The sequence below is a fragment of the Marinomonas communis genome, from assembly GCF_004363305.1.
GTDB classification, from domain to species: Bacteria; Pseudomonadota; Gammaproteobacteria; order Pseudomonadales; family Marinomonadaceae; genus Marinomonas; species Marinomonas communis.
The window spans coordinates 346,030-403,700 of record NZ_SNZA01000004.1; the positions used below are offsets into that span (position 1 = coordinate 346,030).

General features: G+C 46.4%; 40 protein-coding genes and 1 tRNA gene (1 of these 41 running past the window's edge). 26 read left to right on the forward strand and 15 right to left on the reverse strand.

Translation table 11 applies throughout. From position 1 onward, the window contains the following. Positions 1–64: 64 nt before the first annotated feature. From C8D85_RS13225 to C8D85_RS13240, 4 genes are all read right to left on the reverse strand, one after another. Positions 65–1,162: a polyamine ABC transporter substrate-binding protein gene (locus C8D85_RS13225; protein ID WP_133563476.1), complete on the reverse strand. Its 1,098-nt coding sequence runs from the start codon at positions 1,160–1,162 to the stop codon at positions 65–67. A 142-nt stretch (positions 1,163–1,304) separates the two neighbouring features. Then, positions 1,305–1,646 (reverse strand): iron-sulfur cluster insertion protein ErpA, encoded by a 342-nt coding sequence (gene erpA, locus C8D85_RS13230; RefSeq protein WP_133563479.1) that lies wholly within the window; start codon positions 1,644–1,646, stop codon positions 1,305–1,307. 89 nt (positions 1,647–1,735) lie between these two features. Continuing rightward, positions 1,736–3,325: a peptide chain release factor 3 gene (gene prfC / locus C8D85_RS13235; RefSeq protein WP_133563481.1), complete on the reverse strand. Its 1,590-nt coding sequence runs from the start codon at positions 3,323–3,325 to the stop codon at positions 1,736–1,738. 175 nt (positions 3,326–3,500) lie between these two features. After that, entirely contained in the window at positions 3,501–4,232 is a 732-nt protein-coding gene (locus tag C8D85_RS13240) for a hypothetical protein (RefSeq protein WP_133563483.1), read from the reverse strand. Between the two features lie 199 nt (positions 4,233–4,431). Here C8D85_RS13240 and C8D85_RS13245 point away from each other — a divergent pair, with 199 nt between their 5' ends. Next, the gene (locus C8D85_RS13245; protein ID WP_133563484.1) at positions 4,432–6,339 is read left to right on the forward strand and encodes an alkaline phosphatase D family protein; all 1,908 of its coding nucleotides are present in this window, start codon (positions 4,432–4,434) and stop codon (positions 6,337–6,339) included. Positions 6,340–6,412: 73 nt separating this feature from the next. On the opposite strand, the gene C8D85_RS13250 is transcribed toward C8D85_RS13245, so the two are convergent. Next, positions 6,413–9,520: an efflux RND transporter permease subunit gene (locus tag C8D85_RS13250; protein WP_133563486.1), complete on the reverse strand. Its 3,108-nt coding sequence runs from the start codon at positions 9,518–9,520 to the stop codon at positions 6,413–6,415. An 18-nt stretch (positions 9,521–9,538) separates the two neighbouring features. Further along, complete coding sequence (locus tag C8D85_RS13255) at positions 9,539–10,732, reverse strand: efflux RND transporter periplasmic adaptor subunit (protein WP_133563488.1); 1,194 nt, start codon at positions 10,730–10,732, stop codon at positions 9,539–9,541. A gap of 101 nt (positions 10,733–10,833) precedes the next feature. Between C8D85_RS13255 and C8D85_RS13260 the strand changes: the two genes are divergently transcribed. Then, the gene (locus tag C8D85_RS13260; protein ID WP_133563490.1) at positions 10,834–11,406 is read left to right on the forward strand and encodes a TetR/AcrR family transcriptional regulator; all 573 of its coding nucleotides are present in this window, start codon (positions 10,834–10,836) and stop codon (positions 11,404–11,406) included. On the opposite strand, the gene C8D85_RS13265 is transcribed toward C8D85_RS13260, so the two are convergent. Together C8D85_RS13265 and C8D85_RS13270 are read right to left on the reverse strand one after the other, a co-directional pair. Next, on the reverse strand, positions 11,403–12,293 hold the full coding sequence (locus tag C8D85_RS13265; protein ID WP_133563492.1) for a DMT family transporter: 891 nt from the start codon (positions 12,291–12,293) through the stop codon (positions 11,403–11,405). The genes C8D85_RS13260 and C8D85_RS13265 overlap by 4 nt on opposite strands. Before the next feature lie 34 nt (positions 12,294–12,327). Continuing rightward, positions 12,328–13,533 carry an FAD-dependent monooxygenase gene (locus tag C8D85_RS13270; RefSeq protein WP_133563494.1) on the reverse strand — a complete coding sequence of 402 codons (1,206 nt, stop codon included), beginning with the start codon at positions 13,531–13,533 and terminating at the stop codon, positions 12,328–12,330. Positions 13,534–13,795: 262 nt separating this feature from the next. Here C8D85_RS13270 and C8D85_RS13275 point away from each other — a divergent pair, with 262 nt between their 5' ends. Genes C8D85_RS13275 through C8D85_RS13300 form a run of 6 tightly spaced genes read left to right on the forward strand, consistent with a single transcriptional unit; the run spans position 13,796 to position 24,349 of the window. Then, entirely contained in the window at positions 13,796–15,250 is a 1,455-nt protein-coding gene (locus C8D85_RS13275; RefSeq protein WP_133563496.1) for a circularly permuted type 2 ATP-grasp protein, read from the forward strand. 2 nt (positions 15,251–15,252) lie between these two features. Beyond that, positions 15,253–16,200, forward strand: a complete 948-nt coding sequence (locus tag C8D85_RS13280) for an alpha-E domain-containing protein (RefSeq protein WP_133563498.1) — start codon at positions 15,253–15,255, stop codon at positions 16,198–16,200. Then, entirely contained in the window at positions 16,197–19,550 is a 3,354-nt protein-coding gene (locus C8D85_RS13285; RefSeq protein WP_133563500.1) for a transglutaminase family protein, read from the forward strand. The genes C8D85_RS13280 and C8D85_RS13285 overlap by 4 nt, the downstream gene beginning before the upstream one ends. A 22-nt stretch (positions 19,551–19,572) precedes the next feature. Further along, the gene (locus C8D85_RS13290) at positions 19,573–22,143 is read left to right on the forward strand and encodes a circularly permuted type 2 ATP-grasp protein (RefSeq protein ID WP_133563502.1); all 2,571 of its coding nucleotides are present in this window, start codon (positions 19,573–19,575) and stop codon (positions 22,141–22,143) included. After that, positions 22,140–23,021, forward strand: a complete 882-nt coding sequence (locus C8D85_RS13295; protein WP_133563504.1) for a transglutaminase family protein — start codon at positions 22,140–22,142, stop codon at positions 23,019–23,021. Before C8D85_RS13290 ends, C8D85_RS13295 begins: the two co-directional genes overlap by 4 nt. A gap of 32 nt (positions 23,022–23,053) precedes the next feature. Further along, entirely contained in the window at positions 23,054–24,349 is a 1,296-nt protein-coding gene (locus C8D85_RS13300) for a DEAD/DEAH box helicase (protein WP_133563506.1), read from the forward strand. A 97-nt stretch (positions 24,350–24,446) separates the two neighbouring features. On the opposite strand, the gene C8D85_RS13305 is transcribed toward C8D85_RS13300, so the two are convergent. The 3 genes from C8D85_RS13305 to nfsA all read right to left on the reverse strand — a co-directional run bounded on the left by C8D85_RS13305 (position 24,447) and on the right by nfsA (position 27,534). Then, positions 24,447–26,432: a methyl-accepting chemotaxis protein gene (locus C8D85_RS13305; RefSeq protein WP_162847590.1), complete on the reverse strand. Its 1,986-nt coding sequence runs from the start codon at positions 26,430–26,432 to the stop codon at positions 24,447–24,449. Positions 26,433–26,622: 190 nt separating this feature from the next. After that, positions 26,623–26,699: transfer RNA gene (locus C8D85_RS13310), tRNA-Ile, on the reverse strand. 97 nt (positions 26,700–26,796) lie between these two features. Continuing rightward, positions 26,797–27,534 (reverse strand): oxygen-insensitive NADPH nitroreductase, encoded by a 738-nt coding sequence (gene nfsA, locus C8D85_RS13315; protein ID WP_133563510.1) that lies wholly within the window; start codon positions 27,532–27,534, stop codon positions 26,797–26,799. Between the two features lie 335 nt (positions 27,535–27,869). Between nfsA and C8D85_RS13320 the strand changes: the two genes are divergently transcribed. The 3 genes from C8D85_RS13320 to C8D85_RS13330 all read left to right on the forward strand — a co-directional run bounded on the left by C8D85_RS13320 (position 27,870) and on the right by C8D85_RS13330 (position 31,272). Next, a complete protein-coding gene (locus C8D85_RS13320; protein WP_244937017.1) occupies positions 27,870–28,562 on the forward strand; it encodes an alpha/beta hydrolase in 693 nt (230 codons plus the stop codon). A 189-nt stretch (positions 28,563–28,751) separates the two neighbouring features. Continuing rightward, entirely contained in the window at positions 28,752–30,689 is a 1,938-nt protein-coding gene (locus C8D85_RS13325) for a bifunctional 2',3'-cyclic-nucleotide 2'-phosphodiesterase/3'-nucleotidase (RefSeq protein WP_133563514.1), read from the forward strand. A gap of 199 nt (positions 30,690–30,888) precedes the next feature. Beyond that, positions 30,889–31,272 (forward strand): rhodanese-like domain-containing protein, encoded by a 384-nt coding sequence (locus C8D85_RS13330; RefSeq protein WP_211342199.1) that lies wholly within the window; start codon positions 30,889–30,891, stop codon positions 31,270–31,272. Between the two features lie 56 nt (positions 31,273–31,328). Here the strand turns inward: C8D85_RS13330 and C8D85_RS13335 are convergent, their stop codons facing one another. Both C8D85_RS13335 and C8D85_RS13340 read right to left on the reverse strand, forming a co-directional pair. Further along, positions 31,329–32,969 carry a tannase/feruloyl esterase family alpha/beta hydrolase gene (locus tag C8D85_RS13335; RefSeq protein WP_133563516.1) on the reverse strand — a complete coding sequence of 547 codons (1,641 nt, stop codon included), beginning with the start codon at positions 32,967–32,969 and terminating at the stop codon, positions 31,329–31,331. Positions 32,970–33,155: 186 nt separating this feature from the next. Then, positions 33,156–34,535, reverse strand: a complete 1,380-nt coding sequence (locus C8D85_RS13340) for a glycine--tRNA ligase (protein ID WP_133563518.1) — start codon at positions 34,533–34,535, stop codon at positions 33,156–33,158. Between the two features lie 228 nt (positions 34,536–34,763). Between C8D85_RS13340 and C8D85_RS13345 the strand changes: the two genes are divergently transcribed. The 13 genes from C8D85_RS13345 (at position 34,764) to C8D85_RS13410 (ending at position 51,644) form a co-directional block, all read left to right on the forward strand. Further along, positions 34,764–35,210: a DUF3429 domain-containing protein gene (locus C8D85_RS13345; RefSeq protein WP_133563520.1), complete on the forward strand. Its 447-nt coding sequence runs from the start codon at positions 34,764–34,766 to the stop codon at positions 35,208–35,210. 17 nt (positions 35,211–35,227) lie between these two features. Further along, positions 35,228–35,632 (forward strand): thiol-disulfide oxidoreductase DCC family protein, encoded by a 405-nt coding sequence (locus C8D85_RS13350; RefSeq protein WP_133563522.1) that lies wholly within the window; start codon positions 35,228–35,230, stop codon positions 35,630–35,632. Positions 35,633–35,698: 66 nt separating this feature from the next. Beyond that, positions 35,699–36,412, forward strand: a complete 714-nt coding sequence (locus tag C8D85_RS13355) for an SDR family NAD(P)-dependent oxidoreductase (protein ID WP_133563524.1) — start codon at positions 35,699–35,701, stop codon at positions 36,410–36,412. Positions 36,413–36,567: 155 nt separating this feature from the next. Further along, the gene (locus C8D85_RS13360) at positions 36,568–37,266 is read left to right on the forward strand and encodes a GntR family transcriptional regulator (RefSeq protein WP_133563526.1); all 699 of its coding nucleotides are present in this window, start codon (positions 36,568–36,570) and stop codon (positions 37,264–37,266) included. 166 nt (positions 37,267–37,432) lie between these two features. Beyond that, positions 37,433–38,314, forward strand: coding sequence for a methylisocitrate lyase (prpB, locus tag C8D85_RS13370; protein WP_133563530.1), 882 nt, complete (start codon positions 37,433–37,435; stop codon positions 38,312–38,314). Between the two features lie 215 nt (positions 38,315–38,529). After that, positions 38,530–39,657: a bifunctional 2-methylcitrate synthase/citrate synthase gene (gene prpC / locus C8D85_RS13375; RefSeq protein ID WP_133563532.1), complete on the forward strand. Its 1,128-nt coding sequence runs from the start codon at positions 38,530–38,532 to the stop codon at positions 39,655–39,657. 294 nt (positions 39,658–39,951) lie between these two features. Next, a complete protein-coding gene (gene prpD, locus C8D85_RS13380) occupies positions 39,952–41,436 on the forward strand; it encodes a 2-methylcitrate dehydratase (RefSeq protein WP_133563534.1) in 1,485 nt (494 codons plus the stop codon). A gap of 273 nt (positions 41,437–41,709) precedes the next feature. Beyond that, positions 41,710–43,677 (forward strand): methyl-accepting chemotaxis protein, encoded by a 1,968-nt coding sequence (locus tag C8D85_RS13385; protein ID WP_133563536.1) that lies wholly within the window; start codon positions 41,710–41,712, stop codon positions 43,675–43,677. A 214-nt stretch (positions 43,678–43,891) separates the two neighbouring features. Next, on the forward strand, positions 43,892–45,844 hold the full coding sequence (locus C8D85_RS13390) for a methyl-accepting chemotaxis protein (protein ID WP_133563539.1): 1,953 nt from the start codon (positions 43,892–43,894) through the stop codon (positions 45,842–45,844). A gap of 130 nt (positions 45,845–45,974) precedes the next feature. Beyond that, entirely contained in the window at positions 45,975–47,969 is a 1,995-nt protein-coding gene (locus tag C8D85_RS13395) for a GNAT family N-acetyltransferase (protein ID WP_133563541.1), read from the forward strand. Positions 47,970–48,204: 235 nt separating this feature from the next. Then, a complete protein-coding gene (locus C8D85_RS13400; protein ID WP_133563543.1) occupies positions 48,205–49,197 on the forward strand; it encodes a TRAP transporter substrate-binding protein in 993 nt (330 codons plus the stop codon). A 138-nt stretch (positions 49,198–49,335) separates the two neighbouring features. Further along, the gene (locus C8D85_RS13405; protein WP_133563545.1) at positions 49,336–50,013 is read left to right on the forward strand and encodes a TRAP transporter small permease; all 678 of its coding nucleotides are present in this window, start codon (positions 49,336–49,338) and stop codon (positions 50,011–50,013) included. Positions 50,014–50,030: 17 nt separating this feature from the next. Further along, positions 50,031–51,644 carry a TRAP transporter large permease gene (locus C8D85_RS13410; protein ID WP_133563547.1) on the forward strand — a complete coding sequence of 538 codons (1,614 nt, stop codon included), beginning with the start codon at positions 50,031–50,033 and terminating at the stop codon, positions 51,642–51,644. A gap of 91 nt (positions 51,645–51,735) precedes the next feature. Here C8D85_RS13410 and C8D85_RS13415 read toward each other — a convergent pair whose 3' ends face one another. Further along, the gene (locus tag C8D85_RS13415) at positions 51,736–52,635 is read right to left on the reverse strand and encodes a LysR family transcriptional regulator (protein WP_133563549.1); all 900 of its coding nucleotides are present in this window, start codon (positions 52,633–52,635) and stop codon (positions 51,736–51,738) included. A 113-nt stretch (positions 52,636–52,748) separates the two neighbouring features. Here C8D85_RS13415 and C8D85_RS13420 point away from each other — a divergent pair, with 113 nt between their 5' ends. Further along, positions 52,749–53,807: an MBL fold metallo-hydrolase gene (locus C8D85_RS13420; protein ID WP_133563551.1), complete on the forward strand. Its 1,059-nt coding sequence runs from the start codon at positions 52,749–52,751 to the stop codon at positions 53,805–53,807. Between the two features lie 19 nt (positions 53,808–53,826). Further along, complete coding sequence (locus C8D85_RS13425; protein ID WP_133563553.1) at positions 53,827–55,743, forward strand: TonB-dependent receptor domain-containing protein; 1,917 nt, start codon at positions 53,827–53,829, stop codon at positions 55,741–55,743. 62 nt (positions 55,744–55,805) lie between these two features. Here the strand turns inward: C8D85_RS13425 and C8D85_RS13430 are convergent, their stop codons facing one another. After that, a protein-coding gene (locus tag C8D85_RS13430) for a tripartite tricarboxylate transporter permease (protein WP_133563555.1) crosses the window boundary here: on the reverse strand, positions 55,806–57,671 show its 3' portion. The gene runs 84 nt beyond the window's last position; 1,866 of the gene's 1,950 nt are visible here — the last part of the coding sequence; its start codon lies off the right edge, out of view; the stop codon is at positions 55,806–55,808.

Below are 57,671 nucleotides of genomic sequence, written 5' to 3' on the forward strand. Positions count from 1 at the left end.
ATGCCTAGCAAATGTTTGCATTGAAAGAGCAGCCAGTACAGTAGATACGCACTGGCCTTTCCCATTATTGACCGGTTTTAATTCGGTTCCAAGCACGTGTTACAGTGCGTGTAGTACGCTGATCCAAAACCTTTGGTAGCCAAAGTTTCTGCATCACTTCTTGCGGTGGGAAAATACTTTCGTCACCCGCAATCTCTGGGTCAACCATCGTCATAGATTCAGGGTTCGCGTTCGCATACCAAACGTAATTGGTAATGTTCGCGGTGATGTCAGGGCGCATTAAGAAGTTCATCAAGGCCATGGCACCTTCTGGGTTCTTAGCATCACGTGGAATCGCAAGCATATCGAACCACATCAAAGCGCCTTCTTTTGGAATGATGTACTGCACAGAGACACCGTTATCCGCTTCTTCTGCACGAGCTGCCGCCTGAGCAATATCACCAGACCAACCAATAACGACACAGATATCACCGTTTGCCAAGTCATTGATGTATTTAGAGCTGTGGAAATAACGGTAATAAGGACGAACCGACAACATCAGATCTGTCGCTTTTTCCAAATCGCCTTTATCTGTGCTGTTTGGATCAAGCCCTAGGTAATTCAATGCTGAGCTTAGCACCTCTGTCGGCGCATCCAACGCCACTACGCCACAAGATTGCAGTTTTTCTAGGTATTCTTTTTCAAACACCAAAGACCAGCTGTTAAGCGGTGCATCATCGCCAAGCGCCTGCTCAACTTTTTCAACGTTAATACCGATCCCCGTGGTACCCCACATGTAAGGCACCGCGTATTGGTTGCCAGGGTCCACATCTTCTAGCAACTTCATCATATGCGGATCTAGATTAGACCAATTTGGTAAAGCCGCACGATCTAGGGGCATAAAAGCACCTGCTTTGATTTGCTTACCAAGGAAGTCGTTCGTTGGCACCACTAAATCAAAACCAGACTGTCCTGAAAGCAATTTCGCCTCCAACACCTCATTACTGTCGAATACATCGTATACAACAGAAGTCCCCGTTTCTTTTTCAAAACTAGGTAAGGTTTCTTCGTCAATGTAGTCTGACCAGTTATAAAAATGCACTACCTCTTCTGCCTGAGCAGAAAGCGACACCACGGAGGTGGCCGCTACGGCCAAAGCCGACACGCAAGACTTCAATTTCATAGAATGTCCCCTAGTCTGAATCATTTAAAAAGCGGGCTATCATACGCATCCGCATTGATGAGATAAAGATGATGCCATAAAAAAACCCCCGCTGCGAAGCGAGGGTCTTGAACAGAAATAATCTGTCGCGTTTAGGCCGCCCTTAAATACTAAAACTCGCCCCACAACCACAGGTTGATGTGGCATTAGGGTTGGTCACAGTAAAGCGCGCGCCTTCTAAGTTTTCTTGATAATCCACTTCCGAGCCAACCAAATATTGGAAGCTCAATGGATCCACCACTAATTTAACACCATCACGAATGACTTCAGTGTCATCTTCTTGGTGTTCTTCATCAAATGTGAATCCATACTGGAAGCCCGAACAACCGCCGCCTGTCACATAGACACGCAACATTAAGCGTTCGTTTTCTTCTTCCTCAATCAATGACTGCAACTTGGCTGCTGCCGATTGCGTCATGGAAATCGGATCCGCTGATTCCACCATTACTTACTCCACCAATCATTAAATCGTCATAGACGATTGGAACATGACCAGAATTATCCTCTTAACCGAGTAAATCAGTCAAGTATTGATCAGTGTTCACGTGTCGCGCGGAACTCAACTTCTGGGTAACGTTCTTTCGCTAGGTTCAAGTTCACCATTGTTGGTGCAATGTAAGTTAGGTTATCACCACCGTCTAGGGCCAAGTTTGCTTCGTTCTTACGCTTGAACTCTTCAAATTTCTTGCCTTCTTCCGCTTCCACCCAACGCGCCGTGGCAACGTTGACACTTTCGTAGATCGCTTCCACGTTGTATTCAGCTTTCAAGCGAGCTACGACAACGTCAAACTGAAGAACACCAACAGCACCAACAATCAGATCGTTATTATGCAGTGGGCGGAAAACCTGTACTGCACCTTCTTCTGACAACTGAACCAGACCTTTTAAAAGCTGCTTCTGCTTTAATGGATCTTTTAGACGAATACGACGGAACAATTCAGGGGCAAAGTTCGGGATACCTGCGAACTTCAAGCTCTCACCTTGTGTAAACGTATCACCGATCTGGATAGTACCGTGGTTGTGCAAACCAATGATGTCACCGGCAAAGGCTTCTTCTGCACGGGAACGGTCACCCGCCATAAACGTCACTGCATCTGAAATGCTGATCTGCTTGCCAATACGCACGTGATTCATTTTCATGCCTTGGCTGTAAGTACCAGACACCACACGCATAAATGCAATACGGTCACGGTGTTTCGGGTCCATGTTGGCTTGAATCTTAAATACGAAACCTGAGAACTTCTCTTCCGTTGCAGCCACTTCACGCTCGTTGGTTTGGCGTGGCAGAGGTGCTGGCGCCCACTGAGTCAGGCCATCCAGCATATGGTCAACACCAAAGTTACCTAAGGCTGTACCAAAGTAAACGGGCGTCAATTCACCTTCTAGGAACAACTCTTGATCAAACTCATTGGATGCACCCAATACCAGCTCAAGCTCTTCACGCAACTGCTCGGCAAGCTCTTCACCCACCGCTTCGTCTAGCTCAGGATTATCAAGACCTTTAACAATGCGAACGTCTTGGATCGTGTGACCTTTACCAGTTGAGTACAAGATCGTTTCATCACGATGAATATGGTAAACCCCTTTGAACAACTTACCGCAACCGATCGGCCACGTGATCGGAGCACACATGATGTTCAGCTCGTTCTCAACTTCGTCCATCAACTCCATTGGATCACGGATATCACGGTCCAACTTGTTCATAAAGGTTACGATGGGCGTATCACGTAGACGGGTAACTTCCATCAATTTACGAGTACGATCCTCGACACCTTTCGCAGCGTCGATCACCATCAAACAAGAGTCCACCGCCGTCAACGTACGGTAAGTATCTTCCGAGAAATCTTCGTGTCCAGGGGTGTCCAGCAGGTTAACCAAGCAATCGTTGTATGGGAACTGCATTACAGACGTGGTGATCGAGATACCACGCTCTTTCTCCATATCCATCCAGTCAGACTTGGCATGCTGATTGGAGCCACGACCTTTCACCGTACCCGCGGATTGAATCGCACGTCCGAACAACAATACTTTTTCAGTAATGGTTGTCTTACCGGCGTCAGGGTGGGAAATAATCGCAAACGTACGGCGTTTGCCTACTTGATCAAGAAATTGCTGGTCAGCCATTGGGCACTCTTTTAAATGGTCACAAACTTGGACATAAGAAAAGCCCCAAACAAGGAGCTTCTCATCCAAATTTATATCGGTCATAAGGAATGGGCGCTATTTTCGCTTATCTTAGAGATTTAGACAATCTTAGTCTCAAGCGCAAAACTGATATATATTGCGGCGCTAGCCAATTTTAGTTACTCGAGTTATTGCCAAATTCGTTTAGGGCTTTCTGTAAATCTGAAGTACTTAGGGATGATCCATGCTGATCCAACCATTGGCCGAGTTCCATCTTTTGACAAGGCGCCAATGTTTCAAAATGAAATGCCATCATAAAGGCGCGATTACCTTTCGGCAAAACCGAACCTAATGTCTGGTAAAAGGCAAACTCAGAATGGGGCTCAAGCGGTTCACAATGAGATATGAAATCAACGGAGTTGGCTTGTATTTTCGCTGCGTCTCGATCGAGATACTGATGGTACTTTTCAATTAATGCGTTAGATGATCGGTATTGTTGAGCATAACGAAACAGCAACAGTTTGTTTCTTACTTGCTCTACTGCGGGATCAGTCTCAATATCCATGGTGTGCCAACCAATCACCCGTCCCACTTCTTTGCCATATGAGGCTGCAATGCCCGCATCCCAAGTACGCGCTGCATACTTCAACATAGCTTTACGCATGCCAAAATAAATCGTCTCGGTATCTTCTTTATCCATCTCTGAAACACCAAGTAATGTAGGAACATCCTGTTCTTGAATGTTAAAGCCGATTTCATTATCGACCGCCATCAGAAAGTAGGTTTTTGAGGCGAAAACACGATCATTTTGAGGGGAGGAGTTTAGATTTTCAGCGAGAAGAGACGACGAGGCAACAGTGAAAGGTAACAGGCACGTTAGGGGCCAATACATCGACTTTTTTGGCATGAGAATCTCTTAAAGCTGGGTTATTTTTGTAACATTCAAATCCGAATGAGTAACGCTATCGAATACGTAAAAGCCTTGCAATGGCTGTCAGGCCAAGCTTTTTGCAAAAAACATGAATTAATTTTACGTTGTCATACACTGTTTGACGTTTTCATTCGGTAGGATAATAAGGCACAACACTAACCATTGGAGTGAATACATGAGTACAGAGGCCGTTTCGCAGGCTTTAACCCCTATCATTGCAGGCCCTTTATTAAGAAAGCTGGACTCTGACTCATTGCATCTTTGGCTCGCCACCAGTTGTGACAGCGCTATAGACGTTACCATTTTCGAGAACGAGGCTGCCCTCTCTCAAAAAGCTGATATACAAACTGTCCATCTAGGAAGAAAACTGTACTTAAAATTCATTAAGGTGGACTTTGAGAAGCCTTTACCTGCCGACACACCTCTGGCCTACGAACTAAATTTAGACGGCGCGCCTATCTCCCAAATACTTGAGCATGACTTAAATTATGCAGCGGAGTCCACTAAGACTGAGTTCATTTGGCGCCCTAAAGTTAACTCGGTTTTGCATGGTTCCTGTCGCAAAGCACACTATGGCTATCATATTCAGGATGCGAGTCGTAAAGCGGGTGATGGCCTAGTCGAAGCGGACCATCATCTTAATAACACTCAAATCGAACAGTGGCCCTCCCTTATGGTGCTATCAGGCGATCAGATATACGCCGATGATGTGGCAGGCCCGATGTTACATGCGATCCGACAAGCTATTACTCTATTAGGCATAGAGGAAGAAGCTATTCCCAATGCGGAGCAGCCACTTTCCGAACAACCCTACTTTTATCAGCGAGAAGCATTATTACCCCAGAGCGATCAAAACGATGAGCTCAATAAACAGTTCTTCAAAGGTAAGAAAAAGCCCGTTTTCACAACGGATACCGCGCATAACCATTTAATGAGTTTTGCTGAAGTCATTTGCATGTACCTACTCGTGTGGTCTCCGACACTTTGGCGCCATATTTCTCTTGAGCGCCCAGACAGCATCAATAAAGAAGAGCATCGCCTCCGCTATGACAAAGAACGTAAAGCCATAGAAGAGTTCGTGGAAGGGCTTCCGCAAGTACAACGTGTGCTGGCGCACATCCCTAGTGCGATGATGTTTGACGATCACGATGTGACGGATGACTGGAACCTCACTGCAGAGTGGGAGCAAACCGCCTTTGGACACCCGTTATCAAAACGCATCATCGGCAATGCTTTATTTGGTTACTTGCTTTGTCAGGGCTGGGGAAACAATCCGGCACAATACGATCATGCTTTTATAAAACAGGCCGAGACAGCTGCACTTACTCAAGAAGCGCAAGTGCGGGATACATTTATTGATGAGCTACTTGCCTACGACCAATGGCATTACCACTGGGACACCCAACCAAAGCTTGTTGTTCTAGATACCCGCACACGTCGTTGGCGCTCAGAAAAAAGCTTTAGCAATCCATCAGGTCTTATGGATTGGGAAGCCATCACTGATCTGCAGCAAGACATCAAAAACCTAGACTCCGTGATCTTGGTGTCTCCTGCGCCCATGTTCGGTGTAAAGTTGATCGAAGCGATTCAGAAAGTCTTCACTTGGATTGGTAAACCCTTAATGGTGGATGCAGAAAACTGGATGGCACACCCGGGCTCAGCTTATGCATTAATGAACCTATTTACCCATGCCAAAACACCAACAAATTTCGTGATTTTATCAGGTGATGTACACTACTCGTTTGCCTACGACATCAAGTTAAGAGGCCATAAAAGCAGTCCGAATATTTGGCAAATCACAAGTAGTGGCCTGCGTAACGAATTCCCACACGATCTTCTGGAGTGGTTTGACCGACTCAACCGTTGGCTGTACGCGCCTTGGTCCCCTTTAAACCTATTTACGAAACGACGCTCATTACGGATATCGCCACGCAAACCCGATAACGCAGATCACGGCGAGCGCTTACTGAATCACTCCGGTATTGGTTTGGTTCACTTTGATGATCAAGGTCGCCCTTCTGAAATCGCACAACTCTGTAAACAGAATGAGCGTGTTACGTTTCTCAGCACTAAGCGCTCTTAGCTTAGTCTCAAGCATTTCAGCATAAAAAAAGGAGCCAAGTTTGGCTCCTTTTACTTTTTCACTTAAGTTCTTATCAATCTTCAATCGGGCGCTTAGGGAATAAGCGACGAATCAAGACAAAGAACAACGGTACAAAGAAGATCGCCAATAACGTTGCCGTTAAGGTTCCCCCCACAATACCAGTACCGATTGAGATTCGGCTGTTAGCACCCGCACCAGAAGACAGTGCCAGTGGCAATGTACCAACGATAAAGGCAAGCGATGTCATGATAATCGGACGAAGACGTAAACGTGCGCCTTCCGTTGCCGCATGCCACACATTTTCACCTCGACGATAGGCCGCTTCAGCAAACTCAACGATCAAAATGGCGTTCTTCGACGACAGACCTATGATGGTCAATAGGGCGACCTGGAAGTACACATCATTTTGTAGATCACGCAAGTAGATAGCCCCCGCTGCACCGATCACCCCAAGTGGGATAACCATGATTACCGAGAACGGTACCGTCCAACTTTCATACAAAGCAGCAAGACATAAGAAAACCACTAAGATAGAAACCGCATACAAGAAGTACGTTTGACCGCCCGATTGCTGCTCTTGGTAGGACAAACCACTCCAAGCATAAGAAGTACCTTGCGGTAAGCCTTCAGCGATACGAGCCATTTCAGTCATGGCATCGCCAGAACTTAGACCCGCTGCAGCCGAACCTTGGATCTCATAAGAAGGTAAGCCATTGAAGCGCGCAAGTGTTTTAGGACCATACGTCCACTCACTGTCAGCAAACGCGGAGAATGGCGTCATTTTGTCACCGTCACCACGTACGTACCAGTGCTGTAAATCTGATGGCGCACCACGGTATTCCGCGTCACCTTGAACATACACACTCTTCACACGACCACGGTCGACAAAGTCATTCACGTAGTTACCTGCCCAAGCGTAAGACAATGTACTACTGATGTCTGCCATGGAGAGTCCTAATGCCGAGGCTTTTTCTTGGTCGATGTCGATATGAAGTTGTGGGGTTTCCCCTTGTCCACCCATACGAACACCACTCAAGATCTGACTCGCACGAGCATCGCTTAATAACTTATCACGCATCTCAAGCAAGGTTTCACGGCTCGTATTACCCGCAGCCTGAAGCTCGAAGGTAAAGCCATTACTTTGGCCAAGACCACGAATTGAAGGCGGTAACAATGAGAAGATCTGCGCATCACGAATACCCGCTAAACCTGGGTAAGAACGCGCAACGATATCCGCCGCAGAACTTCCAGGCTCGGTACGCTCATCCCAATGTTTGAGCAATACGAATGCCATACCCGCGTTTTGGCCTGTTCCCATAAAGCTGAAGCCAGAGATGGTAAAGATAGAGTCCACATAGTCTTTTTCATTGTTCAAGAAATGATCTTGGACTTTATCCATAACCTCTTCAGTACGAGCCATCGAAGCCCCTTCCGGCAAGGATACGATGACCATGACGTTACCTTGGTCTTCAGTCGGTAAGAAGCCCGTTGGCGTGTTGATCATCAAGTAACTCATACCAGCAATGATCACCAAGTAACCTGCTAACCAACGTACTGGTTGCTTGATAAGCGTCGCCACTCGACCACTGTAACGTTCCGTCCAACGGTCAAAAGTACGGTTAAACCAACCACCTAAGCCACGCTTTTCTTTGTGGTGACTTGGTTTCAAAAGCGTGGCACAAAGGGCTGGCGACAAGGTCAATGCCACGATCACCGACAACACCATAGACGACACAATGGTGATAGAGAATTGGCGATAAATTACCCCAGTTGAACCACTGAAGAAGGCCATCGGTACGAATACCGCGGACAGAACTACCGCGATACCAATCAATGCGCTGGTGATTTCTTTCATCGACTTGATGGTGGCTTCACGAGCTGACAGTTTCTCTTCTTCCATTACCCGTTCAACGTTTTCCACCACAACGATGGCATCGTCCACAAGTAGACCAATCGAGAGCACTAAACCAAACATGGTCAAGGTATTGATTGAGTAACCAAACGCCTGCAAAACACCAAAAGTACCTAGCAAGACAACAGGTACTGCGATCGCAGGGATTAAGGTTGCACGCCAGCTTTGTAGGAACACAAACATCACGATGACAACCAGAACAATCGCCTCAAACAGTGTTTTCACCACCTCTTCAATAGAGATCTTGATGAACTCTGTTGAGTCTAGTGGAAGAGCTGTTTTATAGCCTTCAGGTAAGCCTCGCTTCAATTCTTCTATGGCTGCTTTTACACGCTCAGAGGTTTCCAATGCGTTCGCACTAGGCGCCAGCATCACCGCCATACCTGTAGAAGGGTGGCCATTTAAGCGTGGAGTAAAGTTGTAGTTCTCACTACCTAACTCAACCGTCGCTACATTTTTCAGACGAACCGTCGCACCATTGTCATCATAGTTAAGGATGATGTTCTCAAACTCTTCCGGTGTTTCTAGCTTTGACTGAGCCGTTACCGTCGCATTTAGCTCTTGGCCGTTTGCGATGGGGTAACTCCCCAAGCTACCGGCTGCTACTTGAACGTTTTGCGCCTCAATGGCATTCGCAATATCTGATGGTATTAAGTTATAAGTCGCTAATTTAAGTGGATCTAACCAAATACGCATAGCGTAAGACGAGCCGAATACCTGAACACTACCTACCCCTTCAAGTCGAGAAATAGGGTCCTGCATATTCGATACTAGGTAGTCAGATAAGTCGCTAGCGTTATCCTGATCGGTTTCATCATAAAGTGCCATGATCAACAGGAAGTCAGACTGAGACTTGGTCACAGTCACCCCTTGTTGCTGCACAGAAGACGGCAGGTTTGACGTGATCTGCTGAACTTTATTCTGAACTTGTACCTGAGCGGTATCCGCATCGGTTCCTTGCTCAAAGGTCACATCAATACTGGCACGACCAGTAGAGCTACTGCTTGAAGAGAAGTACAGTAAGCCATCTAGACCAGTAAGCTGCTGCTCAATAATTTGTGTAACACTGTTTTCAACCGTTTCCGCCGATGCACCGTTGTAGGTAGCAGAAATTCGGATAGAAGGCGGTGCTACATTCGGATATTGGGAAATAGGCAATTGTGTGATGGCAAGAATACCTGCCAACATGATGACAATTGATATTACCCAAGCAAAGACTGGGCGCTTAACAAAAAACTGCGCAATCATAAACTTGGCTCCTTTAATTTACTGGCCAGTGGTCGCAGCATTTGCTTCAACAATTCGACCCGTTTGTGGATCACGTTGCAGTTCCACCGCATTCACTTCAGCACCTGGGCGAATTTTCAAACTGCCTTGAACGACGACACGATCACCCGCTTTGATACCGTCCGTCACATACCATTGATTACCAATGGAACGCTCAGTCTCTAGAATGCGCTGCTCAACTTTGTTATCAGCATTGACAACGTATGCAATGGCATTGCCTTTCACATCGCGGGAAACGCCCTGTTGAGGCACTAGAATCGCTTCGCTGTCATTCAGATCGTTAATCTGTCCGCGGACAAACATCCCTGGCAACAGTAGACCATCAGGGTTATCAAACTCCGCACGTAAGGTAACACTGCCGGTCATCTCATCTACGTTCACTTCACGAGTTTTCAAACGACCTTTGTAAGGGTACTCAGAGCCATCTTCTAAAGTTAAGGTAACGCTTTGATCTCCTAAGCTGACGTGATCTAGGCTCAATAGCGTTCTCTGACGAAGCTGTTCAACACTGGTTTGAGCCAAGTCAACGAACATAGGGTCCATGGCACGGATAGTGGTCATCGCCGTCGATTGACCAGCTGTCACCAAGGCACCTACTGTGACATCTGAGATGCCAATTTTGCCATCGATTGGGGCGGTGATTTTCGTGTAAGCCAAATCAATCTTGGCGCTGTTTAATGCCGCAACTGCACGTTTTTCATCCGCAACTGCAGATAGATAGGCAACGTTTGCATCATCTAAGTTTTGCTGAGAAACGTTGTTACGTTCTTTAAGCTGACGGTAACGCTCGTATGTTTGCTTCGTCGAGGTTAGCGTGGCACGAGCGCTGTCTAGGTCTGCCTGTGCCTGCTCTAAATTGGATTCATATACTGAGTCATCTAGCTGATAAAGTAGGTCTCCCGCCGATACAGTCTGCCCCTCTTCAAACAAGCGCTTTTCCACGATACCGCCTACCTGTGGACGAATTTCTGCTTCAAGGCTAGATTTGGTACGGCCAGGCAATTCAGACGTTAGCTTTACTTCTTGCTTTTCAATGGTGATGACACCTACTTGAGTTTTTGGTGCTTGCTGAGCTGGCGCGCTCGCTGCGGCACTGCTTTCGCTTTCTTGACAACCCGCCAAAATCGCCGAGGCCAGTACAACCCCTGTAATCAATATGTTCCTAGACAGCATATACTGTGGTGACTCCAATAATTATCATTTGAGAATGAGCGTTCATTCACACTATAATCCAGCTTGGTTACAGTTCCCATCTTTCAATCGTGTAAATATTTATGAAAAAAACTCCGGTAAATGAGCAAGAACGCCGCCAGCAGATTATGAATGCATTTATCGTGCACGTTGTGGAAAAAGGCTTTCATAAGGCCAGTATGGCCGACATCGCGAAAACAGCTGAACTCAGTGTAGGCCAAATTTATCGTTATTTTGCCCACAAAGAGGACATTATCCGCGCTGTTGTGGAGCAGAAAACCGAAGAGTACCTTCTAATGATGGAGGAGTTTCTCGAAAAGAAAGGCTGGCTGGCACGAATGTTCGAGCCGGAGCACGAACAAGAATTCCACACAGAACGCATTTTAAACATGGAAATCAAAGCTGAGGCGAATCGCTCAGCGGCATTAGCCAAAATCCAGTACGATGCGGATCACCGCCTGACCGAGCACGCGGTGAAGTTGGTGCGTCAACGTTATGCCCTAGACGACGAAACGGACATCCGCGCTAGAGTCCAGTTTTTGGTAGCGCTAACCGATGGTTTATTCCATCGTAGAGGCTTTTTTGCAGGGCCTTTTGATGCAGCATCTCACCAACTATTTCAGCATATGCTGAACCAACTTTTCCCCGATAATTAAGCGGTTTTGCGCCTCAGAAAAGCGCGGACCTGACTCCACTTACTGACCAGCATAGCGGAGAAAATAAGCGCACATCCTATGAGTTGAAGACTGGTCATGGTTTCACTAAACCAAATAGCCGCTAACAGCGCTGTCCAGACAGGCTCTAAGTTCATGATCACTGCCGCATGGCTAGCAGGCGTTAAGCTCTGGCCGTAAGTTTGCAGCAAGAAACGTAAACTGGTGGCGATCAGTGTGCTAGCTAAAAACCAGCCTACGATGGGCAATGATACGGAGTGAGGCACCTCTTCAATGGTCGGAGACACCATCAACATAACGACACCCGCAGTAAACAGCTGTATCGCAGTCAACACCAGCACATGCAGTTTCGTCGACATGCGAGTTAGCAGATTAAATTGAAAAGCAAAGGTAATCGCAGACACAAGAAAGAAGCCCTGCGCCCACTCAAAGCTCACGCCATTACCTAACGCCAAACATCCTAAGCCAATCACGGCAATGGGGAGCGCAACCCAGATACTGCGAGCAGGACGCTCCTTGAACATAAAGCGCGCGAAAACGGGCACTAAAATGACGCCCAAGCTGTTAATAAAGGCTCCAACGCCAATATTGCTCACTTGATCGAGCCCCACAATCCAAAACATCATGGCAATGCTCATGACAGCACCAACCAGGGTCGCGCCTTTTAAGTCTTGCCAACGAATCCCTTTAAAGAAACGAGCGCCAACAAAAAAAAGTACTATCCCAGCGATGACAAAGCGCACTCCGAGAAAGAAAATGGGTGGCAACTCCGCCAACGCTTCTTTGGAGAAAATCCAACCAAACGCGGCGATAATGGTGACTGAAACTAAAATCAGTTCAGCTTTTAGCAAAGATGGCGACGTGCTCAAAACATCATCCTTTTATTAATGCACGGCCTGATCACTATAGGCGTAGCGCGGTGACATCATGCCCATAAATGCTATCAAGCTTACTTTGAATAATTCCATTGGCGTATTTAGAGGCCACTCCCAGCGCTTCGAGTTTTAGACGCCCCTGCCAACCACCGTGCATATGATATAACGAGGCGTTATCTCGTGACTGCTTCTGTACAGCTGTTGCACGAGGTTTACGCAATTTCTCATACTTCATAAAAGCATATTCGTAATCATACTTTTCCAATGTACCGGATAGCACGAAGGCATCTTCAATGGCCATCGCCGCACCTTGTGCCATAAACGGCAACATGGGATGACATGCATCACCAAGCAAAACCACTCGATCATCATGCCACGTTGGTAACACTGGTCGACCATTCAAGGCCCACAAAAACGTTGACTCACAACCATCCAAAACAGCAGTGACTTCAGGGTGCCAACCATGGAATTTACTGCGCAAGACTTCAGTGTCGCCCTCTTCACGCCAAGATTCGTAGCGCCAGCTAGCCTGCTCTTCTACCGCAATAAAATTGACAAACTCACCGCCTCGAAGGTAGTAAGTCACCATATGCTGATGCGGCCCAGCCCACACCGTAGCATTTGGCTGAACCGATGCGCCTTTGATATTGGCAATGGGCACCGTGCCACGCCAAGCAACTTGCCCAGTAAAGATTGGCGCTTGCGCCCCCAACATTAGTTCACGAATTTGGGAATGAACGCCATCGGCCCCAATCAATAAATCGGTTCTCAGCGTTTGTTTTTCCAGCAGGACTTTGACATGGTCCTTCTCGTTTCGATAGCCCATCACTCGCTGATTGAGCTGAATATCGACCCCGTGTTGCTGGCAGGCTCGCACTAATTCTTGATGCAAGTCGGCGCGATGAATATGCCAATACTGAGCGCCGTAACGCTTCACCATCTCCCGTCCCAGTGGCATATCAAGGTAATGACGACCACTGCGATGATCACGAATGCAGGCACGCTGAGGAGTAAAGCAATGGGGTTCAATGGCATCTGCCACACCGAATGCTTGCAGTACTTTGACGGCATTGGGGCTAAGCTGCAAACCCGCTCCCACTTCGCTCAGTTCGGGGGCTTGCTCTAACACAACCACAGTAAAGCCTTGTTTCGCCAACCCCAAAGCAGCGGTCAACCCGCCAATGCCTGCGCCGACAACAATAATGTGCTCAGCCAATTTTACCTGCTCCACCATTTATTCCTTTGTTCATGCCCTAACCACAAAATCATAACAAAAACCGACTATTTAAACCTGATTTAAGTTCTTCTCCATCCTAGATTCTCTTGAAAGAAGTTTCAGTAAAACGCCTCTTTTTTGGCTCAATAATTGCTCTTCATTAGTAAAAGCTAAGTTTCGCTTGCCAACAGCTCTATTTTGGTTCATCAATAACCAATACCGCGCACGAGAATGAACTGTGATAGTGCAGTCCTCAGCCGTTAAAGGGGATAATTTGAATATGGATACACTCACTAATAACTATAACGCTGGCGTTTTTTTCGATGAGTTAATTGACGCTCAAGGGAAAGCCAGAAAACCGGCAAAAGAATTGCTAGATTATCTAGAAAGCCTCCCTACTGAAGAACTTGAGAAGCGGCGCCTAACCGCCGAAGCAACGGTTCAGGAAATGGGAATTAGCTTTACCGTTTACACTGAGGAAGGCAACATTGACCGAGCCTGGCCATTTGATATCGTTCCTCGCACCATCGACGCTAAAGACTGGAAAATCACCGCAGAAGGATTAAAGCAACGACTCACCGCCCTCAATCGCTTCATCGACGACCTCTACCACGATCAACGCTGTATCAAAGATGGCATCATCCCAGAACACATCATCAAAGATTCAAAAAACTTCCGCCCAGAATGCGTTGGCGTCTCACCCAAGTACGGTGTTTGGGCGCATATTTGTGGCACAGATTTAGTGCGCGATGAGCACGGAGACTTTTACGTTCTGGAGGATAATTTAAGAGTGCCATCTGGTGTCTCTTACATGCTTGAAAACCGTGCCATTACCAAACGTGTTCTACCTGAATTATTTGAAAACGACGAAATTTTACCTGTTGGGTCGTACACCTCTGACTTGTTTGACACCCTCGCGGCTTTGTCTCCACGAGACATTGAATGTCCAGAAATCGTTGTCCTAACACCAGGGATCTACAACTCAGCGTATTTTGAACATGCGTTTCTCGCACAGCAGATGGGGGTTGAGTTACTCGAAGGTGCGGATTTATTTGTGGACGAGGACGACTGCGTTTACATGAAGACCATTTACGGTCCTGAACGCGTGGATGTGATCTATCGCCGTATTGACGACTTATTCCTTGATCCAGAAGCGTTCCACCCTGACTCCGTACTCGGTGTTCCAGGGTTAATGCGCGCTTGGAAAGCCGGCAACGTCGCTTTGGCCAATGCACCAGGTGCTGGTGTTGCAGACGACAAGGTAGTCTACGCCTATGTACCTGACTTGATCCGTTATTACCTTGACGAAGAACCTATTCTTAAAAACGTAAAAACCTATCTTTGCGATAACGAAGAAGATCGCGAATACGTGCTAGCACATCTGGATGAGTTAGTGGTCAAGCCTGCTAATGAATCAGGCGGCTATGGCATGCTTGTTGGCCCCCATTCGACTAAGAAAGAGCAACAGATCTTTGCCGAGCTGATCAAAGAAAACCCGCGCAACTATATTGCTCAGCCAACCCTTAAGCTTTCTACGGCGCCAACCTTGATCGGTAAAGGCTCTCTGGAACCGCGTCATTTGGATTTACGTCCGTTTATTTTACAAAGCAACGAAACTTACGTGACCACAGGTGGCTTGACACGAGTAGCGATGAAAAAAGGTTCTCTCGTCGTCAATTCGTCACAAGGCGGTGGTAGTAAAGATACTTGGATTGTGGACACAAAAGGAGCTTAATCATGCTTTCAAGAGTTGCAGAACGCCTATACTGGAGTGCTCGCTACCTAGAGCGCGTGGAAAATACGGCTCGCCTGGTCAGTGTATACGACGATTTATTATTCGATTTACCCCACAACGTGGTACAAATTTCTTGGTACAACCTTATCGAGATCAACAGCGGCGTTGAAGCGTTTAATAACCGCTATAAAGTTCGTGATGAACGCAACGTGGTGAAGTTTCTTTTATCAGACGATGACAACCCAAGCTCCCTACTATCATCATTAAAAATGGCCCGTGAAAACATCCGTACAACTCGAGATGTCTTGCCCAATGAAATGTGGGAGTTAGTGAATGAGTTGGACTTATTTGCCAAACAAAATATTAAACAAGGCATCAACCGCTCTGCCCGCCATGCTTACCTCAATACCATTATTGAAGGTTGCCAGAAAATCATTGGCTTGTTAGCAGCAACCATGGACCGTGATGCAGGCTGGCAGTTCTTGATCTTAGGACGTTATCTAGAACGAGTTGATATGAACACTCGTATTATTGATGCGGCGACCTCCTTGATGAGTCAATCGCAAGCCGAGCAAGATATGGAGTTGGGCCAAGTCGTTTGGTCCAAGGTGTTAAAGTCACAAAGTGCTTACTTAAGTTTCCGTCGCACCATGCGCAGTTCTATTCGCGGCGCCAAGGCGGTGACCTTCTTATTGAATGATAAATACTTCCCGCGCTCACAGCGATACTGCCTAGAGCAGATCAAGCTGGCAGCAGCGGAACTGCCTCGCTCTGGCCTCGTTATTCTGAGCGCAGACAAATTATTGGAAAATACCAAAGCAGTGGAGCATTCAAGCGATTTGAACAGTGAGTTCAGTGATTATTTGAACGATATTCAGCTTGATATCATTACCCTGCATCACCAGATCACGGAAAACTGGTTTAACTTCCAGAAAGGAGAAGCGGCATGACCATCCGCGTAGCGATTCAGCATAAAACCACTTATGAGTTTGATCGCTTTATTAATGTTTCGCCGCACATTTTACGTCTGCGTCCGGCACCTCATTCACGTACCCATATTCATGGTTATTCATTAAAAGTGCTGCCAGAAGATCATTTTATCAACTGGCAACAAGACCCTTATGGTAACTACCAAGCGCGTTTGGTATTTCCAGAGAAAATGAAAAAACTGGAATTTGCGGTCGAAGTGATCGCCGACATGACGGTCATTAATCCGTTCGACTTCTTTATCGAAGAGTACGCGGAGCACTTTCCATTTAAATACGACAAGCAATTACTAGAAGAGCTCACGCCTTATTTACATAAGTCAGAAGACTGCCCGGAGCTGCAAGCTTGGCTAAAGACGGTTGATCTTAAGAGCACACCCATTGTCGACTTTTTGGTGAGTTTGAACACTCGCCTGTCCAATGAAATTGATTACGGCATTCGCTTAGAACCCGGTGTGCAAACCTGTGAAGAAACGCTCACACTTAAAAAAGGTTCATGCCGCGACACCTCTTGGCTGTTGGTTCAGATCCTGCGCCATTTAGGCTTAGCAGCACGTTTTGCTTCGGGTTACTTAGTACAGCTGACATCTGATATCAAAGCGTTAGACGGTCCTTCTGGACCAGAGGAAGACTTCACCGACTTACACGCTTGGTGTGAAGTATACTTACCCGGTGCGGGCTGGGTGGGTCTTGATCCGACCAGCGGCTTGTTTGCCGGTGAAGGACATATTCCATTGGCCTGTACCGCAGAGCCAGTCTCTGCAGCGCCAATTACTGGCTTTACGGATGAATGTGAATGCGAATTTAGCTACACCAACATCGTTACTCGTATCCACGAAGACCCGCGCGTTACTAAGCCTTACAGTGATGACGAATGGGAGAACATCAAAGCCCTTGGTCATGCAGTGGATAAACGTCTAGAACAAGGCGATGTACGCCTAACCATGGGCGGCGAGCCAACCTTTGTCTCCATTGATGATATGGACTCTGAACAATGGAACACTGGCGCCCTGGGGGCTGACAAGCTGCGCCTTGCGAAAGATCTCTTGTTGCGCATGAAGGCTAAGTTTGGTACCAACGGCCTACTGCATTACGGCCAAGGCAAATGGTATCCAGGCGAAGAAGTGCCACGCTGGGCGCTAGGTTGCTTCTGGCGTACTGATGGCGAAGCTCTGTGGCAGGACCCAAAATACCTTGCCCGAGTCGACAAAGACTACGGCTTTGATGAAAGTCATGCAGGCAAATTTGGCCAAGCTCTATGTGAATACTTGGGTTTGGAGTCTCAGTATCTACAGCCTACTTACGAAGACACACTCTATTACCTATGGTTAGAGCGCTCTTTGCCTGACGATGTGAACCCACGCAAAGCATCACTCAAAGATGATTTAGAACGCCGCCGCTTGGCGAAACTGCTAAACCGTGGCCTTGAGCGCGTCAGTGGTTATGTCTTACCGATCGAGTTTAATGGTTCCCAATGGCAAAGTAGCCTCTGGCCAATGCGTTCTGATGTGATCACGCTTATCCCTGGCGATAGTCCAATGGGTTACCGTTTGCCGCTAAACTCGTTACCGGCGATCAGTGAAGAAGAGCAAACTCCTGAGCGTGATCCATTTGCACCACGTGAACCACTGCCTGTTTACAGCCAATCCGCTTCGACAGCGGGTTCTGCTCAGACACAAACCAAGCAAAAATTGACGGATACAGACGAGGCAAGCAGTACGATCCTCAAAAACGTTATTCGAACAGCACTTTGTATCGAAGCGCGCGATGGTCGATTGCATGCGTTCTTACCGCCAGTGAGCTTCCTTGAACATTATGTTGCGTTAATCAATGCCATTGAAACTGTGGCAAAACAATTGCAAATGCCGATTGTTATCGAAGGCTATGAGCCACCAAAAGATTACCGTTTGCAAAAGTTCTTGATCACCCCGGACCCTGGCGTTATCGAGGTCAACATTCACCCAGCGAAGAATTGGAAAGAGCTTTTATACAACACAGAAACATTGTACGAGGAAGCCTATCAATCTCGTTTGGGCACAGAGAAGTTTATGCTGGATGGTCGTCATACTGGGACGGGCGGTGGTAACCACGTCACCCTTGGTGGCGTAACGCCAGCTGACAGTCCGCTGTTACGTCGCCCTGACCTACTTCGCAGTTTGGTGACGTTCTGGCAGCACCACCCAGGATTATCTTATTTATTCTCAGGCATGTTTATTGGCTCAACCAGCCAAGCGCCACGTCCAGACGAAGGCCGTGATGAAGCCTTGTACGAAATGGAAATTGCTTTCCAGAATATCCCGACGGGTTTGGTAGACGAGCCGTGGTTGGTGGATCGTCTGATGCGTAACTTACTGGTAGACATTACCGGTAATACACACCGCTCTGAATTCTGTATCGACAAACTCTATGCCGCAGGTTCAAGCAGTGGCCGCCAAGGCTTGCTTGAATTCCGTGGTTTTGAAATGCCGCCCCATGCACGTATGTCGCTCGTACAAATGCTACTGCTACGTTGTTTAGTCGCACGCTTCTGGCACGAGCCTTACCACAAACCTTTGGTTCGTTGGGGCACATCATTACACGACAAATTTATGATGCCGCACTTTGTTTGGCAGGACATCAAAGAAGTCGTGGATGATCTTCAAGCTCATGGTTTGCCATTTAAACTTGAATGGTTAGCACCGTTTGAAGAATTCCGCTTCCCGCATTATGGCCGTCAGCAAATTGATGATATTGAGCTTGAACTGCGTTGGGCGATTGAGCCTTGGCATGTACTCGGTGAAGAAATCACTCAATCAGGTACAGCACGCTATGTGGACTCGTCGGTGGAACGTTTGCAAGTACGTCTAAGTGGTCTAACTGAAGGACGCTATGTTCTGTCTTGTAACGGTCGTCGTGTCCCACTGCGTAGCACGGGACGTAAAGGTGAAGCGGTTGGTGCGGTACGCTACAAGGCGTGGGCACCACCGTCTGCATTGCACCCAACGCTGGGCACAGACACTCCGTTAGTGTTTGATTTAATCGATACATGGAACGGTGTTTCTATTGGTGGTTGTACTTATCATGTTAGCCACCCAGGTGGCCGTAACTATGACACCTTGCCGGTCAACAGCAACGAAGCCGAAGCGCGTCGCGTTAACCGTTTCTGGGATCATGGCTTCACACAAGGTGCGTTAGTTCCACCTCCGGAATACAGTGCGCTTCGCAGCGTGACAGAGCATGACAAGGCCACTAGACCCATGTCACCGCCACAGGAAGAGATATGTCATGAATATCCGCATACGCTCGACCTAAGGAAGAGGTATACTAGGCTCTAATCTTTATTAGAACGTCTTATTTATGACCGAATCCACCATTGCAAAACTAGCGGCGCAGGATCAAGCGCCGCTGACTGCTCCGTATGTTGCACCGGATCGTGCTTACGATGAAGCCTTTTCTGAAACCAGACAACCACGTTTGCCTTGGCAACCTGTGATGTCGGCAGTGCATCAATTAGGAACAGAAGGGATGCAGGATAGGCACCTTCGTGCGCAACGTATTTTGCGTGACGACGGTGCCACGTATAATTTGAAAAGTGACCCTTTATCACCGAATGTTTGGTCACTCGATATCATTCCAAACGTCATAGATAAATCAGAGTGGCTCAATCTAGAAACTGCGCTCAAACAAAGAGCTCATTTATTTGATCTGATTTATAAAGACCTTTATGGCGAGCAAAGACTGCTGAAAGAAGGTGTCTTGCCTTCTGAAATCGTTTTCTCTCATCCTGGTTTTCTTAGACAGTGCCACGGTATGCATTGGCCGAGCGAAACTGCGCTTACTTTCCACGCAGTAGATCTTGTCAGAGATCAGTCGGGACAGTTCATAGCCACAGGCGATCGAACTCAAGCCCCGAGTGGTGCAGGATACGCCCTTGAAAACCGCACGGTGGTCTCAAGAGTGCTGCCGTCTTTGTTTCGTGATAGCCAAACCATGCGCTTGGCAGGCTTTTTCCAGACTGTCCGCGAAACCCTGAGCCAGCTCGCCAGTGATCTAACCGACTCCCCTCGTATTGTTGTGCTAACCCCTGGAGCGTATAGCTCGACTTACTTCGAGCAAGCTTACTTGGCTAACCACTTAGGCTATCCACTGGTTCAAGGTGGTGATTTGACGGTACGCAATGGCAAAGTTTGGATGAAGTCATTAAACGGTTTGTCACGTGTTGATGTCATTCTGCGTCGTGTTGAAGACGCCTACTGTGATCAGGCTGAGTTGCGCTCGGACTCGACTTTAGGGGTTCCGGGGTTATTGGAAGTTGCCCGTCAAGGCAATGTGATTATTGCAAACCCTTTGGGTACAGGACTTCTTGAAACGCCAGCGCTGCTAGCTTTTCTGCCACAGATTAGCCAAACCCTACTCGACGAACCTCTGTTGCTGCCATCCGTCACCAGCTATTGGTGTGGTGAGCAAGAGCATTTGGCTTATGTGCTGAATAACCTTCACCAGTTAATCATCAAACCGGCTTTTCGAAGCATTGATAACAAGAGTATCTATTGTCATCAGCTTGACGAGAAAGCGTTATCAGAAGTGCGCGCAAAAATCCTCGCAGATCCAGTAGCGTATGTTGCCCAAGACTATATTCCTGGTTCTGTGACACCGGTTTGGGACAATGGCGAAATGCTTGCTCGTCCTTGTATTTTACGAACCTTCAGCGTCGCTAATGAAAGCGGTTACTGTGTGATGCCAGGTGGATTGTCTCGCGTAGCAGAATCCACCGCTGAAGCCATTGTTAGTAAAAACCTGTCTGGCTCGCGAAGCAAAGACATGTGGGTACTCAGTGACACCACTGAAACCGATATAGACGTACCACTGGACAACTTACCAATCAGCCAAGCACAAGTGGCCAACCTCCCAAGCCGAGTAATCGAAAACTTATTCTGGTTTGGTCGCTACGCAGAACGCGCGGAAATGAGTTTGCGTTTGATGCGAACGATCTTTAAACAGCTTAACGGTATTGATCATTTCCCAATCGAAAGTCGTGAAGTTCTGCTAGGTGCCATGTCTGAAATCAGTGGTTCACAGCCCGGCTTTATAGAGCAGCCAGAACTTTTGATGCAACCAAATGATGAGCTAGCGGCACTGGTTTCTGACGGTCAACGAGTTGGCTCAATCAAGTCTAACTTACAACTGATGCTGGCTTGTGCTGAACAAGTTAAAGAAATGCTGTCTGCGGACACTCGTATCATTTTGAATGAGCTGCGCGACCACATCCACAGTGTCGACCGTGCATACGTCAATGGCTTACCTGCTGTTCCAGAAGAATCTTTAGACGGTTTAGTCACCTCTTTATTGGCGATTTCAGGTTTGAACCATGAGAGCATGCTGCGCGGTATGGACTGGATGTTCCAAGAAATTGGACGTCGTACTGAGCGTGCGTTATTGACTGCTAATTTATTGAAAACGACCTTATCAAAACCTCTACCAAGCTTGCAGCAACAGCAAGTGCTTGAATCGGTCTTATTAAGTGTCGAAGCACTGATCTCGTTCAGACGTCGCTACCGCACTCGGGCACGAGTGTCCTACGGTTTAGATCTATTAATGATTGACCGAAGTAACCCTCGTTCTTTGATTTATCAAGTGGATCAGCTGCGTAAATACTTAGAAGAATTGCCGCAATCTGACCAAGTATCATTGGGGCTTTCTCGAGAGAAGCGGCTCATTATTAAGTCACTAAACGATATCCAATTAGCAGACTTAGAGTCGCTTGCGCAAATCGAAGAAAGTACTCAAACCCGCGCTCAATTGACCGAATTGATGGGCCAAGTGATCGAGCAGTTAGAACAACTGACCACGATTATCAGTGATAAGTACTTTGATCATACCGCTGGGCCGCAACAGCTCATCAAAGCGAAATGGAAGAATAATGTATGAGATATCGAGTTAGACACTTAACGGAATACCTGTACGGAGCGCCTGTTACCTTGTGTTATAACATGGCTCACCTGCTGCCGCGCGATACTCATAATCAACGTTGCTTAAGCCGACGCATTGCGGTTACACCAACCCCTGTTTATCAAACAGAAGGGGTGGATTACTTCGGCAACCCAACGTTTTATTTTTCCGTCCAAGAACCTCATAAGAAGCTGGCCATCGATGTCGAATGTTATTTTGAGATCGAGCAGAACGACTTGTCTAATCAACTAACTCTGCACGACCTTAGCTGCGCGGAGCTGCGCGCCCTCATTCAAGCATCCCAGTCACCTGAACTACGCATGGTTAAGGAGTACACGTTAGACTCCGTGCATATCCATCGATCAAAAGAACTGGGCGAATATGCACGCCGCTGCTTCACCGATGACACCCCTGTTCTACAAGCCTGCATGGATTTTACTCATCAAATTTTTGAAGAGTTTACCTTTGACCCTGCTGCAACCAGCGTCAGCACACCACCGGAACAAGTGTTAAAAGATAAGCGTGGTGTTTGTCAGGATTTTGCCCACTTGGCCATTGCCTGCATTCGCTCTCTTGGACTGCCTGCGCGCTATATGAGTGGCTACTTGGAAACGCTGCCACCGCCAGGGCAAGAGAAATTAGTCGGTGCCGATGCATCCCACGCTTGGTTTGCCGTTTTCATTCCTGATCTCGGCTGGGTAGAATTCGATCCGACCAATGATTTAATGCCTAATGAGCAGCATATCGTAACCGCATGGGGCCGAGACTACGCCGATGTCACGCCACTACAAGGCGTTATCTTTGATGGTGGCGACAGCCAAGCACTTAACGTATCAGTTGATGTGCAGCGTGTGTAAGCGCTCACATTTTCGATCAATTTGGTAATACAATGACTTTTGCAAAACTTGGTCTATCTAAGGCCATTACTCACACGCTTGATGAACTTGGCTACGAAAAACCTACGCCGATTCAAACCCAAGCTATCCCCCTGATCCTGTCAAAAAAAGATGTCTTGGCAGCTGCCCAGACAGGCACAGGAAAAACAGCGGCTTTCACACTACCTTTGCTAGAACAGCTCAAAGACGGTGATCGTGCGGACTCGAAACAAGTTCGAGCCCTGATATTGGCCCCGACTCGCGAGCTTGCCAGCCAAATCGGTGAAAGTGTTCGCAGCTACAGCCGCGGACTCGGTTTACGCAGCCAAACCATTTTTGGTGGCGTGAAGGCTTTCCCTCAAATTAATGGACTGCAACGTGGTGCAGACATTTTGGTTGCGACCCCTGGACGCTTAATAGATCTCGTTAAACAAGACGCCGTGCTATTCGATTCACTACAATTCTTAGTGCTCGATGAAGCTGACCGTATGCTGGACCTCGGGTTTGAAGAAGCCCTAAATGAGTTGCTGACACTGCTGCCTAAAAGCCGCCAAACCATGATGTTCTCAGCGACTTATTCGGATGCGGTCAAGACACTTTCAGCGCTATGGCTGAATAACCCTGAAGAGGTCGCCGCGAAACAAAGCAACCGCGTCGCAGCCACAGTCCGTCACCAAATTTATACCGTGGATAAGGTACGTAAGCCTGAACTGTTAGCGGAATTATTAAACCGCCAACATTGGCAACAAGCACTGATTTTTACCAAGACAAAACGCGGTGCTGACGAAATCACAGATATTCTACAAGCGGAAGGGTTTTCGGCCCTAGCGATGCATGGTGACAAGCCACAATACGCTCGCCTAGCGGCTTTTAACGCCTTTAAGTCGGGGGAATTAGCGTATCTTGTTGCCACAGATGTAGCGGCTCGAGGTTTGGATATTGAAGGGCTACCCGTTGTGATTAATATGGATCTGCCGCACGTTGCGGAGGACTATATACACCGCATTGGACGAACCGGTCGAGCGGGTCAAGACGGTCGTGCTGTATCGTTGGTCTGTGCCGATGAAGCCGAGAACCTACGCGCCATTGAAGCACTCCTAAAACAGCGCGTTCCACGTAAAGAAATACCCGGCTTTGAAGCTGAACATAGAGTGCCTGATACGCATCCACGCAGCCAAAAGAAGTCAAAAGGTGCAGCCCCAGAGACGCATAAAACAAAAGCCAAAGGGAAAGTAGAACCACCAAAGCCAGATGTGACGAAAGGTCCTGGTCTTCGTAGCAACCCATTTGCTAAGGCCAAAAAGAAGTAGCATTGATCCTGGCGCTTTCTTCCTAAAATTATTAAAACCACCATCACCTAAAGCAAATGATGGTGGTTTTTTCTCTGCCTTATATTGAGCTATTCATTTAGCGCAAGCGGTATGACGACACCTCTGTTAAAACTTCATCGAAACGGTCTTGCGCCCGCTTTGCTTCAGTCTCGGTTAAATCCACTACCTCAGAGATATGACTTGAGCGATCACGAACCATTTGTACGTTCTGGTTAATGTCTTCTGTCACTTGAGACTGCTCCTCTGCTGCGGTTGCAACCCTTTCAATCGTCATATTAATGGCATCCACCGATTCCAGTAAGGATTCTATCATTTCAGCATTCTTCACCACTTCTTCAGCCGTGCCCGTTGCCATCGTTGAGCAGCTCTCCATAGACGTCAGTGCGCTTTTACTAGAATGAATCAAGGTCTCAATCATTGAACGAATTTCTTCTGTTGAATCTTGGGTACGTTGCGCCAAACTGCGCACCTCATCCGCTACCACAGCAAAACCACGCCCCTGCTCACCTGCACGAGCCGCTTCAATGGCTGCGTTCAAAGCCAGCAAATTGGTTTGCTCTGCAATCGACTCGATGGTCTGTAAGATACTGGCAATCTGCTCAGTTTGCCCCGTCACTTGTTGCACTGAGTCAAAGCCACCGCGCACCTCTCTAGTCAAAGTCTCAATTGAGCTTTGAATAGAATGCACTCCAGCTCGACCTTCCGATGCGCGACTTTGGATAGTTTCCGTTGCTTGAGCGGCTTCCTGCATATCGACAGAAATCGTGCCGCTGGTTAGAGACATTTCTTCTATGGAGGCAGCAATTTGGTCGGTACGTGCTTGCTGTTCTTGGGTCTCCTTAACCGCGATTCGAGCTTGAGCGATCAAGTCGTCCATACTGCTTTTGGATTCATTCGATTTCGACACTAACATGCCAAAAGTAGAGGACAGATGATTCAAGTGACGATTCAACTCATGCATGATTTGACCTAGCTCATCATTAGAACCGACGGTTAAATTCACCGTAAAGTCCTTTTGCTCACCCACAGATGTTAGTGCTTTATGAACCATCGCCACACGGGAGGAAACTGACGACATAACTTTTTGCATCAAAAAGAGCACAAACGCGACCACAACAAGAATTACCGTGATTACCGTAATAAATATCGTATTGTCACGAGCTTCTTTTTCTTCTGCATGATCGTGCACAGTCAAACCGATTTGATCGGACAGCTTCTTAACTAAACCGATTTTTGCCGTGGCCATCTTGAACCAATTAGGTGGGCCTTGAATTTGATCTAGGTTCTCTGTTTGCTGAAAACGCATCAATACAGAGTCCACTGCTTTCCACTCAGGGGTTTGCTTAAGCGCTTGTAACTGCACACGGTATTCAGCCGAGGCCATGTCTTGAAAATAGTGTTCCCATACTTTTTCATCGGCTAGATAGCCATTAATCTCAACGAAACGCTTTTCACTACTTTTTCCTGCGCCAAATACCCCATTTAACGCTCCGCGATACTGACCAATACGTTCCTTCATCCAAAGTAACGCCAAGCGCATAGACAGCTCTTGGTCAATCTCAGTACTTCTAACCAAGGTAATTGAACGTTGGATACCTCTAAGCGCAGTATCATTTAGTTTAGAATAATAGGCGAACGCACCATTATCCGGCTCCAAGGCATCCACTTTCTGACGAATTGAGGCTTTATCGTTTAAAAGATTCAACGTTGGTTGCACTAAGCTCGTCAACTCAGCCTCAGTCAACTGCTGAAAGTCCGTGGGCTTAACGTCTCTTAAAGCCTGCTCCATCTGATCGGCCACAACACGCTGCTTCGCTACTGCATCACGCCCCTGTTCCCCTTTCGAGCCCAAAAAACCAGCACTTAAACCTCGCTCCACCGCGAAGTTATGCGCAATACCATCCAGCTTCTCCGTTAATCGAACAATATCATTCGCTTTTTGAGTATCTCGAATACTGTCCAATAACCCTGAGCCAAGAAAGAAAGCCAACACCAACACTAATAAAAGCGGTAATAACCCCACCACAGCAATAGCATGTGACACTTTAAGATTCTTCAACACAGGCTTCTCCATAAGGTTCCAATGCAGTCAAATAAGCATGGTATATAGATGGCATGTAAGCAAATGTGAATAGAAGGGATAGGTATAAAAAAATAGAAATACGTCTAAGAAGACTGATCTAAATGCAGTATGTGTGTAGCACCAACAAAAAAGCCCTAGCAAGTAATCACCTGCTAGGGCTTATTTTGTATGGTGGCCCCACCCTGACTTGAACAGGGGACCTGCCGATTATGAGTCGGATGCTCTAACCAACTGAGCTATGGGGCCTTTAAACGGCGCCCATTATAGCTAGGGCGCAGCGCTTTGCCAATACAGGAAGTTAAAATTCTGCCGTGAAATCAAGTAGCTAAGATTAGCCAACGGGTTACTTCATCTCGAAGCCTTGCGAAATTAAGAAGTCTCGCATGTGCGGGCGCAGTTTACCGCTAAACATCGGTGCCATGCTTTCTGACCAGTTAGAGACTTTATTACTACCTGCTCGTTGCTGGTAATACTCATCCATTTCCGAGTCATATTTTGCAACCAAGGCTATATCGTGTTCACTATCGTAGTAATCCTGTTTTAAAACCGTCGCAATAGGTAAACGTGGCTTAACGTCAGGATGGTGTTCTGGGTAGCCTACACACATGCCAAATACTGGATAAACATGCTTTGGTAGTTTTAACAGATCGCTGATTTCTTGCGGATTATTACGTACACCACCTATGTACACTACGCCTAGGCCTTCTGATTCTGCTGCGATGGCAAAGTTCTGCGCCACCAATGCCGTATCGATGGTTGAAACAAGAAGTTGCTCTGTCATACCAAGCGTCGGTTCAATACCTGTACGAGCCGCTGCTTCCGTATTGCGCTTCATATCAGCGCAGAAGACTAAAAACTCTGCCGCCTGAGAGATATAAACTTGATTCCCTGCTAACTCCTGTAAGCGTGCTCTGTTGTTTTTATCACTCACACGGATGATGCTGTAGGCCTGAACATTGTTGCTTGAGGAGGCATACTGTGCAGCACTTACGAGTTGCTCAAGCAGTCCATCAGGAAGTGGTTGATCGCGGTATTTTCGAATTGAACGGTGAGATTGTAAGAGCTCAATGACATCATTCATGATGACTCCTTAATAATTCATTAGATCCTATTGGAATGGTCCCATTATGAAGCGCGCCCTAGCCTCACTCCAATAGGCTCTCAAAAAATCCATGGGGAAATCTTTTTTGAATAATCCTCATCCAACGGTGGTCGAATCACGTAAAATTTATATTTACCTGCTAGGAGAGCCTTATCAAAATCAGGAACTCGTTAATCGCCATTGGCGCATTACTCAGCGCGGGATGTACTCAGATAGGGTTACAAGTTGCCAATCTACCTACTCTGATTGACTCCACAAAACGTTATCAAGACATCGCTTACGGGCAGTTAGCAAATCAAACTTTGGATATTTACGTGCCTTCTACTGCGAAGGCAAATCAAGCTCCGGTCTTGGTATTCTTCTACGGTGGACGCTGGACTGATGGTTCAAAAGAGATGTACCCATTTGTAGCGAAGACTTTCTTAGATTTAGGTTATGTTGTTGTCATTCCTGATTATCGAAAATACCCTGATGTTAAGTTTCCCGCCTTTGTAGAAGATGGTGCACAAGCGGTTGCTTGGACGTTAGACAACGTTGCTGAATACTATGGTGATTCGAGCCGTTTGTTTATTATGGGGCATTCCGCAGGTGCTCATATCGGAGCCTTGATCAGTGCCGATGAACGTTACTTGGCTCAGCTCAATCACTCTATTCAAAACATAAAAGCCTTTGCTGGCTTATCTGGACCGTATGATTTCGTGCCCGAAGAAGAGGATTTAAAAGATATGTTTGGGCCGCCAGATCAGTACCCTCAAATGACCGTTACGAATTTTATAGAAGGTAATGAACCGCCCATGTTACTGCTATGGGGAGAGAAAGATGAGCTTGTTGGACAACGCAACATCGACCTTTTAGCAGAGAGAGTTCGTCAAAAAAACGGAGCCGTCGACACGATTATTTACCCAAACATGGGGCACGTCGATATGGTTTCAAACTTGATTTGGTTTATTCCGAGTAAAGCCCCTATTCAAAGAGATATAGCGAATTTTTTCGAACAACAACCTTAGGCGAGTTGTCAACGCTACCGCTGCAGTTCACCACATGATTGCAGTTTTTTACTCCTCTAACTTTTTTTGTGGCTCATTACACGAAAGCGTCATGAATATTGCATAAGCTCCTGTTCTCTTAAATATTGACCTTTTAGTCAAAATAACGTTCTCTTGCCTGTCACAATTGGAACTTGGAGCCATAAAACCATGAAACAATGGAGCAAACTTTTTTTGCCAACCAGCCTTACGTTGGCATGCTTAGCCTCCGCAACAGCCAGCGCTGCAACGGTTGATCTGCGTGTATTGGAAACCACTGACATTCATATGCATTTGGTGGACTATGATTACTACGCTGACAAACAAAGCAACAGCGTTGGCCTGTCGCGCGTTGCCACATTAATCAAACAAGCTAGGGCTGAAGTTCAAAACTCGGTTCTGGTCGATAACGGTGATCTATTACAGGGCAACCCTTTGGGTGACTATGTGGCAAAAGGCCGCGTGTTGCGTTTCGGTGAAACACACCCAGCTTACAAGGCCATGAACCTACTGGATTACAATGTGGGCAATATTGGTAATCACGAGTTCAACTACGGCTTAGACTTTTTAATGAAGTCATTAGCTGGCGCTAACTTCCCCTATATTAATGCCAATGTCTACGTCGACGACGGAGATGCCAATCCTGATAACGATCAGCCTTACTTCCAGCCGTATTTGATCCAACCAACAGCGGTATTGGACAGCGACGGCAAAGAGCAAGTAATCAATGTTGGTTACATCGGCTTTGTACCACCGCAAATTATGACTTGGGATAAAGATAATCTTACAGGCAAAGTCATTGCCAAAGACATCATCGCCAGTGCTAAAAAGTACATCCCACAAATGAAGTCTGAGGGGGCGGACGTCATCATAGCGATCCCTCACAGTGGCATGTATGTAGGGAACTATGAGCAAGGTGAAGAAAACGCTACTTACCACCTCGCCAAAGTTGAGGGTATCGATGCCATCTTATTTGGTCACTCCCACAAAGTGTTTCCAGGGGATAGCTCACTGGATAACATCGAAGGCGTAGACAACGCTACAGGAACCGTTTTTGGTGTGCCTGCAACCATGCCCGGTTTTTGGGGATCACACCTTGGCTTAGTAGATCTTGTTCTGGAACAAGAAGGCCAAGGCTGGAAAGTTGTCAAAGGCTCCAGCAGTGTGAGAGCTATCGCCAAGCGCGAAGGACGCACCACAGTGCCATTAGTAGAAGCTGATGAGCATATCAATCATGCCGTTGAGCATGAACACCAAGGTACACTGGAGTACATGCGTCGCAAAGTGGGTGAAAGCACAGCGGACATCAATAGCTTCTTCGCCCTAGTGCAAGATGACCCTTCTATCCAAATCGTGAACAATGCTCAGATTTGGTACGCACAGAATATCGTTCGTGCAACCTCTTACGAAGGCTTGCCGATTTTATCGGCCGCTGCCCCGTTTAAAGCAGGCGGTCGCGGTGGTCCAGAGTATTTCACCGACGTACCAAAAGGCGATATTGCCCTGAAAAATGTGAGCGATCTTTACATTTATCCAAATGACCTGAAAATCGTCAAACTTACTGGTGCGCAGGTGATCGAGTGGCTAGAACGCTCCGCTGGACAGTTTAATCAAATCCAACCTAATCAAGAAGCGCCACAAGCACTGATTAATACCAGCTTCCCAACCTACAACTTTGATGTGATTGATGGCATTCAGTATCGCATCAATGTGACAAAGCCAAATCGCTATGACAGTGAAGGGAAAATCGTTAACGAAGACGCACATCGTATTGAAGCGGTAACTTACCAAGGTCAGCCTATTGATCTTAACCAAGAGTTCTTAGTCGTCACCAATAACTACCGCGCATCGGGTGGTGGTAAATTCCCTGCGCTAGATGGATCCACAACGGTCATTGATGCACCAGATAAAAACCGCGACGTCGTGGCGAATTATTTGTTGTCTCAGACCATCATCAACCCTGCCGCGGATAACAACTGGAAGTTTGCTAGCTTTGCAGGTGCCACCGTTAATTTCACCAGCTCACCTAAAGCTAAATCCTATGCGACACCGAAAATGGCGTTCACTGGATTAGACGACCAAGGCTTTGCGGTCTTTGAATTACAATAAGACCTCCTAATGCTCGCAGTCAGCTGTTGATTGCGAGCATTATCTAGATATTGCCCTGTAAGCTCATCTTAAAAAATTTGAAAAAATAGTGATCCAATGATTAAGGTCTACCGTAAAGATTCTTTGCGCCCAATATGCGCAAAGATGTGCCGTAACGATTTTTTAATGTGTTTCAACCTTTTGCATAGGATCATAAAATATGGAACGTTTAACGGTAGACACTCAAACCCCTTTCAAGCACATGCTGTTAATCCTGCTTGCAGCCATTATCGCAATCTTCAGCATTAATGCATTGGCTTCAAAACGGTCTGATATAGCTTGGCAGGCTCTGGAGCAAGGTGCAGTACTTATTGATGTTAGAACCGCTTCGGAATATAGAGCAGATCATATAGAGGGTGCAGTGAACATGCCTCTTAGCTCACTCAGCAAGCTCGCAAATGTTATTGATCGAGATAAAACGGTAGTGGTTTATTGCCGTTCTGGTAGCCGTGCATCTCATGCAAAACGTTATTTATATGATATGGGGTTCACCAACGTACTAAATGGTGGCGGCTTAGAAGAAATGCTTGCTAGCAAGCCTTAATCACTATTAGTTAGGAAATTTATAGCCCTCCACCTCCTTGGGTAGAGGGCTTTTTATTAGATTGCAGATCGGCACTCAAACGCACTCACTGTCGCTTCATCACCACCTTTGTATACAGCGATGTTAGGGTAAGGACACAAAGGGCGCTGAGCATTCTTCAATGACTCGCTCACTTCCGAGTTGTCAGCATGTGCACGACTGATGATACGGTTAGGCTGTTTGCCTTGCTCTACCCAAGCTTGCAAAGGCGTCAACACATCAAAGCGATCCAGTGCAGGACCACCTTTCCCATGAGACATACCAGGTACTTGGTAAAAACGCACAAAAGTGTCTGCTTGTCCTTGCTGGTTTCGATTCAAGGCTTCGTACCATCTAACGGTGTCTTGCACAGAAAAGACAGGATCGCTGTTTCCGTGGAAGATGACCATCTTGCCTCCTGACGCTTTAAATTCAGCAAGTGTCGGATCTTGACCATCTGATGGCGTCATATACTGCATTGCGGACTCAGTGTATTGAGCATTTCGAGCAAAAATGCGCGGTGCATCTTTATCAAAATCAAAACCTAATAAGTACTCCACCATTGCTTGAGGTGTTCCCTCAATCTTTGTTGGCGGTGTCGTAAACAGCATCGCTAATGAAGAGGCTCCCATTGCAGCAATCACAGGGTTATAACCCCAGCCTTTGATCGGACTTTCCACTTTCCAGAAACGCCAGTTTTTTGAAGCGATACCAGCATCGTAATACCAGCTACTGTACAGCGCCTTGCCTTGGCTATCATAGGGTCCACGGTGCATAGCCGTTAGAGCATCCACCTTAGCTTGACTCAAACAATGCTCATCTTTGTCACAAACTAAAGGCTGCAAATCCACAATATTCTGACATTGGGCGCCATTGAAAATAAGACCGTCTTTCAAACCATCGAGGTTGTCACATTGCTCTAGAATAGCATCGCCTACTAACGCCAATTCGGCTGATGTTAGCGACGCCTTGAGGTCGGAATTTAAGCTGTGTAAATGCTGAATATCCCAAGCATGCTGTACAGCGGCTTTGGGTAAGTTATAACCAGGATATCCAACTAATAAACCATCAAAGTAATCCGGAAAACGCGAGGCAGCGACCATTGCCATACGGCCACCATTAGAAGAGCCTATTCCATAACGGTATTCTGCTGCGCGCCCATAAAACTGCTCAATCAATTGATTGGCAACCGGATACAGCTCTGACACCGCTTGGTAGCCATAGCGTTTACGCGCCATGTCATCAAAGCCAAAGCCGCTACCGCCCGCAAGCCCCATATCTTTAAATTGGCTGGCATCATGGCCACCATCACTGGATATCACTGCCATACCACGGTTTACTGCGTACTCTTGTGGTACCAGGCTTGATAATGAACCCAATGCCGGTTTGACCTTGCCATCGTTACCACCATTGAACTGATAAGCAAATTGCCCCGTCCACTGTTTAGGTAGGCGCAGCTCAAAACCAATGGCGTACGTTCTTTCGTCCGTTCCGGTGTATGCGTTTAGCGCCCCTTTGACAACGCATGTATCAACTAATACATCGTCTTGTGGTGACTGCCATTGTGCCGTGACATCAAACATCCCCTCAGCATGAAAATTACTTGCCGTACATTGCATCGTGTTCGCGCTTGCCAAAGCAGGTAAAGCCAATCCTATTAGCCATGTTTTGCTTTTCATCTGTTTTCCTTTTTATTGTTATTTATATAAACAGTTTTAAAGATAACAGTATTTAACCCCACTCACACGGTAAATTTGGTCAAAACATATAATTGTTGGTTATCAGATTTGGAATGGATAAAAGCTTTAGGAATAAAAAAAGCCGACACGGATGTGTCGGCTTTGATATGTAATGGCAAGTCGCGATTAAGCGTCTTGGTTTACGAAGTAGTTCAAGATGAAGCTTGGTAGGTCAGCCGTGTTAACCACTTCCTGTTGCATCGTGTCACGGTGACGAATCGTCACAGGTGCGCCTTCTTGCTCGATTGTATCGAAGTCAACTGTGATACAAATCGGCGTACCCACTTCGTCATGACGACGGTAGCCTTTACCTACGTTACCTGTGTTTTCGTATAGGATACGACCAAGACCTAGTTTTTGTAGGCGGTTCTTAATCGCTTTTGCCGCTTCAACGATTTCAGGCTTGTTCTTCTTAAGAGGAAGGACAGCAACTTTGATCGGTGCTAGGTGTGGCTTAAGTTTCAGAACAGTACGAGTTGAGCCGTTTTCTAGCTCTTCTTCCGTGTAGGCTTCTGTCATCACAGCCAATACACCACGGTCTAGACCCGCAGAAGGCTCGATACAGAAAGGTACGATCTGCTTATTCTCTTCCAAATCACGCACCGCTAGCTTAGTAGTAGAGTGCTCGTTCTTCTTAACTTTTGCAGACAGACCAAACTCTTCTTGCGCTTTGGTGTGGGAACCAAGATCGTAGTCAGTACGGTTCGCAACACCTTCAAGCTCTTCAAAACCATGTGGAAACTTGTACAAGATATCCACAGTTGCTTTTGAATAGTGCGCTAGGTCATCACCTGTCACGTATTCAAACTCAATGTTTTCTTCCGCCAAACCTTGGTCTAACCACCATTGCTTACGCAGTTTCACCCAAGTGTCGTGCCATTGCTCGTCTTCACCTGGCTTACAGAAGAACTCAAGTTCCATTTGTTCGAATTCACGTACACGGAAAATGAAGTTACGTGGTGTGATTTCGTTACGGAACGATTTACCGATCTGCGCAATACCAAATGGCAGAGCACGAGAAGTAGAATCCACAACGTTTTTGAAGTTTGTGAAGATACCTTGTGCAGTTTCTGGACGCAGGTAAGTGTAAGACTCTTCGTTCACCATTGGGCCAACGTTAGTCTTAAACATTAGGTTGAAATCACGTGGTTCAGTCACGTTATCAGAGCCACAGTTGTCACATTTTTTGATGTCTTTCATGTGATCCGCACGCATGCGTGATTTACATTCGTGACAGTCCACCATTGGATCAGTGAAAGTGTCTTCGTGACCAGAGTATTTGTAGACGTGCTTGTTTTGGATAATCGCAGCGTCTAGACCTTCAACGTCATCACGATCGTAGACCATGGCACGCCACCAAGCGTTTTTAAGGTTGTTTTTTAGCTCAATACCTAGTGGACCGTAGTCATAAGCCCCTTGCATACCACCGTAAATCTCACTGCCTTGGAAAATAAATCCACGACGTTTACAAAGGGAGACGAGTTCATCCATCGTTTTTGCTGGCATTTTTAAACACACCTTAATTCGTTAATTTGGAGCGACCTGCGCGCAACGGCGTAGCCGATAAAATAAGCCCGACATTGTACTCTGTGACCTTGATTGACTCAATGGCGGACATTTCGAAGATTAGCACGATAAATTTAAGTAAATGTGACCTCTTTCACATGCGAAAGCATCCAATCTGTTAGATAATACGTAGATACTGTCAATCAGATTTTACGTTCAGGATAAAGTATGCGTAATTCTTCTAGCACACTGATCAAAACACTTGGCTTTCTAGGATTGATTCCATTTTTGATCAGCACTATCGCGTTTCATTTTGATTTTTACCATTACGGCTTCCACGCGCAATCCGTTTTTATCGCTTACAGTGCCGTTATCTTGAGTTTTTTGAGTGGTGCAATTTGGGGACAAGTATTGGAACAGCCTTACCAAGCAAAAGGCAAGCTGTTACTGATCGCAAGTAATGTCGTTGCTGTTGGGGGTTGGGTTGGATTAATTATTCAGCAACCACACTTGTCGTTACTACTCTTGTTATGTGGGTATATCAGCCTATTTTGGCTTGAGGTCCGTTGGCTAAAAGCCATGCGCATCGATCAATCGTTCTACCCAAACTTGCGCTTTATTTTAACGATACTCGTTTGTGCTATGCATCTACTTATGCTGTACCCAAAATTCTAACTGCCAAAGGCTAGCTTATGGTTACGCTGTTCTACGATGGTCACTGCCCGCTTTGTATGAAAGAGATTTCAGTATTGCAACGCTACAATACTGCTCAGCAATTAACGTTAGTGGATATTCACAGTGATGAATTCGAAACATTGTATCCGCAGATCAGTAAAGAGGCGGCAGATAGGCTATTACACGCCATTTTAAATAATGGCCAACTGGTTACAGGGTTGGATGCCAATGTGGCGGTTTGGCAAGCAGTCGGTAAGCATAAGTGGCTAAGAGTTTTGCGTTGGCCCTTTATCCGCTGGTTCGCTGATCGCGGTTATCTTCTATTTGCTAAGCATCGCCATAAAATCTCTTACTGGCTAACCGGTCAAGAGCGCTGCGATGCTTGCACCAAGGATAGCTGTCCGCCTCGCTCTCCTAAATAAGTGATCTAAACCATCCAATTACCACTCCTTTGCGTATTGAATCAGATACAAGTACAGGAGAATGAAATGCCTTATTCAGTCATTGTGGTCGGAGCGGGTAGTAAAATTGCTCAAGCAATTATTGATCAGTTGATTGCCTTGGATGATTGTCAGCAAATCATCGCCATTAGTCGTCAGCAGAGCTTTCAACACACTAAAATCACTTCTATACATTGCCAATACGATGAACCCAGTATCGAAAGCACCTGCCAAGGATTAGACATCCACTTCCCAGTGGCCAACGTTTTTATCTGCCAAGGCATCTTGCATCAAGATGAGCTACAGCCAGAACGTAAGTTAGAGAGCATTAGCGCCGAGAATATGCTTAAAGTGTTTACCGCCAATACGGTCATCCCTTCCCTGTGGCTAAAAAATCTGACACCTCACCTTAAAAGCACCGTACCTTGCAAAGTCGCCTTATTTAGCGCCCGTATTGGCAGCATCAGCGATAACCAGTTAGGTGGTTGGTACAGCTACCGAGCCTCTAAGGCTGCTCTCAATATGATGGTGAAAACCTTTTCGGTAGAGCTGGCGCGTCGAGCGAAGAACGTCAAATTACTCGCATTTCATCCTGGCACCACGGACACACCTCTTTCTGAACCCTTCCAACGCTCGGTTCCCGAAGGCAAATTGTTCACCCCGGAGTTTGTCGCAACACAGCTATTAAGCTTATTGGACTCATTAGAAGTAGACGGTAAAGCTAGCTATATGGACTGGAATCATCAGCCTATTACCTGGTAATCAACTTTTTGAGCCCTTCCAATATTGTCGACAATATATGGATAAGAATAATATTCCGACTACTACCTAAGTCGAATTGTCGACAATCCAACTTGATCTATACTCATATCCACACTATAAATAGTCACATTGTAGACAAAAAGTAGGACTTGAGCTTGGACAAGGTTACACAAATCAAATCAGCCACCCTCTCAGACGATTTAACTCAGCGCTTAACCGCTGAAATCGTGAAAGGTGTTTTACCCCTTGGCAGCAAAATATCTGAACCAGAACTCGCTAAGCGCTATGGGGTCTCTCGTGGCCCGTTACGAGAAGCTCTCGTCAAGCTAGAAACATTAGGGTTGATTACACGCACCGCCAACGTTGGTGCACGGGTAATCGATCTGAACATAGATGATTTATTGGACACCTACACTTTACGTGAAGCCATGGAAGGTATGGCGGCGCGCTTAGCCTCAGAGCTCATCAGCGAACAAGAAGTGACTGAGCTTTATAAACTACTCGATGAACATCAGGCTCACCTTGATAGTAACCATGATGAGCACTACGCCAATCAATATGGCAACGAAGACTTCCATTTACGCATCATTCACGCCAGTCAAAACAAAAAGCTGATTCGGGTTTTAACCCAAGATTTATACGCCACGATCCGCATGTATCGTCGCTACACCGCCGACTCACGCCCCGACCCGCGTCAGGCACTGCGCGAACATAAAGCCATTTTAGACGCCATCGCCAACCGAGAAGGGGATCTTGCAGAACTATTAATGCGTCGCCACATCAGTCGCGCCGCCAATCTATTAAAAAAAGCGATGCTACAAAACAGCATCTCTCAGGGTAATACTGGCCAATAAAGATGAGGCCTTTGCACGATGTCTCGAGCAAAGCCAAGACAAGGCAAAAACAGGCGAGAAAGCGGAGTTTATAACTATAAATGAGCATTTTGAGTCTGTTTTTAACGAAGTATTTGGCGAGCGCAGTAGTCGTGCCGAAGTCTCAACAATAAAAAGTGAGGACCATATGCAGTTAGCATCACCCGGCGCACGTTTTCGCCAAGCGATAAAAGACCATTCACCGTTGCAGGTCGTTGGCACCGTCAACGCCTACTGCGCCATGATGGCCGAGCAGACAGGACACCATGCTATTTACCTTTCAGGAGGTGGCGTTGCTAACGCATCATATGGTTTGCCTGACTTAGGTATGACTGACTTAAACGATGTTCTAGAAGATGTTCGTCGAATCACAGCAGCAAGCACTTTGCCACTGCTGGTAGATATCGACACGGGCTTTGGTGGCGCATTCAATATCGCACGCACTATCCAGCAAATGGAAAAAGCGGGGGCCGCAGCCGTGCATATTGAAGACCAAGTACAACAAAAACGCTGCGGACATCGCCCTAATAAAGCGATCGTCAGCCAAGCGGAAATGGTCGATCGCATCAAAGCCTGTGTCGATGCACGTTATGACGACAACTTTGTCATTATGGCGCGCACCGATGCCCTTGCGGTGGAAGGTATGGACTCTGCTATCGAACGTGCCGTGGCTTGCGTCGAAGCGGGTGCCGATATGATCTTCCCAGAAGCCATGCTGACTCTTGAGCAGTATCGTGAATTTGTTGATGCAGTAAAAGTTCCAGTACTTGCCAACATTACAGAGTTTGGCGCAACGCCATTGTTTAGCCGTGAAGAACTGGCCAGCGCAGGGGTTGACCTTGTGCTTTACCCATTGAGTGCCTTCCGTGCTATGAACCAAGCCGCACTAAACGTTTACCAACACTTATTAAACGATGGCCACCAACGCAACGTGGTCGACACCATGCAAACCCGTATGGACTTGTACGACTTCTTGAATTACCACGATTACGAACAAAAGCTCGACGCGCTTTTTTCCAAGGAAAAATAACCAAATCTAAAATCACCTGAGATCAATAGCAGTAATCAGATATCTCGCTAAAGAGACAAATGTAAAGCGTTACGAGCGAAGCTAAGACGAGGCGAAAACAGACGAAAAAGCGGAGTTTATAGGTATAAATGAGCATTTTGAGTCTGTTTTTAACAAAGTATTAGCAAGCGCAATAGCTTTACCGAAGTCTCGAAAAATAAAAATGGAGATCCACAATGGCTAAAGAACTATCAGGCGCAGGCCTTCGCGGCCAAAGCGCAGGGGAAACCGCTCTATGTACCGTGGGTAAAACTGGCTCAGGCCTCACCTACCGCGGCTATGATATTGAAGAGCTGGCTGACAAGGCTTGCTTTGAAGAAGTGGCTCACCTACTTCTTTACGGCAAACTACCTAACCAAGCAGAGCTGGATCATTACAAAACCAAGTTAATGAACCTGCGCGAGCTGCCACAAGCGCTTAAATCAGCCTTAGAATTGATCCCCAAAGACGCGCACCCCATGGATGTGATGCGCACTGGATGTTCCTTTTTAGGTAACCTTGAAACCGAAACTAACTTTAGCCAACAACAAGATGTGGCGGATCGCTTATTGGCTACTTTGCCAGCGATCATCTTGTACTGGTATCGCTTCAGCCACGATGGTGTTCGTATCGATACGCTTAACCCATCGGTAGACAGCTTATCTGGTCATTTCTTGGCTATGCTGCACAGTGACACACCAAACCCTTTACATGAAAAAGTGATGAACGCGTCACTGATTCTCTACGCTGAACACGAATTCAACGCCTCTACTTTTACCGCTCGCGTGTGTGCTTCCACCCTATCGGATATGCACTCTTGCATCACCGGTGGCATTGGCAGTCTTCGCGGCCCACTGCATGGTGGAGCCAATGAAGCGGCTATGGACATGATCGAACCTTGGCAAACACCAGATGAAGCGGAAAACGCCATCATGGGTATGCTGGCAAACAAAGACAAAATCATGGGCTTTGGCCACGCTATTTATCGTGAGCGTGATCCACGTAACGACATCATTAAGAAGTGGTCGAAACTGCTGTCAGATGAAGTAGGTGACACGCACCTTTACGCGGTATCCGAACGTTGTGAAGCAGTGATGTGGCGCGAGAAAAAACTGTTCTGTAACGCCGACTTCTTCCATGCCAGCGCGTACCGCTTTATGGGCATCCCAACCAAATTATTCACACCAATCTTTGTGTGTTCACGGGTCACAGGTTGGGCGTCACATGTAATGGAGCAACGAGCCAATAATCGCATTATCCGTCCAAGCGCCGACTATATCGGCCCAGAGAAAGCTACTTGGGTAGATATTGCAGAGCGAGACTAGCTCGAGTTCATCAGAGTAACTGGTATTCCAACACTCTACACCGGGCGCGTAATCGTCCCTGATAAAGCGCCCTCTCGCGCCATCCATGGCGCTGGCTTAAGAGTGCTTGGAACACCATCAGAAAGAACATTGGGAAAACAGAATTAACAGGCAAGGTGCTTATGCCTTTTCCTAGCGTCAGGATGACGCGCGAGCGCGTTGGGGCAGGACGCCCCATCCAAGCGGGGAAAAGGTTAAGCTCCTTGGACAGCTACATCAGCACAAGCTGGGTAGATACGAATCAGAGGAACCACCATGAGTGCAAATGTCGATTTAAATAACCGCCCTGAATACGATCAGGTAATCCAAGACATCGCGGATTATGTTTTAAACTTCAAGATTGAAAGCCAAGAAGCCCTAGATACTGCCCGTAACTGTTTGATGGATACATTAGGTTGTGGTCTGTTAGCACTTCGCTTCCCAGAATGTACTAAACACCTTGGCCCTATGGTGCAAGGCACTGTGGTACCTAACGGTGCGCGTGTACCGGGTACATCGTTTGCTTTAGATCCAGTCAAAGCCGCGTGGGATATCGGCTGTATCATCCGTTGGTTGGATTACAACGATACTTGGCTGGCGGCGGAATGGGGCCACCCATCGGATAACCTAGGTGGTATTTTGGCGGTTGCCGATCACTTGTCTCAGGTTCGCGTGTCTCGTGGCGAAGCACCGCTGACCATGCGTGATGTACTAGAAGCCATGGTCATGGCCCATGAGATCCAAGGCGTCATTGCGCTTGAGAACTCTTTTAACCGCGTAGGTTTGTGTCACGTACTTTTGGTGCGTGTGGCCTCTTCTGCCGTAGTGGCCAAAATGATGGGCGGTAACCGCGAGCAAATTATGGCAGCGATTTCCCAAGCATGGGTGGATGGCTCTGCACTGCGTACATACCGTCATGCGCCCAACGCAGGCTCGCGCAAATCATGGGCGGCAGGTGACGCCACCTCTCGTGCAGTGCGTTTAGCGGATATGTCGCTACGAGGTGAAATGGGCATTCCAGGTGTATTAACTGCGCCACAATGGGGTTTTTACGATGTGTCTTTCTCAAAGACTAATAAAGACCAAAAGCTGAAGGCATCAGAGGATCGTGAATTTAAATTCACCCAAGATTACGGCACTTATGTAATGGAAAACGTGCTGTTTAAGATCTCATTCCCAGCTGAGTTCCACGCACAAACCGCAGCAGAAGCTGCCGTCACCTTGCATCCACAAGTCAAAGATCGTTTGGATCAAATCGAGAAAATCGTGATTCGCACCCATGAATCGGCCATCCGTATCATCTCAAAAGTGGGCCCACTGGCAAACGCAGCAGACCGTGACCACTGTTTACAATACATGGCCGCAGTGCCATTAGCCTTTGGTAACCTGGTGGCGGAGCATTACGAAGATGATTTCCACGCGGCTAACCCGATCATTGATGAACTACGTGACAAGATGGAAATCGTTGAAGACGAGCGCTTTACACGTGAATACTTAGAAGCCGACAAACGCTCTATTGCCAATGCCATCCAAGTGTTCTTTAAAGATGGCACGTCAACCGAAGAAGTTTCTGTAGAATACCCTATTGGTCATCGCCGCCGTCGCGAAGAAGGTATCCCTTTATTAGAGAAGAAATTCAAAGCTAACTTAGCCACTCGTTTCCCATCGGCCCGAAGCCAACATATTTTTGACCTGTGTAAAAATCAAACTGAATTAGAGCAAACCGCTGTTCATCGCTTTATGGATCTATTTGTTATCTAGTCCTCAACCTTATCAATTCCCTCAAAAGCGCTCATTTATTATGGGCGCTTTCTTTTAGAAACACTTCTTTAACATTCCCCATTCAAAATCACTGCCTAAAAATGGAACACCCTTCTGAAATCGCATACAAAACAATCAACTGTAACAAAGAGTAACGGAATTAAGTGTTCTTTACACTTTTGTAATGGAATCCATTCTCATCTATCGATATAAAGAAAATTGATAATAGATATCACCTGGAAATGCTGTAATCACGTAAGGACAAACACCCACATGCTGCCTCAAATCCGTAAGTATTCGCTACCTAATCAGTTAGCCTTAGGAGCACTGACTGCTGTAATCGCTATTTTCATCGTGCTTATCACAGCCATCGACGTGCTGTTTAATAAGCAGGTGACAGAAATCGTTACAGATCACCAAATTACAGAAGTGAAGCTCATCGCTCACGAACTTGAAACACAGTATCATGACATCGAGTTATCATTGAATCGATCTGCAAATTATCTGGACAGTGAGCTAAGTCGATCGATCAATAAAAGCGGTAGCCGCTGGGCTTGGGAGAATGCCCCACTGCAACAAGCCAACACAGCATTGAGTCAGCTAAAAACACGTCTAGAAGCAGACGTTGTTTTATTTGAAAAAGGCAGCAGCGGGCTAACAGTACTGGCCTCAACGACACCAGATTTCCAAGGTCATTTAAGCTCCCCCAATCACAGCAATCAATACACCGGAAAGTGGCGCTTAAATCAACATAACTACTTTGTCACCTATCAAGCTTCTAGCCGTTATCCCGATTTGGCTTTTGCTATTGCCATCCCCTACGAGACAATCTTAGAAAGTATGCAAGCCAATTTGAATACCATTCGAATTGGTAAGCGGGGCTACGTTTACGTGACAGATGCCGCTGAAGAAAAAGGTAAGCTAATTGTTCACCCAACGACTTCGGTGTTGAATAAGAACGTATTCGAGCTGTTTCCAAGTGCCCGATCTGATTTTGAACCTATGTATCAGAATCAAGCAGGAGTCACGACATACACCATTAAAGTTGCAGGCCAAGACGCTGCGGCGGAAGAGTCAAAAGTCATTTACCAACGTGTCGATGGCTGGAATTGGGTTGTCGCAATCAAGACCTACTCTTCCGAATACAACGATGAGATCTTCATGATCCTGTACTTTGTCGCGGGCATTTGTGCCATTGCGGCAGGACTTCTGGCACTGACTCTATGGCTATTTATCCGTTCATCACTTCGTCCATTACGTGATATCGCCCATGGTGTTGAAGAGATCGGTCACGGCAACCTCTCTTACCGGTTCAAAGCCAATGTATCTCGAGACAGCAATAATGAGACACATAAACTACAACGCTCAATTCAATTGATGCGCGACGGCCTTGCTGGACTGATCACTGAAGTGCAAACCTCAAGCGAACAATTATTGCAATCAGCAAAAGCCATCAATCAGTCTAACGATGAGCTCATTACCTGCGCTACAAACAGTTCAAACTCTTGTGCTCAGGTAGCCGCTGCCATTGAGCAAGTTTCAGCATCTATCGAAGAAGTTGCACAAAGTTCAACGGAAGTGTCCCAAGAAACGGTTTCAGTAAATGCCACAACACAGCAGGGCCACCAAGCCACGCAACAAGTGGAAATAACCGTTTCCAAACTATCTGCGTCCTTTGAAAATGCCGCAAAGACCATTCGTGAAGTGGAAAGCAGCACCACTAATATTGGGTCAGTGGTAAATGTCATCAATGAAATTGCCGAACAAACTAATCTACTGGCTCTCAATGCAGCTATTGAAGCGGCACGAGCAGGCGAACAAGGCCGTGGGTTTGCAGTGGTTGCAGACGAGGTACGCGTACTCGCTCAACGTACACAACAGTCAACAGAAGAGATCCAACAAGTAGTGGATCGCTTACAACGAGGCAGCCGTTCAGCTGTTGAAACCATGCAACAAGGCAGTGATCAGGTTGGCAGCAGTGTTGAGCAAGCCACTCAAGCGGGCCGTTTGTTGGCTTCAATCAATGACTCAATGGACGTAGTCGCGCAGCAAATTGCAGGCGTTGCAGCCTCCACAGAAGAACAAAGTGTGGCAACCACACAAATTAGAGGCAATGCAGCAGAGTTGCAAACCTCCGCGTCTAACACCTTCGAAGAAGCACAGAAGTCCCGAGATGAAAGCCTTAAGATTCATCAGCTGGCATTAACTCTGCAACAAAACCTCACGCGTTTCGTTCTTTAATCCTTTCTGATCTAGCCCCTCAATGTGAGGGGCTAGTGACCTTTTGCACTCGCCTTAAGATATTCGATCTGAAGCAAAATGCATCCTTATTCCAAATGTATTAAGGATGCATCTTTACATTATTCTGCAAGTTATGAATTTGCGTAGCAATCTGTCTCATTTTCCTATATAAGAACGATTCTCATATATACCTGCTAACTAGGATGTTTGCTCTATGCCCCAATTCTTTCAAAAGATGCGCCTACCTAATCAAATCAGCCTTGGCGCATTGTTCGCTATCTTCATCAGTTTTGCGATTCTAATCGTGATTATTTCGAAGTTAATCGAAGAGAAAGTAAATACGATTGTCACCGATCACCAACAAACAGAGGCCCTACTCGTTGCCAACCAACTGGAAGGGCAACACACTCTGATTACTCGATCTCTTGATCGAACAGTAAAATTGATTCAAGCAAATTTAAACGGCTCAGAATTTAGCAAAGAGTTAAATGGCGCAGCCATTACACAACAACTCACTCAGCTTGCAAACGCTAGTAATTCCAGTGTCTTGTTGTTGCAAAAGCAACGTGGCAGTTTTAACGTTCTGCACTCTTCAGATTCAAGTATCAGCTCGGGTGAGCAGCTTGATCTAGGCGCATCGCCAGAAAAGGCAACCAAATTGAGCCTTGCCAATCACCGCTACCTAATTCAAAGCCTTCCTTTAGAGCAATCCAGCAACTTATACGTAAGCGTCTTAGTCTCTATGGAGAAGATTTATGAGGTCTTGAACAAGAGCCTTGGCAGTATTCAGTTCGGAGAAGATGGTTACGTTTATGTCACCGATACAGGTGCACATGAAAGCGATATATTGATTCACCCTACCTTAGTGGGTAAAAAACTTTATAACCTGTACCCACAGTTGCGTAATGAATTCTCGCAACTATATCAAGGTCAAAACGGCGTTATTCATTACACTGCCCAGGTACAAGGAAAAGACCGAGAAGCCCGAGAAAGCAAAGCCATCTACCAACGTGTATCAGGCTGGGATTGGGTTGTCGTCATCAAAACGTATACGGATGAATACCGCCATGAAATCATGGCAATCGTTTGGCTGATCAGCGGTGTATGTGCACTGGCAGCGCTGTTATTAATCGCGCTACTTTGGGGCTTCATTCAGCAAGCTTTACGCCCCTTAAATACTATTGTCACTGGAGTGAAAGAAATTGGTAATGGTGATCTAACCTATCGCTTCGAGCATTATGTCAGCGGTCAGAGCAAAAACGAGACTCATATTCTGCAACGAGCCATCCAAGTGATGCGCGATGATTTGTTAAAGCTAATTGAACAAGTACATCAAACAGGTGATGCATTGGTAGACTCTGCTCAGAAAATTTCGCAAGCCAACCAACAGTTAATTGCCAGTGCAAATCAAAGCAACCATGCGAGTATGGAAGTTGCCTCTGCAATCCAGCAAGTCTCTGCGTCGACAGAAGAAGTCGCAACACGCTCCACCGAGGTATCAGAGCAATCCGTTTCCGTAACAGCTGTCACCAATGAGGGATTTGGGGCGGTTGAGAAAATCGAACAGACCATTGCCAGCCTTTCCAGCTCTTTTGAACGCGCCGCGCATACGATTGAGGATGTTCGTAATTCCACGACTAACATTGGTGATGTCGTCAATGTTATCAACGAAATTGCTGAACAAACTAACCTACTGGCGCTTAATGCAGCGATTGAAGCGGCTCGAGCTGGTGAGCAGGGTCGCGGCTTTGCCGTTGTCGCAGACGAAGTTCGTGTTCTGGCCCAGAGAACCCAACAATCCACTGAAGAAATTCAAACCGTTGTTAGTCGTTTACAAGAAGGCAGTCGATCAGCTGTAACAACCACGCAAGATGGGAGAGATCAAGTCCAACTGAGTGTTCAACAAGCAGCTGAAGCAGGCGCCCTTCTCTCTCAAATCAATGAAGCAATGAACATTGTGGCTGAGGGCATCTCTGGCGTTGCAGCGGCGACAGAAGAACAAAGTGTTGCTGCGATGCAAATACGCGGTAATGCAGAGCACCTTCATCAAGCCGCTGATCAGACTTTGTCAGAAGTGCACTTATCACAGCAGCAAAGCGACCGAGTTGGAGCGCTGACCGAGCAGCTAAAAGCGAATCTTTCCAAGTTCCGTATTCATAAATCTTAGATCAGCTTGCTGCCCTCTGGGCGATGAGTATCATAGGCAGAAGCTTACTTAGGTAAGCTTCTTTCGCTTTACTCGCAAGTCTTTTTAAAATATAGACTTTGCCCACACCCAGAAAAGTACGAGGCTTGTTATGGCGCATCGCCGTTGTGTAGTCAGCTACACCGATTGGCACACAACACTTGATCAGTTTACCTCTCGTTATGGGAATCTCTCTGATACATTGATTGTTACCCACGCGGTAGACAAAGCTGCGGCAAGCAACCAAATAAACTTCAATACGCTTAAGCGCCAGTTGGGTAACAGCTATTCTGCAGTGCTGCTTGATCTTTCCAAAGGGATCCACATTTCTGCACTAGCTATTTTGGCAGGCACGGTGCGCGGTGGTGGTGTTTTTGTTCTACACCTTGGCCCTGATTGGTTGACTCAACCGGATCAAGAATTAGATCGCTACCTACCTTGGCCATTGACCAGCCATGATCATGAGAGCTTTTACAAAACTCTGTTTTGGCAAGCCATTCATGCTGGTGACAGCCCATTCTCAAACGTTTGGCCAAATACCATTGAGCCAGTGTTACGTTCGACAGGCACACTAACGGCAGAACAAGAAGACGTTATACAGCAAATAGTTACGTCATTATCGGGCTGCCATTTTCTGATAGCTGCCCGTGGTCGTGGTAAGTCTTATGCCCTAGCAGAGTTGTTAGAACGGGCTTCACAACAAGGACTAGCTTGTGCCTGCACCGCTTCTAGCCCTTTGAATATCGCATCACTGGCGGAACATTATGTGGAATTGACGGGTACTAAAGCACCCTTTAAGGCCGCCGACGCACTGGTGAGTGACTCAAGCCAATACGACCTATTACTGGTTGATGAAGCAGCAAGTTTGCCACTACCAGTACTTGAGGCTCTGATCGAAAAGGCCAATTGCATCGTCTTCAGTAGTACAGATTACGGTTATGAAGGTTCAGGAAAAGGGTTTGGTATTCGCTTTCGCCAACAACTCGCTATGCAGTCCATTGCATTTAAGCAGCATCGTTTAAAGTATGCCATACGATGGGGGGAAAATGACCCACTGGAAAACTGGCTTGATGCACTACTCTTTAAGGAGTACCAAGTAACCAACCAGTGCCCAGATCAGCCCAAGTGTCTACAGGGTAAAGAGTGGCTTTCTTACCCAAGCCTCCTTGACCAAGCTTTCGCCTTATTAGTAAGTGCACACTATCAAACATCCCCAGAGAATAAGAGATGGATGATTGACGATCCAAGCGTATTGACTTACTGCCTCTATGAACAAAAGCGCTTAGTTGGCGTGGCACTTGTGACAGCAGAAGGCGAATTACCAGAAGAATTAAGCCAAGCGGTTATGGAAGGCACTCGCCGCCCTAGAGGACATTTAATACCACAATCTCTACTCGCCCATGAAGGTATTCAAGAAGCTGGTCAATATCGCTATTGGCGCATTAGTAGGATAGCCATCGCCGAAGATGTTCAGCGACAGGGTCTCGGTAGTCAGCTACTAAGCATGATCGAACACGATGCGAAGCGGCAGAAAGTAGACTTTTTATCCACCAGTTTTGCGGCCACGGTGGATGTCACCCACTTTTGGCGCCAAGCCAATTTTATAGGTGTGCGTTTAGGTACAGGGAAAGATCAAGCCAGCGGCGCGTACTCATTAATGATGCTTAAAGGCCTCAACCCTACGTCACAAGAGCTATCCAAAGCTTGGTCTCAGGGCTTTCACAGAGATTGGTTGGAGACATTGTGCTTAAATCTAAGGGATTTAAGTCCCGAGCTTATTTTATCAATTCACTCCACACTTACGATGGGGGAAAACCCACACATTGTTAAAACGAGTACAAAAGATGTGTCAGATTTGACCTACTTCTGCCAACATCATCGCCCCTTTGATGCCATTCGACCGGCTCTCTTACGGCTCACGATGCAACGACTGCAACAGGGAAAATTACTCTCTAATTCAGCGGATGATGGGCTATTTCTGGGCTGCGCCATCAATACAGTGACAGAAAGAGACGCCCACAAACTCGGTTTCTCAGGCAAAAAAGCTTTTTACCAACAACTGAAACACATCATTTCGCTTCAACTGAACCAGCTTAAAAATGGGTGAATATCCACCCATCACAATTCCCTCGTGGGCGAATGCCCGCTCATGTTTTCAAATCTATCCTAACTTACAAAACCTACAAAATATTAAATTAATCAATAATTTCAAAGACTTAAAAATATTTTAAAGAATTGGCACAAAATGTGTAATAAGTGTGAGTAGCAACAACCAAATTGCGTTGCATGTTTGGCCATGACCAAGCTAACAATAATAAATACTCAAATTTGGAGTCATAAACATGAAAAAAATCAGCCTTGCACTGACTACTGCCGCTCTTGCTTTCACAGCAACAACTGCTTCAGCTAACTGTGATTCAGGTGAACGCGTTGTAAAATTCAGCCACGTAACAGGTGGTACAACTCACCCTAAAGTGGTTGCGGCAAATAGCTTTGCAGATCGTGTAAACAAAGAAATGGACGGCAAGCTATGTATCGAGGTGTTCCCTAACTCGACTCTTTTTGGTGATTCCAAAGAGCTTGAAGCACTTCTACTAGGTGACGTTCAGCTGCTTGCACCTTCTCTGTCTAAGTTTGGCTCATACACATCTAAATACGGTGTTTTTGACCTTCCTTTCATCTTTAAAGACATGGACCACGCAATCCGCTTCACTAACACTCCAGAAGGCAAAGAACTTCTAACTGAGATGGACGAATACGCAGGCTTCGTTGGTCTAGGTTACTGGATGTCTGGTATGAAGTACTTCTCTGCTAACAAACCTTTGATGGTTCCTAGCGATGCTGAAGGTCTTAAATTCCGTGTACAAACATCTGACGTTGCTAAACAAATGATCGCGGCTATGGGCGCATCACCACAAGCAATGGCTTTCTCTGAAGTATACGGCGCACTACAAACAGGCGTTGTTGACGGTCAAGAGAACACTTGGTCAAACATCTACACTAAGAAATTCTACGAAGTACAAGATAGCGTAACGGAAACAAACCACCAGTTGCTTGCTTACTTGTTCATGACTTCTTCTGAATTCCTATCAAGCCTTAGCGATGAAGACCGTACTCAATTCCTAGCGATTGCTGATGCAGTGACTCAAGAAGCTAACCAATCAGTAAAAGCGAAAGAAGCGGCTAACCGCGAAAACATTTTGAAAGCAGGCGGTACGATCAATACCCTAACGCCAGAACAACGTACTGAATGGGTTGAAACAATGAAACCTGTTTGGAAACAGTTTGAAAGCGATATCGGTAAAGATCTAATCGACGCTGCAGCTGGCGCATAAGCCAAGCACTACCGAGCAGCAATGCTAGCTCCGTTCAGGAGCTAGCACTTTCGAGCCTTTCACAAAAGCGTTAACACACCCGTGAGCACTGGTGTGAAAGGCCTTTTTACGCTGCAATTCGACGTTCAGGAGTACCCCATGGCATACTGGCCTCATCTTTACTTATTAATATTTATTCTAGTGCTTTGGCTACTAGAAAAACGCTTCCCTAGATTCATGGAACGATTCGAGGAAAATGTACTCGTACTCGTAATCACCTCAATCATGGTTGTTTCATTCGGCCAGGTTATTGCGCGCTACGCCTTCAACACAGGCTGGATCGCCGCCTTAGAATTCAATACCGTCATGTTCTCATGGTTAATTCTGTTAGGTATGAGCTACGGTATCAAAACAGGTTCGCACTTGGGGGTTGATATACTGTTAAACGCCGTACCAAAAGGTGCAGCAAAAGTCCTTTCTCTAATTGGTGCAGCCGGCGCGATGCTATATGGCCTAATCCTACTGGATTCGACTTGGCTAGCGATGCTGGGTGTGGATGTCCGTGGCGGTGCCATCGAATACTGGTACAAAATGTGGCGCATTGGCTTAGGCCAAGAAGAGCTTCGCTACCCTGCTTTCATGGTGGAATGGTTTGATCTAAAACCACGTGTTCACCGCTGGTTAGTATTGGTTATCTTGCCTATTAGTTTGGCATTACTTTCGTACCGTTCTCTGCAAGCCTTCTGGGCGATTGCAACAGGTAAACGCGACATGTTGATCAGTGGTCACGAAGCGCAAGAGCTTGTTGAAGAGAACAAAGGCGCATTAAAAGACTAGTCGGTTAGGAGCATATCGTGGAAGCTTTAATTTTATTTGGTATGGTACTAACGCTGCTCTTTATCGGGCTGCCTGTTGGTATTTCTTTGGGCTTATCGTCCATTCTATTTATTACATTTTTCTCCCATGACTCATTGTCATCGGTAGCAATCTCGTTATTCGGTGCAGGGCAGCACTACACTCTACTTGCGATTCCATTCTTTATCTTGGCATCGTCATTTATGTCGACCGGTGGTGTTGCAAAACGTTTGATTAACTTTGCCATCGCATCCGTCGGTCACTTCCGTGGTGGTCTAGCAATGGCCTCTGTTTTGGCATGTATGATGTTCGCGGCATTGTCTGGTTCATCTCCAGCAACCGTAGTTGCCATCGGTACTATTGCCATCGCAGGTATGCGCCAAGTGGGTTACTCAAAAGAGTTCGCATCAGGCATCATTGCTAACGCGGGTACATTGGGTATCTTGATCCCACCATCCATCGTAATGGTTGTTTACGCTGCAGCAACAGACGTATCTGTTGGTCGTATGTTCCTTGCTGGTGTTATCCCTGGCCTGATGGCTGGCGGTATGTTGATGTTGGCAATCTACGTTGTCGCTCGTATCAAAAACCTTCCTGCGGAAGAGTGGAAAGGCTTTGGTAACTTAGTTCGTGGTGGTAAAGACGCTGGTTGGGGTCTATTCCTAATCGTAATCATCATGGGTGGTATCTACGGTGGTGCTTTCACACCTACCGAAGCAGCAGTCGTTGCCGCGGTCTACTCTATCTTTATCGCGTTGTTCGTTTACCGTGATATGGGACCGCTTAAGGGCCAAACATGGACTAATGAAAACGACGCACCTGCTGCACGTATCGGCTTCAACGGTACAGTTTACGGCGTGTCACTTTTCCTTGTCTGGGAAATTATGTCTTTCTTCGCCTTCGCTGGCAGCGAGACGTTCACAGGTGGTACACGTGCTCTGATTGGACTTGTGCTTGCGGTGCTTGTTGCACTGTTCTACGTGTCAAAACGTGGCAGCCATCTAGAAAACGGGTTATTTGGTTGCCTAGCTGCTGGCCTGCCTATCTGGGGACGCAACCTGTCTCTTATGGTACGTGGTTTCTTCCCAGCACTATTTGGCGATGAGTCTCGCAAAGTTATGCTTGAAGGTACGAAAACAACCATCATGCTGATGTTCATCATCGCAAACGCGTTGTTGTTCGCACACACCTTGTCAGCAGAGCGTATTCCTCAAGCGATCACTGAGTGGATGCTTGGCGTTGGTTTCAACTGGTTCACATTCCTAATCGCAGTTAACATCCTGCTATTGATTGGTGGTCAGTTCATGGAGCCATCTGGTCTGCTGGTTATCGTAGCGCCTGTTGTATTCCCAATTGCAATGGAACTGGGCGTTGACCCAATCCACCTAGGTATCATCATGGTTGTGAACATGGAGATTGGTATGATCACACCGCCGATCGGTCTAAACCTATTCGTAACCTCAGGGATTACCGGTATGAGCTTGGCACGTGTGGTAAAAGCGGCCATGCCATTCGTAGCGGTACTGTTCGTATTCTTGATCCTAGTGACTTACATCCCCGCTCTATCTACTGCGCTACCATACGCAATCATGGGGCCAGAGATCGTTCAGTAATCCTTATGTGACAGTAACACGTCATGTTTAAGCGCCCTACGGGGCGCTTTTTTTACCTAAAATGAGGGATTAATATTAAAACAAGTTTAGTTTATTTCAGAATTTGTTTAGTAGCCTTGCGGAAATGATGCAGAAAAGTCAGTGCCCGTTTAGGTTGACTACCATAAGGGTACAGTAAATAAATTGGGAGTGGTGGCAATTCCCATTGCGGCAATACTTTTATTACTTCGCCAGGATGATGCTTCTCGCGCATTTCCACCATATAGTCCGGCAAGATGCCAACGCCTTCAGCACGAACGATGCTTTCTAGTTGCATAGCAATTTGATCCGTCCACACATTGGACTTTGCAATTTTTATTACTCGGTCTCCATTATCAACATGAGCTAATATAATGTCTCCCTGAGGTTGGTAAAAGTGATGCATATTAACCCAGTCTAAATCCTCTAATTCATCAATGCTAATAGGGAATGAGTATCTAGACAAATACCGTTTTGAGGCATAGAGGCTACACGTTAAGCGACCTATCATCTCTTCTTTAAAATGGCTCGCATGAGTTTCACCAAGCCAAATCGTGACATCACACTCTTTAGTTTCCTCAAATTGTGTCACTGACTTTAAGTTAATTTGCACATCGGGATATTGCTCGGAGAAAGCCAATAATTCCTTTGGAAACCAAGAGCGGACAAGGCCAGAAAAAATCCCCACATTCAGCTCGCCAGATACTACTTCCTTTAGATAGTCCACTTGTTCTTGAGCCTTTTTAGCAGCTCCTAAAATAGTTTTAGCGTGCGGATAAAACGTAGTACCCGCTTCATTAACGTGCATTTTATTCGACTGACGCAATAGCAGAGGTTGCCCTACAGTTTCTTCTAGATGGGTAATACGGCGGCTTAACGTGGATTTAGAAACGCCCAAGGCCCTAGCCGCTTCCGTAAGATAGCCGCATTCTACTAACTTTACGAAGCTCACTAAATCATTCATATCGTACATATGCTACGCCTTTGTTGTTCCAATGAAGCATTAGGAACGCATCGTTCCTACATTCTCAACCAAGCTTATGTGAGAATTGAAATAATAACCAATCTTACTAACATGGAGATTTAATGAGCACTTTCCCTCACAAAATACCACGTAAGCTAGTACTTGCAGCCACCCTAACATCTAGTTGCATAACTGCTTTTGCTAATTCAATACAAGAGCCAAGTATAACACCTGAAGTACTAGCTGAGTCTGGGTTAAAAGCAGCTATAAACTATCCCGGGTTGGCTTTCCTTTGTTCCTTAGAACAACCACTAAAACAAGCAGGTTCACGTTCAAAGACAAGCTCAAAACGTACTCTAACTGATGAAGAACGCATAGACCGTGCCGCTCGCTCCTACGTAAAACCGACACAGGTGTTTGATAATTTATATTTTGTCGGCAATCGTAGTGTTGCTAGTTGGATCCTTGAGACCTCCGAAGGGCTCATTCTTATCGATGCGATGAACTCTAACAATCAGGCGGAAAACATCATCGTAAAAGGCATGCACGAGCTTGGTCTAGATCCTGAGAACATTCGTTACCTAGTCATTACCCACGCCCATGGTGACCACTATGGTGGTCAAGAATATTTAGTTTCCAAATTTGCGCCCAAAGTCGTCATGAGTGATCGTGATTGGAGTGAGCTGGAAAAGCCAGTCCAAGAAATCAATAACCCGAAATGGGGTAAAGCGCCAAGCCGCGATGTCACAGTCAATGATGGCGATCATATTACACTAGGAGATACCACTCTCGAGCTCTACGTCACTCCAGGTCATACCCTTGGTACTTTATCTATGATCATGCCTCTGCGAGATGGTGACGACACACATTATGGCGCGTTATGGGGAGGAACTGGCTTAAACTTCGGGCCACAGGTTGAGAGAATCAAGCTTTATGCAAACTCAGCTGAACGACTACGAGCCCTCGGGGAAGAAAAGGGAGTCGATGTATTCTTATCCAACCACCCAACTCGTGATAACAGCATTGAACGTATTCATGCGCTTACTGAACGTAAAATAGGTACTAAGCATCCATTTGTTGATGACAACGCATTGTCTGCCTTTGAGCTACTTCGAGACTGCTCAATGGCGCAGGCAATCAAAGTCGAACATTACCAACAACGTCTAAAAGATAACTCATAATCTATTTATTGGTGTGAACATGACTCAGCAAAAAAGTGCTCTTTCTATTGCAATATCATTCGCTTTAACAAGCCTGACAGGCTTTGCTCATGCAGAAACCATAGCCATGGAGGAAATGGTGGTTTCAGCCTCAGGCTATGATCAAACAACAGTCGACGCCCCTGCCAGTATCACCGTAATTGATGCCCAACAAATCTCCCAAGGAGCTTATAAAGACGTTGTTGATGTTCTTGCCCATGTACCTGGTGTCTTCGCCACAGGAGGAGCATCAGGCAAAGACATCAGCATACGCGGTATGCCAAGTAAGTATACTTTGTTATTAGTCGATGGGCGCCCCCAATCCTCACGAGAATCTCAGCCAAATGGCGGTGGCGGACTGGATCAAGAATGGCTTCCCCCTCTACAGTCCATTGAGCAAATCGAAGTGATTCGTGGGCCGATGTCAACCCTGTATGGATCAAATGCGATGGGTGGCGTGGTAAATATTATTACCAAAAAGGTCAACGACAACTGGCAAGGCAGCCTACGCACTCAAGTGAGCATCCCTGAAGACAGCCAATATGGTAAGGCGCGACAAGGAGAGCTCTACCTTTCAGGTCCTGTTATTCAAGATAAGCTAAATTTAACTTTTGGAGCACGTTACCTCGAACAAGATGAGGACGACGTTGCTCGCGGCACACCAGAGAAAGCACTGCAAAATTACCATGCCAAGGTAAACTATTTGCTTAGTAACAATCACGATTTTGAGTTAGCGATGATACATAGTGAGCAAACTCGGACCTCTCGTGTTGGTCACTCTGCTGCTGGCAGTGCTCGAAGTGACAGTGAAACCGATAATGATAAAACATCATTCTCAATCACTCACCATGGCCAATGGGAAGAAGTGGAAGACACGACCTACCTGCAGCACGAAACAACGCGAAATAATGGGCGCGATATCGAGATTACGAATACCGTTTTTGATAGCCGTTGGGTACTACCAAGTGATGAACACATTACCACATTAGGAGTAGGTGCAAGTCATGCATCACTGATAGATAATGATACGAATGACACCTCAGACCTGAACTCTCTCAGCAATGATCAATACTCGGTATATGCAGAGGATGAGTGGTTCCTTGCTGATAGCGTAACGCTTACAACGGGTGCGCGCTTGGATAAGAATGAGCATTATGATGCCGAAGTCAGCCCTCGTGTCTTTGCTAACTGGTATCTCGATCCTCAATGGGTCATTAAAGCAGGCATTGCAACCGGCTACCGAGCGCCGGAACTTCGTCAAATGACGCCTGAATGGGGACAAGAAAGTCGTGGCGGTGATATTTACGGCAATAGTGATTTACAAGCTGAGACTTCTTTAAGTAAAGAAATAGGCGTTACATACCAAAATGCCGATTTCACCGCCACCGCAACACTCTTTGACAACCGCTTTGATGATAAAATCATCACCACGGACTGCCCAAGTAGCTTATGTTCAGATGAGGATGCACGTTACTACACCAATGTTGATAAAGCCAAGACTCAGGGTTTCGAACTCAGCGCCAAAAATCGACTAACGAACACACTAGAAGCGCGTTTAACATACACCTATACAAAATCTGAACAGTTATCTGGGGATAATAAAGGGAAACCTTTGACGCAAATGCCCCTTCATCTATTTGCTGCTTCCTTGGATTGGCAAGTAAATGATCAACTTAAAAGTTGGGTGACTTATGAATTTCGCGGGAAAGAATCTCAAGACACTGGCTTATCTTCCAACACGGAAACGCAAGCACCTTCATATTCAATGATTGATCTTGGTTTACAATACCATCTATCTGAGCACTTTATCCTGCAAGCAGGTATAGATAACGCCACAGATGAAACGTTCAGCTTCGACGAATATGGCTTTGTTGATGCAAGCAGAACCTATTGGGGATCAGCTGAATACCGCTTCTAGTCAAAAAAAAGCCAGCCCGAGAGGGCTGGCTACTGACAAGTCTGGGGGTAGAAAAAGACTTGTTAAATCATGTTAGCAATCGTTAATACATAACCATCAAGCAAGCCTTCTGGATAGTCCACACTCATCACTCTTCCCATCACCAGTAGGAACACTAATAAACCAAATGCGATAGCAGACGATTTAAATATGCCTCCCTTAGCAAAGAAGTATATAAACAGCAAAGTGAATAAAAATGTCGTTACGAGGAAGCCTACTTCAAAGTACAAGAAAGACATTATGAAAAAGCCTAGGATATAGATGATGCCTTGGCGTATTTCAGACGTCTCAACTAAACCACGATTTTTGATATGTTGAGCGATCACCATCACGGAAGATACCCCAAGAATCGTAATTGCAATCAGCGGGAACGCTTTTGTCAGCAACTGCTCATCAAAAACTTTATAGCCAAACACGATTGCAACGACTAAGAAGAAACCTGCAATCCAAATATCTGCAGAAAAATTAGTCGAAGGGGCTTCATCTAGGCCTCTATCTAACTGACGCTTTTTGGCAACCCACTTACGGAAAAGTGGTGGCACTAATAAACCGCATGCAATTAAAGCAGCGATAATAAGTACACCTGGACGTGTAAACCAGCTATCGCCGTAAAATTGAATGCTTTGGAAGAAATAGTTCTCCGCACCAGCAGACAACACGAAGCCGATTAAGAAAGCTGGTCGTGGCCAGTTCGCACTCTTCATCATCACACCAATCAGCGCAATACCGCCAAGTGCAACAAAGTCACCCAAACTTCTCGTCGCTTGATACGCAGCAAACAGAATCAACGTAAGGATAACCGGCGCTAAAACCGAAAACTTAATGTACGTTAGCAAGGATATAGGACGAGTTAAGAAAATACATAACGCTGCGCCTAGAATATTTGCAAGCGCAAGAGACCAAATAATGGTGTAAGTCAGGTCTAGGTGTGTCGTCACCATGGTAACGCCAGGCTGGATCCCAAGTAACAACATGCCACCTAAAAAGACCGCTGCAGCGCCAGACCCAGGAACACCGAACAGAATAGTTGGCACCATACTGCCGCATGAACATGCATTATTTGCTGACTCTGGAGCAATGACGCCTTTGATCTCACCTTTACCAAACTGGCTTTTATCTTTACTCGCTCCCATGGCAAAACTGTAAGTCATCCAATCGACCACAGAACCACCTAAACCTGGAATTGCACCGACAAGACTACCAAAAACAGAAGAGCGCCCAACTAATGGCAGGTTCTTAAGCACATCTTTTAAACCTTGGCCTAAACCATGACCTAGCTGGTTACCTTCCGAAGCAATGGCTTTATTTCGGATCAATAAGGAAATAATTTCGGGTAAAGCAAAAATCCCCAAGCCTACAATAATCAATGGAATACCGTCATAAAGGTAATCGACATCAAATGTGAAACGAAAATCTCCTGTTGCAGGTGCACCACCGATGGTACCGACTAAAAGCCCCATACCGCATGCTGCTAACCCCTTGAATACACTCCCTCCAGAAAGCGAAGCCACAACACTTAAACCTAATAAGGTAAGCATAAAAAGCTCAGCAGAAGAGAACGCCAACACGACAGGTCGTGCCACTAAGATAAACAGACTTAAGATGATGGCTCCAACAACACCACCGATCATAGAAGACAAAAAAGCGGCAGACAGCGCACGTGCTGCCTGTCCTTTTTTTGCTAATGGAAAACCATCCATCACCGTTGCCTGAGAAGAACTCGATCCCGGAATACCCATTAATACAGAGGTAAACGTATCGCCGGTCGGCACCACCGCAACAAGTCCCATCAGCATCCCTAAACCAACGGAAGCGTCCATGCCGTAAATAAATGGCAAGAGTAACGACATCCCTGCAATTCCGCCTAGCCCTGGAATAATTCCTACAAC

Excerpts from the sequence above, each read along its gene's own strand:
- C8D85_RS13225 (WP_133563476.1), bottom strand. The coding sequence starts at position 1,162 with ATGAAATTGAAGTCTTGCGTGTCGGCTTTGGCCGTAGCGGCCACCTCC.
- erpA (WP_133563479.1), bottom strand. The coding sequence starts at position 1,646 with ATGGTGGAATCAGCGGATCCGATTTCCATGACGCAATCGGCAGCAGCC.
- prfC (WP_133563481.1), bottom strand. The coding sequence starts at position 3,325 with ATGGCTGACCAGCAATTTCTTGATCAAGTAGGCAAACGCCGTACGTTT.
- C8D85_RS13240 (WP_133563483.1), bottom strand. The coding sequence starts at position 4,232 with ATGCCAAAAAAGTCGATGTATTGGCCCCTAACGTGCCTGTTACCTTTC.
- C8D85_RS13245 (WP_133563484.1), top strand. The coding sequence starts at position 4,432 with ATGAGTACAGAGGCCGTTTCGCAGGCTTTAACCCCTATCATTGCAGGC.
- C8D85_RS13250 (WP_133563486.1), bottom strand. The coding sequence starts at position 9,520 with ATGATTGCGCAGTTTTTTGTTAAGCGCCCAGTCTTTGCTTGGGTAATA.
- C8D85_RS13255 (WP_133563488.1), bottom strand. The coding sequence starts at position 10,732 with ATGCTGTCTAGGAACATATTGATTACAGGGGTTGTACTGGCCTCGGCG.
- C8D85_RS13260 (WP_133563490.1), top strand. The coding sequence starts at position 10,834 with ATGAAAAAAACTCCGGTAAATGAGCAAGAACGCCGCCAGCAGATTATG.
- C8D85_RS13270 (WP_133563494.1), bottom strand. The coding sequence starts at position 13,533 with ATGGTGGAGCAGGTAAAATTGGCTGAGCACATTATTGTTGTCGGCGCA.
- C8D85_RS13275 (WP_133563496.1), top strand. The coding sequence starts at position 13,796 with ATGGATACACTCACTAATAACTATAACGCTGGCGTTTTTTTCGATGAG.
- C8D85_RS13280 (WP_133563498.1), top strand. The coding sequence starts at position 15,253 with ATGCTTTCAAGAGTTGCAGAACGCCTATACTGGAGTGCTCGCTACCTA.
- C8D85_RS13285 (WP_133563500.1), top strand. The coding sequence starts at position 16,197 with ATGACCATCCGCGTAGCGATTCAGCATAAAACCACTTATGAGTTTGAT.
- C8D85_RS13290 (WP_133563502.1), top strand. The coding sequence starts at position 19,573 with ATGACCGAATCCACCATTGCAAAACTAGCGGCGCAGGATCAAGCGCCG.
- C8D85_RS13295 (WP_133563504.1), top strand. The coding sequence starts at position 22,140 with ATGAGATATCGAGTTAGACACTTAACGGAATACCTGTACGGAGCGCCT.
- C8D85_RS13300 (WP_133563506.1), top strand. The coding sequence starts at position 23,054 with ATGACTTTTGCAAAACTTGGTCTATCTAAGGCCATTACTCACACGCTT.
- nfsA (WP_133563510.1), bottom strand. The coding sequence starts at position 27,534 with ATGAATGATGTCATTGAGCTCTTACAATCTCACCGTTCAATTCGAAAA.
- C8D85_RS13325 (WP_133563514.1), top strand. The coding sequence starts at position 28,752 with ATGAAACAATGGAGCAAACTTTTTTTGCCAACCAGCCTTACGTTGGCA.
- C8D85_RS13330 (WP_211342199.1), top strand. The coding sequence starts at position 30,889 with ATGGAACGTTTAACGGTAGACACTCAAACCCCTTTCAAGCACATGCTG.
- C8D85_RS13335 (WP_133563516.1), bottom strand. The coding sequence starts at position 32,969 with ATGAAAAGCAAAACATGGCTAATAGGATTGGCTTTACCTGCTTTGGCA.
- C8D85_RS13340 (WP_133563518.1), bottom strand. The coding sequence starts at position 34,535 with ATGCCAGCAAAAACGATGGATGAACTCGTCTCCCTTTGTAAACGTCGT.
- C8D85_RS13345 (WP_133563520.1), top strand. The coding sequence starts at position 34,764 with ATGCGTAATTCTTCTAGCACACTGATCAAAACACTTGGCTTTCTAGGA.
- C8D85_RS13350 (WP_133563522.1), top strand. The coding sequence starts at position 35,228 with ATGGTTACGCTGTTCTACGATGGTCACTGCCCGCTTTGTATGAAAGAG.
- C8D85_RS13355 (WP_133563524.1), top strand. The coding sequence starts at position 35,699 with ATGCCTTATTCAGTCATTGTGGTCGGAGCGGGTAGTAAAATTGCTCAA.
- prpB (WP_133563530.1), top strand. The coding sequence starts at position 37,433 with ATGCAGTTAGCATCACCCGGCGCACGTTTTCGCCAAGCGATAAAAGAC.
- prpC (WP_133563532.1), top strand. The coding sequence starts at position 38,530 with ATGGCTAAAGAACTATCAGGCGCAGGCCTTCGCGGCCAAAGCGCAGGG.
- prpD (WP_133563534.1), top strand. The coding sequence starts at position 39,952 with ATGAGTGCAAATGTCGATTTAAATAACCGCCCTGAATACGATCAGGTA.
- C8D85_RS13385 (WP_133563536.1), top strand. The coding sequence starts at position 41,710 with ATGCTGCCTCAAATCCGTAAGTATTCGCTACCTAATCAGTTAGCCTTA.
- C8D85_RS13390 (WP_133563539.1), top strand. The coding sequence starts at position 43,892 with ATGCCCCAATTCTTTCAAAAGATGCGCCTACCTAATCAAATCAGCCTT.
- C8D85_RS13395 (WP_133563541.1), top strand. The coding sequence starts at position 45,975 with ATGGCGCATCGCCGTTGTGTAGTCAGCTACACCGATTGGCACACAACA.
- C8D85_RS13400 (WP_133563543.1), top strand. The coding sequence starts at position 48,205 with ATGAAAAAAATCAGCCTTGCACTGACTACTGCCGCTCTTGCTTTCACA.
- C8D85_RS13405 (WP_133563545.1), top strand. The coding sequence starts at position 49,336 with ATGGCATACTGGCCTCATCTTTACTTATTAATATTTATTCTAGTGCTT.
- C8D85_RS13415 (WP_133563549.1), bottom strand. The coding sequence starts at position 52,635 with ATGTACGATATGAATGATTTAGTGAGCTTCGTAAAGTTAGTAGAATGC.
- C8D85_RS13420 (WP_133563551.1), top strand. The coding sequence starts at position 52,749 with ATGAGCACTTTCCCTCACAAAATACCACGTAAGCTAGTACTTGCAGCC.
- C8D85_RS13425 (WP_133563553.1), top strand. The coding sequence starts at position 53,827 with ATGACTCAGCAAAAAAGTGCTCTTTCTATTGCAATATCATTCGCTTTA.